The sequence below is a fragment of the Rappaport israeli genome (assembly GCF_001888055.1).
Taxonomy (GTDB): domain Bacteria; phylum Pseudomonadota; class Gammaproteobacteria; order Cardiobacteriales; family Cardiobacteriaceae; genus Rappaport; species Rappaport israeli.
On record NZ_LXHZ01000016.1, the window covers coordinates 1 to 54,097 of the forward strand.

A 54,097-nucleotide genomic window follows, 5' to 3' on the forward strand; every position below is an offset into this window, starting at 1 on the left:
TGTCGCTTTTGATTTGTTGACGCGCTTGGCGGCGTGCTTGCGCGCGTGCTTTGGCGGCTTCAATGGCTTGTTGTTTGTCGGTGTGTTCGGGGGTTGGTGTGTTGGGGGTGTGTGCTTTTGGGGTTGTTGTGCGGTTTTGGCTTGTAATTGGGCGCGTTTGGCGTCCATGCGGGCTTTGCGTTCGGCTGCTTGACGTTCGAGGCGGGCTTGGCGGGCTTCGTGGCGTGCGCGGGCGATTTCGGCGGCGGTGTCTTTGCGTTTGGCTTGGGCGATTGCGCCTTTGCTGTGGCGATAATATTGTACGAGGGGAATGGAGGAGGGGCAGACGCTGGCGCAAATGCCACATTCGATGCAATCAAAGAGGCGGTATTGTTGGAGGCGCTGGTGTTGTTGGTTGCGACTATACCAATAGAGTTGTTGGGGGAGGAGTTCCATTGGGCAGGCGTCGGCGCATTTGGCGCAACGGATGCAGGGTTGTTCGCTGTTTTGTTCGCTTTGCGCGATGGGGAGGAGGAGGAGGCAGTTGGTGGTTTTTTGTACGCCTGCTTGTAGGTGGTTGAGTTGGTATCCCATCATGGGCCCACCAATGATGAGACGGCTGGGGTGGATTTGTCCGCCAGCGTGGGTGAGTAGGTGGTCGATGGGGGTGCCTAGGCGCGCGCGAAAGACTTGTGGTTGGGCGATGGCTTCACCTGTTACGCTTATATAGCGCTCTATTAAGGGTTGTCCGCAGGCTATGGCGTCATAAATGGCTTTGATGGTGGCGCTGTTGTGGCAGATGATGCCGTAGTCGCTGGCGTGCGCATGGTTGGGGATGCGGAGGTTTAAAAGAAGTTCGATGAGTTGGCGTTGGTTGCCTGAGGGGTATTTGGTTGGCAGGCTGTGGATTTCAAGATGGGGGAGGTTGAGGGTTTGTGCGCTTTGTTGTAGGGCTTTGAGGGCTTGGGGTTTGTCGTCTTCAATGCCAATGAGAATGCGTTGTGCGCCGATGATATGGGCGCTGATTTGTGCTCCTTGTAAGATGGCGTGGCTGTGTTCGCGGATTTGTAGGTCGTCGCAGGTGATGTAGGGTTCGCATTCGGCGGCGTTGATGAGTAGGGTGGGGCTTGGATGGCTGAGTTTGCGTGCGGTGGGAAAGCCTGCGCCGCCTAGCCCAACAATGCCACATTGTTGAATGCGGGTGAGGAGGGTTTCGGGGGTGTGTTGGCGGTAGTCGAGGGCTTGGAGGGGGGGGAGGCTGTGGTCGTTGCCATCAGCTTGAATGTGGATATGTAGGGCAGGTTGGTTGGAGGGGTGGGGGTCGCTATGAGGGGAAATAGCGGTGATGATGCCTGAGGTGGGGGCGTGGTTTGGGGTGGCGTAGGGGTTGGTGGGTTGGCTTATGGGTTGGTTTTTAAGGACTTGGTTGCCAACTTTTACGGTGGGGATTTGGCTGTTGCCGTCGCTTTGGCGTAGGCTGATGGTGTAGGTGTTGGCAAGTGGGGGGGCGCTACTGGGTTGTTGGGGTGGACATGGTTTTGTGCGCAGGCAGGTGAAGTCCACCATGAAAGCTGGTGTGGGGGTTGAGGCGTTGGTTGAGCCAGTTGAGTAGGGACATGGGTTAACCTATGGCGTTTTGGGGTGGCGATGAAGAAGTGGTTGGTTGGGGTCGGGTTTGTCCCAAATCCATGGATTGAGGTGGTTGGGGGCAGGTTGCATGATAATGCAATCTACAGGGCAGGGGCGACGCAGAGTTCGCAACCAGTGCATTCTTTGCTGATAACGGTGTGCATTTTTTGTGTGCTGCCTAGGATGGCATCTACTGGGCAGGCTTTGATGCAACGCGTGCAACCAATGCACCATTCTTCGATGATAAAGGCTACTTGCTGGGGTTTTTCTTCGCCGTGGCTGGTGTTGAGGGGTTTGGGTTCTACGCCTAGCAGTTCGGCTAGTTTTTCTACGCCTTCTTGCCCACCAGGGGGGCAGCAGTTGATGTCGGCTTCTTGGTTGGCAATGGCTTGGGCGTAGGGTTTGCATCCTGCAAATCCGCATTGTCCGCATTGGGTTTGGGGGAGGATGGCGTCGATTTTTTCTACCAGTGGGTCGTCGTCGGTTTTAAAGCGTTGCGCAAAATAACCTAATAGTGCACCACATAGGGCAATGAGGGCAATAAGGAGAATAAGCGCGGTTATCATGAGAGCCATCCGCTAAAGCCTGTGAATGCCATGGCGAGGATGGCGGCGGTGATGAGTGCGATGGGGGTGCCTTGAAAGGGTTTGGGGATATCGGCAGCTTCGAGGCGTTCGCGCATGGCGGCAAATATAACGAGGACTAGGGTGAATCCTAGCGCTGCACCAAGTCCGTAAAGGGCGGATTGGATAAGATTATGTTGATGATTGCTATTTAAAAGGGCGACGCCTAAAACAGCGCAATTGGTTGTGATGAGGGGGAGATACATGCCAAGGAGGCGGTGTAGAAGTGGGCTGGTTTTGGCAATAAATAATTCTGTGAGTCCTACTAAAACGGCGATGGCGACAATAAAGCTAATGGTGCGAAGATAGGGGATGTTAAAAGGGATTAGGAGGTAGGTGTCGAGTAGATAGGCGCTGACGGAGGCGAGTGTGAGGACAAAGGCGGTGGCAAATCCCATGCCGAGGGCGGTGTCGATTTTGCGTGAAACGCCCATAAAGGGGCATAGCCCTAAGAATTGACTTAGGACAAAATTATTAACCAATACGGTGGCAAATAAGATGCTGATGTAGGTTTGCAAGGTTGCCTCAGATGATTTTATTTTTAGGACGCTAAGCGTTTTGAAGGCGTTATTTTATCGTAAATGAATGGGGATTTGGGGATTTGCTTTGTGTGTTGTTTGTAGGTTTTTGCAAGGGTGGGGTAGAATGTGGGTTTGTTGTTTATTGTTGGAGGCGGTGATGGTGAATTTTGATGAGTTGGCGGTGATGGCGGAGGTGGAGGAGATTTGGCGCGTTTGGTGGGCTTTGCGTCGGTCTCTGGAGTGGATAATGAGGATTTGGTGGGCTGGATTGAGCAGTTTTTGCAGGCGCTGGGGTGTGGTGTGTACGTTTGGATGATTGTGGGGGCGGATGAGTTTGTTGGCGCGTGTGGGGGAGGCGGGCGAGGGTGGGGTGGTGTTGTCGGGTCATTTGGATGTGGTGCCTGTGGCGGGGCAGCCGTGGTCGCGTGAGCCGTTTGTGATGTGGCAGGAGGGGGGGCGGTTTTTTGGGCGGGGGGTGTGTGATATGAAGGGCTTTGTGGCGTGTGTGTTGGCGTTGGTGCGGGTGTGGCAGATGGGGGGGTTGCGTTGTCCTGTATATTTGGCGTTTACGCGCGATGAGGAGGTGGGGTGTTTGGGAGCGCCTGCGATGGCGAAGGCGTTGGCAGAGTTGTGTGGGGTGGGGCGGCGTCCTGTGGTGGTGGTGGGAGAGCCAACGCGGATGAATGTGGTGGTGGCGCAAAAGGGGATTACAAATTTTCGCACGTCGGTTCGAGGGGTGGCTGGGCATTCGAGTTTGATTGGGCTTGGGGTGAGTTCGGCGGTGCATGTGGCGTCGCATTTGGTAGTGGGGCTTGAGGCGTTGATGTGGGGGTTGCGCGATGAGGGGAAGGTGGAAGTAGGGTTTGATGTGAATTTTTCGACGTTACACGTGGGGAAAATAGCTGGAGGGGAGGCGGTGAATATTCAGGCGCAGGGGTGTTGGTTTGATTGGGAGCTGCGCCATTTGCCATCGGTGGGGTTAGAAGCGGTGCTTTTGCAGGTGGAGGCGCTGGAGCTCAGTTGATGCGCCGTTTTGAGGGGGTGGTGATTGAGCGTGAGGCTTTGATTGAGACGGTGCCAGCGTTGGCTAATCAGGATAATGCGAGGGTGTTGGCGGTGGTTGGTCGGCAGTTGGATGTGAGAGAGGAGGTTGGGGTGGCTTATGCAACGGAGGCAGGGACGTTTCAGCGTTTTGGGTTTGAGACGGTGATTGTCGGCCCTGGGGATATTGCGCAGGCGCATCAGGCAGATGAGTGGATTGAACGTGAGCAGTTGGTGGCGTGTGTGCGGTTTTTGCAGGGTTTGGTGGCGGATTGTTGCGGGGGGATTTAAGAATATTTGGAGGATGTTTTTTGTGGTTTTGCTTGGTATGATGGCGGTTTTTATTGGTGTTTATTGGGAGGGATGAAGATGTTTTTTAATCGTAAGAAAATTAAGGAGGCGGATTTGGCGCAGCGGTTGAAAGAGGGGACTGCGCGGGTGCGTGATGTGGATATTGAGGGGTTGTTGCAACGAGAGCGAGAACTTGAGGATAAATTCTTGGCAAATACGGCGCTGGGGGAGTTGTTGTTTCAGGCTAGGCGGTTGTTGGCGTTGGTGAAAGCGTATTGGCGCGGGGAGTATCGCGCGGTGCCTCGTTATACGATTGCGGCGGTGGTGGCGGCGTTTTTGTATGTGTTGACGCCGTTGGATTTGTTGCCTGATTTTATTCCTTTTGTCGGACTTTTGGATGATGCGCTGATGTTGTCGTTGTGTTTGCGCTGGGTGGGCAATGATTTGCAGGCGTTTGAGGATTGGCGGTTATCGCGTGGGGATTGGATTGAGGGAGAGTCGCGTTAGGTTTTGCTGTTTTCTACTCTAGAAATTCTAAGAAAAAGACCGTCTTGCGACGGTCTTTTTTGTGGGGTTAGAGTTTGCTGAGGTCTCTTACCGCGCCTTTGTCGGCACTGGTGGCGAAGTGTCCGTAGATTTTCAATGCGGTGGATACTTTGCGCGGCCGCGGCGCGGCGGGTTGCCAGCCTTTGGCGTCTTGTGCGCTACGGCGCGCCGCCATTTCTTCTTCGCTGATGTCCAAACGGATGCTGCGCTCGGGAATGTTGATGTGAATGGTGTCGCCGTCGCGTACCAAGCCGATGGCGCCGCCTGCTGCGGCTTCGGGTGAGGCATGCCCGATGGAGAGTCCGCTGGTGCCGCCCGAGAAACGTCCGTCGGTCAGCAGGGCGCAGTCTTTGCCTAGGCCCATGGATTTCAGATAGCTAGTCGGGTAGAGCATTTCCTGCATGCCCGGCCCGCCGCGCGGTCCTTCGTAGCGGATAATGACGACATCGCCGGCTTTGACTTTGCGTTTTAAGATGCCTTGCACGGCATCGTCTTGGCTTTCAAAAACAATAGCTTTGCCGCTAAAGCGGTGGATGCTTTCGTCCACGCCGGCGGTTTTGACCACGCAGCCGTTTTCGGCGATATTGCCGTAGAGCACTGCCAGTCCGCCTTCTTGGGAATAGGCGTGTTCGATGCTGCGGATGCAGCCTTGCGCGCGGTCGTCATCGACGCTGTCGTAGCGGCAGTCCTGCGAGAAGGCGGTTTGTGAGCGCAGCCCCGCCGGTCCTGCTTTATAAAATTCGATTACTTCCGCATCAGGTTGGTTTTTCAAATCATAATGCGCAATGGCTTCGCCTAGGCTGCAGCTGTGTACGGTCGGCAAATCGGCATGAATCAGACCAGCGCGGTTAAGTTCGGCAAGAATGTTCATGATGCCGCCGGCGCGATGTACGTCTTCGATATGGTAGTCCGGCACATTGGGTGCGACTTTGCACAGTTGCGGAATTTTGCGCGACAGGGCGTCAATATCTTGCATAGTATAAGGCACTTGCGCTTCTTGCGCGGCGGCGAGTAAATGCAAAATGGTATTGGTGGAGCCGCCCATGGCGATGTCGAGAGTCATCGCGTTTTGGAAGGCTTCGTATGTGGCGATGCTGCGCGGCAGGATGCTCTCGTCGCCTTCATCATAATAGCGTTTGCAGAGGGCGACGATTTGGCGTGCCGCTTGTAAGAACAATTGCTTGCGATCGGCGTGGGTGGCGAGTACCGTACCGTTTCCGGGCAGGGATAAGCCCATGGCTTCGGTGAGGCAGTTCATGGAATTGGCGGTAAACATGCCCGAGCAGGAGCCGCAGGTCGGGCAGGCGTTTTTCTCGAATTCGTCCACGACCGCATCATCGGCATTGGGATCGGCGGCATAAACCATGGCATCGACCAGATCGAGTTTATGTTCGGATAATTTGGTTTTGCCGGCTTCCATCGGTCCGCCGGAGACGAAAATAGTGGGAATATTTAAGCGCATCGCCGCCATCAGCATACCGGGGGTGATTTTGTCGCAGTTGGAAATGCAGACCATGGCGTCGGCGCAATGCGCATTGACCATATATTCCACGCTGTCGGCGATAATGTCGCGGCTAGGTAGGGAATACAGCATGCCGTCATGCCCCATGGCGATGCCGTCATCTACGGCGATGGTATTGAATTCTTTTGCTACCGCGCCCGCCGCCTCAATTTCTTTGGCAACCAGTTGTCCCATGTCTTTCAAATGCACATGACCGGGGACGAATTGGGTAAAGCTATTGACCACGGCAATAATCGGCTTTTTAAAATCCGCATCCGTCATGCCGGTGGCGCGCCATAGAGCGCGCGCACCCGCCATATTGCGTCCGGCGGTGGAAGTTTTTGAGCGGTATTGGATTGGGTTTGCCATGAATGCCTCGTGTATTTATAGGGGAATGTCCTTGCCTAAAAGTATTTATGGAATTTGTTTTTTCGGACTTTTGGGTTTGGCTGATGGGCAATTGTAAGCAATTCATTTTCAAGCGTAAAGATAAATGCGTTATGATGGCTTGGAATTGAACAATGGAGAACTAAGATGTCTGAAAATTCTGTGATGACTTTATACACTTATGAGCATTGCCCTTATTGTTTGCGGGCGCGTGTGGCGCTTGGGCTTTTGGGGGTGGACTATGAGCATGTGGTGTTGTTAAACGATGATGAAAAAACGCCTAAGGATTTGATTGGGAAGAAGATAGTGCCAATTTTGCGTCGCGCAGATGGTGAGGTGATGGGGGAGAGTTTGGATATTGTGGATTATGTGGAGGATTATGCGACTAAGCATTTGCAGGCTGCTCCTTTGGTGCGTCCTGCGCGTGAGGCGGTGTTGCAATGGATTGAGCGGGTGAGTGAATATGCTAATTATTTGGTGATGCCTCGGGTGGTGCAGTTGGATTTGCCTGAGTTTTCTACTTCTTCTGCGCGACAATATTTTACGGATAAAAAAAGTGCGCTAATTGGTGATTTTTCTGAAAATTTGACCAATAGTGCAGGGTATGTGGCGCGTTTGAATGAGGATTTGCAGGCGCTTGAGCCGATGATTGGGGAGAGTGAGGGCTTGGAGGTGTGTTTGTTGTTCCCTGTGTTGCGTAATTTTACGGTGGTGAAGGGGGTGCAATGGCCGCAGGCTGTGCGTGAGTATGTTGAGTGTGTGGCTGAAAAAACGGATATTGCGTTGTTTTTTAATGAGGCAATGTAGGTTTTAATGCTTGTTTTAAAAGCGCACTTTTAGGGTGCGCTTTTTTATGCGCGCAGGATGGTTTAGGTGGGGGTTGGGTTGCTGGCGATGATGAGATGGGCATTGTTGGGGCTTTGTAGGGTTAGGGGGGTATTGGCGCTAATAAAGGCGGCTTGTCCTTTCTCAAGGGTGAGGGTGTGCTGTTGGTGGTGGATGTGTGCGCTGCCGCTTAGTGTTAGGAGGATGCTGGCTTCGTGAGCGTGATGTGGGCTTGGGGTGGGGGTGAGGCGCTGGCTGTGTAGGGTGTAGTCGTTAATGGGGCTGGGTAGTTGTGTGGGGTGGTTTGGTGGTTGTTGGGGGCAGGGAGAATGTTGGGGGGTGATGGGGGTGGGGGTCGAGGATGCGTAGGAGTTCGTCTATGTCGATGTGTTTTGGGGTGAGTCCTGCACGTAGGACGTTATTGGAGGCTGCCATGATTTCGACGTTTTGTCCGCTGAGGTAGGCGTGAGGGAGTTGGGCGCGTTGGTAGATGCCTTGCTCGGGATTGAGTTGGACGATGTTAAAGAGGTAGAAGCAAAGCAGTCCAGCATCGAGGTGGTCGGGGTCAATGTTCATGGTGTTTAGGGTGTGATGGAGCCAGTAGTCGGGATTGGTGCTGCGTTGTTGGAGTGGGGGTTGGTCGAGAAGAGGATACAGCCATTGGGCAAGGGTAGATTGGTCGGCGTAAAGAATGTTTTGGTAGGTGGTGGCTAGTCCGTATTGTGTGAGGCTTTGCGCGATGCTATGAAGGCTTGGGCGGGTGTGTAGGGTTTGTTGGATTTGTGAAAGTGGCGCGAAGCCGTGCAGTAGCCAGAAGTCGCTTAGCGCAATCATGGATTCGGGTTTGTGGTTGTTATCTGGGTAGTTGCGTTTGGTATCAGGGAGGTTTTGTTGTTGTTCTTTGATATATCCTTGCTGGGCTTGTGTCTTATTGGGATGGAGTTGGATGGAAAGGGGGCGGGCAACGTCGAGTATTTTTAGAAGGTAGGGGAGGCGGTTGCCAAAATGTTGTCGGGAGGCTTTGCTAAGCGCCTGTGGGTTGTTTTTAAGCCACTGGTTGAGCGGATAATCGCCTTGGGGTGTGTGTAGGGTGGCTGGGGCTTGTGGATGATCGCCATACCAAAGTTCGGCTTTGGGTTGGTTGGTTGTTGGTTGTTTGAGGAGTTGGGCGATGTAGTGTGTGCCGCCCCATGCATAGGTTTGGAGGCTAGGCGTGAGGGAATAAATCATGATTGCTCCTGAGTTGGGATGAGATGTTTTAGGGCTTCTTCGCCTGTAAAAAAGGCGGCGGCTTTTTCAAGGTCATCAATATGGGCTATGGGTAGAATCAGATTAAGCCCTGTGTCTAGCGTTAGGAGAAGTACGCCATCTTCTGAAAGGCGCATGGCTTGTATTTGTGGGTAGCGGTAGTAGCGTCCGCCTGCGGTGAAGCCGTGTTGTTTGAGTCGCCAGCGTGGGTAGCGTAATCCTTGATACAACACTAGCGCTAATAAAAGTATGAGTGCAATGAGGGTGGGTTTGTCTTGGCTGTGGGTGAATTCGTAGCTTAATGCAGAGAGAAGAATTAAGGAAAAAAATAAACTATCTACAAGGCGTCGTCTTAGGCGGACGCTTACGAGTGTTTTGCCGTGTCTGTTGGCTTGTATGGGTCCGTCGTAGAGTAGGAATAGGCTGTAGCCAAGTACGAGAATAAAAAGGATAAAAGGTGTGAGTGACATGGTAAAAGATAAAAAGAGGCGCACTTTATTCAGTGCGCCTAGATAGATTAGGCTAAGAAGCGGAAGTGATAGCCAAGGATGCCAATGCCAAAGATGGCGAATATGAGCCAAAGAGGATTGACGTTTTGCGCAAAAGATACATGCACAGGAAGGTTAATCCTAAGGCTGGCAGTCCTGGCATGAGGCTATCTAAAACGCTTTGCACGGTGCTTACTTGGGTTTCACCGAGTTGGTTGGTAACGCTGGAAAGTACAAAGGGGATGTTTATACTCGTCCATTTGTTGACCAAAGCGCCCATGATAAAGAGTCCAAGAATTGAGGCGGCTTCGGTAACTTTTTGTAAGATACCGCCTCCCATATCAGAGACGATTTCAAGGCCTTTGCTGTAGCCGTATTTAATGCCCCAATAGCGCACGATTAGGCGTAAGGCATTAAAGAGGACGAAAAATAAGATAGGGCCTAAAATGCTACCAGTTTGGGCAATTCCTGCCCCTAATGCGGCAAAGACTGGACGCGCGGTTCCCCAAAAAATCGGGTCACCTACGCCTGCAAGTGGCCCCATTAGTCCAACTTTTACACCATTAATGGCTGCATCATCAATAGGTGCACCATTGGCGCGCTCTTCTTCCATGGCAAGGTTTACACCAAGAATAGGAGCGGTCATAAAAGGCTGGGTGTTGTAAAACTCTAGATGGCGTTTGATGGCATCTTTGCGCTCTTGGCTGTTTTCTGGGTAGAGGCGGCGAATGGCTGGGACAATGCCAAAGGCGTAGCCTAGTCCTTGCATGCGCTCGAAGTTCCATGACCCTTGCAGGAAATTAGAGCGCCAAAAGCAGGCGTTAATATCAGATTTGCTAAGGCGAATTTTATTGCCTTGATTGGTGGTGTGGTCTAGATTTTGTGTTTGGTTATTCATGGCTTTTTCCTTAATCAAGTTGGTCGTCTAGGTCGTTATTGCTTGTAGTAGCTACGGGAGCGCCTAGGCTTTGTTTGTGATATTTGGGGTGCATTTGAATGTAGAAATAAGCAAGTGCTACGCCTAATACCCCTAGAGCAACGAGGTTGAAGTTGGTAAATGCGGCGACGACAAAACCTACAAAGAAGAACATCATTAAATGCCGAGCGCGCATCATGTTAATAACCATGGCGTAACCTACGACAACAATCATGCCTCCTGCAACATTTAATCCGCCTGTAACAACATCAGGAATGCTGTCTAAGAGTTGGCGCACAGTGTCTGTGCCAACAGTATAAGCAACGATTACTGCTGGGATGGCAATACGCATGGCTTGTAAAATTAGGGCGCTTAAATGTAAGAAGGTGATGCTGGAGAGGTTTCCACTGCTAACGGCTTTATCTGCGGCATGTTGAAAACCGATGGTTAGAGTACGAACAAGAATGGTTAACACTTGTCCAGCAGCGGCTAAAGGAATAGCAAGCGCGATGCCTGAACTAATATCTTGTCCACCAGCAATCACTAAGATTGTTGAGATGATTGAGGCAAGTGCGGCATCTGGTGCAAGGGCTGCGCCGATGTTCATCCAGCCTAGGGCAATCATTTCTAATAAGCCACCAACCATGATGCCTGTGGTCATATCGCCTAAAACCAATCCTGTGAGGGTACAGGCAATGAGTGGGCGGTGGGTTTGACCTTCATCCAGAATCGAGCCTGCGCCAACAATTGAGCCGACAATGAAGATTAAAAATAGTTGTATGATTGATAATTCCATTTTTATACTCCTTTTTTATTTATAATATTTATCAGCGATAAGCTGAAGAACTGGGACTTTGCGGTCAGAGGCGACTTTGCGAACTTCAAGTTCTATTCCGTGTTTGTCAAGTTCTTTAAAGGCTTCTATGTCTTTGTCGTTGACAGATACGGAAGTATCTAGCATTGTGCGCCCTTCTCTATAGGCCATACCGCCGATATTGATAGACTGAATCGGTACGCCACGGCGTACGAGTTCGAGTGCATCACTTGGATTGGTAAAAAGTAGCATGACTCTATCGTTGGCATACTGTGGGTTATTATAAACGCGCATCATTTTATCAATGCCGACAACGTGGGCGCTTACACCAGAGGGAACAGCTTGTTTGAGCATGGTAGTGCGGGCGGTGTCTTTAACGACGTCATCATTGACGATGATAATGCGGTTAACGCCTGTTTCTTTTGTCCAGCGGGTAGCAACTTGTCCGTGGATGAGGCGGTCGTCAATACGCCAAAGTCCAAAGCTCATATGTGGACCTTCTTTGACTTTTTCTGAGGCTTCTTGACGTAATTTGGCAATGTCTGCACTGACGGCGGGGGCGCTATCTTGCTCAGAGGATTGTGCAGGAGTTGAATGCGCTGGTTGTGCAGGCGCTACTTGTGCATTGCTTTGCTTTTCTGGTGTGCTTTGTAGCGCTGTTTTAAGTGCTTTGATGCCGTCTTTTCCTTCGTTGATGGCTAGTTGAACTAGGGCGCTGAGGTCGTCTTGGTCATCGCGTTCAAGTAGTAATGAAACAAGCATGGGAACGTTGACGCCAGTGATGACTTCGGTTTTGTCTTGTGCGTTTGCAACGGTATTGGCGGCGTTAAAGGGTGTGCCACCCCATAAATCTACGACGATGAGCAAGCCACGTTCAAGATTTAACTTCTGGGTGGCTTGGCGCATTTTTTCTGCTAGGGTTTCGCCATTTTCTCCCGGCATAAAGTCGAGGCAATGGACGTTGTCTTGTTTGCCAATAATCATTTCGGCGGTGGTTAGTAGTGCTTGGGCTGCGTTGCCGTGTGTTACGATTAAAACTGCAATACTCATGGTTCTCCTTGTGTTTTTGTTGGTATTCATGGCGTGTTGCGCTTCTAAAAAGCGCGCTCATCATACGCTGTTTGGCGTTAAAAACCTAACAGATATTTTATTATTTTATGAAGGCGTTAGCGATAATCGGCGTTGTTGTTTGGCGCTTTCAATGGCAAGGGTTAAAACGCGCATGACGTTTAGGGCTTCTTCTGGGGGAATGAGTAGGGGTTGTTGTGCGTTGATAGCGGCGGCGAGGTTTTGGTAGTAGCTTAAAAATTGTCCGCGTTCGCTTGGGATAATGTGGGCTTGTCCGTCTTCGGTGTAGAGGTGTCCGTAGTGTTCGGGGGGTTCGTGTCCAAACTGGGGATGATGGGGGGAGAGTCCGTCTTTGAGTTGGGTTTCTTGTGGGTCGAGATGGTGTTTTTGATAGTGGGCATGTGCGCCTTCTATATGAAAGCGTAGGGTGGGGGCGATGTGGTAGGGGGGAGGTGTGCAGGAGAATGTGGCGGTTTGGATAGTGGAGTTGCACGTGGGCGTAGTCGGTGATTGGGCTGTTAGGACGTAGGGCATAAAAGCTGGCGTCTACAGCTTCAGGGAGTCCAAATAGGCAGAGCGCTTGGTCTATAAGATGTGGTCCTAGGTCGTACCAAATACCGCCGCCTGTTTGATTTTGTTCGCGCCAACGTGGGCGGACGTGGGGGCGGTGGCGATTCCAATGGGATTGAAAGCTGTAGATTTCCTCAAAAACATTGTCGTGGATGAGTTTTTTTAGAGTAAGAAAATCACTGTCTAACCGTCGGTTGTGAAAAACGCTTAGTAGGCGGTTGTGATGTTGGCTAAGTTCGATGAGGTGTTGGGCTTCTTCGAGGGTGAGGGTCATGGGTTTTTCAATAACGATGTGTTTGTCTGCTTTGAGGCAGAGTTTGCTTAGGGGGTAATGATGGTGATTGGGGGTGGTGTTGATGACGAGGTGGGCGTTGCTATGGGTGAGCATTTGTTCAACGCTGGGGTAGCGTTTGGCGTGGGGATGGGCGCTGAGGTTGAGGTTGGTTTGGCTGCTGACGATGGCTGTTAGGCGGTATTGCTCAGGTAGTGCGGTGATAAGGGGGAGGTGGAAGGTTTGAGCGGACATGCCGTATCCGATAATGGCGACGTTTATCATGTGAATTCTCTAAGTGTTTTGAGTGAGGGTGTGGAGTATAGGGATAAGGATTTCGGGCGTTCTGGCAATTATGACTTGTGTGGGGGTGTCTAGGATAGGGCGCTGGAGAAGTTTGGGGTGTTGATGGAGGAGGGTGAGTAGTTCATGTTCGCTTGGATTTTTGGGGCAATAGGTATTGTAGTCGGGGTCGTTGGTGCGGATAAAATCTTTAAGTGAATGCTCACTGCGCGAGATGAGATTTTGTAGGGTTTCGATGCTTGGGGGATGGCTTTGGTAGTCGATGAGTTTTGGAGTGAGTTTGGCTTGTTGTAGGAGCGCTAGGGCTTGGCGCGATTTAGAACAATGGGGGTTGTAGTAAAGTTTGAGCATGGCTTTAAATGGTTTTCGGGAGAAAGAGGTGCTGGCGGTAGTATTGGAGTTCGGCGATGGAGTCGCGGATGTCGTCTAGGGCGAGGTGGTGGCTGTTTTTTTGATAGTTGAGATGTGGATACCAGCGTTTGGCGAGTTCTTTTAAGGTGGAGACGTCGAGGTTTCGATAGTGGAAGTAGGCTTCAAGTTCTGGCATAAGGCGCGCCATAAAACGGCGGTCTTGGCAGATGCTGTTACCGCACATGGGGGAGGCTTGTGCGGGGACGTGTTGTTTGAGAAATTCTAGGGTTTTTTGCTCAGCGCTTTGGGTGCTTTCTTGGCTTTGGCGTACGCGCTGGAGTAGTCCAGATTGTCCATGTTGGCGTTGATTCCATTCATCTAGGTTTTCTAGGATATCTGGGCTTTGATAGATGGCGAGTACGGGTCCTTCAGCGATGAGGTTGAGCTGGGCGTCGGTTACAAGGGTGGCAATTTCGATTATATGGTCGTTTGTGCTGTCTAGTCCTGTCATTTCAAGGTCTATCCAGATGAGGTTGTGGGTATTTGACATGGTGAATATGCTGGTTAGAGGGTGGCGGTGGGGAGTCCTGTGCTGAGGTGTTTTCCTAGTCCGTTTTCAATGGTTTCGCGGATTTTTTCAACTTCTTTGCCGCGTAGTTGAATGCCTACACCTGGGGTGCGTTTGCCGATGGGTTTTTGTGGGTTAAGCCAAACAATACGTCCAGATATGGCAAATTTTCCAAGTTCTTCAGGAAGTTGTAGAAATACGAAGACTTCTTGTTCAAGCGTATATTCTTCACTAGTGGCATAAAATAAACCACAACCTTCAATAAAGGGCATGTAGCTTTGATAGAGCGCGCGGGTGTCGTCAAAGTTTAGGCGGATGACGCCTTTTTTGAGTTTGGATTGAGCGCTGGGTTTGGCGGTATCGCTCATGGGGTTAGTCTCCGTGTTTTATGGGTGTTTAATAAGATGCTTTTGACGCTAAGTTGGAGGTTGAGCGCTTGATGCTCGGGGCGTCTTAGGGTGCTTAGGGTAGCATAAAGGGTGTGTAAGGTGTTGAGATTTAGTTGTTGCAATAAGGCTGTGAGGTTGGGGCTATCATGAGGGGCGGGAAGGGGGTGTTGGTAGTGAAGGCTTTGGATGATGTGTTGAATTTGTGCGCTGATGTAATCTAAAAGTAAGGTGGGGGTAGATTGTCTAGGTATTGGAGGTAGTGGGGGTGTTGTTTGGGGTTGATGAGAAATTGTAGGCAGGCGTGTAGGCTTTCTTCTAGGAGAGGTGGGGCGTCGTTGGTTAGCGCTAGGTAGGGGTTGTTGTTGTGGGTGTGTAGGCGGTTTTTTGCTTGTTCGGGGGTGAGGTAATGTTGTTGTGTGAGGTAATCCAGTGCTTGTTGATAGCTGGGATTGTCTAGGGTGAAGAGTTGGCTACGGCTTAATAGTGTGGGCAGGACGGCGCGTCGGCTGGCGGCGCTTAGGAGGAAGTGGCTGTGGGTGGGGGGTCTTCGAGGGTTTTTAAGAGGGCGTTTAGGGCGCTTGGGTGATATTGGTCAATATTGCCTAGATAAATGGCGTGGCGAGGGGCGATGAGGGGGGTGGTGTACAGTTTTTGAAGGAGATGGCGGATTTGGTCGATGCTGTTGGGTTGGTCGTAGTAGTGGCTATCGGGATGGGTGTGTTGGCTGTTGAGATGGCAGGATTGGCAGTGTCCGCAAGGGGGATTTGAATTAAGGCAGAGTTGGTAGGTTGTCCAAAGATGAGCGAGGGCATGGGCATTGTGGCGCTGGGAGTCGATGAGGATTTTACAGCCTTCTGGGGTGTGGATGAGCGATTGGTAGGTGGGATTGTTGGGGCTAATCCATGGCGGGGTGTGCATTATAGGAGGCTCTCGAGGTGGGGTTCGATTTGGGCGAAAACTTGTTCGATGCTGGTGTTGGCGTCGATGTAGATGGCGTCTGTGGTGCGCTGGCGGTGTTGGTAACCATGATGAACGCGTTGAAAAAATTGGGGGGGTTCTTGTTCGATACGGTCGCTAGGGCGGTTACGTTGGTTTAAGCGCTGGTAGGCAAGGGTGGGGTCTAGATGAAATAAAAAGCGTTTATCTGCTTGAAAGCTTCCCATGATGGCGGTTTCAAATTGGGCAATAAGCTGGGGGGTCGAGTTGGCGTCCGTAGCCTTGATAGGCATAGGTGGCATCATTAAAGCGGTCGCAGATAACCCATTTTCCTTGTATAAGCGCTGGCCAGATGATTTGTGTGAGGTGTTGGCGTCTGGCGGTGAGTAGTAAAAGGAGTTCGGCTAGAGGGTCGATGGGGGTGGTTTGGGTGAGTAGGAGGGTGCGTAGTTGTTCGCCTAAGGGGCTGCCGCCTGGCTCTCGAGTGAGGAGGTAGGGGAGGTGGTGCTGTTTTAGCCACTGCTCAATCTGATGAATTTGGGTGGATTTTCCTGTGCCTTCGCTACCGTCTAGGGTGATGAAGCGTCCGCTGTAGTGTTTGGGTGGGGTGTTCATGGTTGGGTGCGCTGTTGTTGGCGATAGTGGGCGACGGCTTTTTGGTGTTCTTTGTAGGTGCGGGAGAAGGTGTGTCCGCCTTCGCCATTGGCAACAAAATATAAGCTGTCGCTGTCATCAGGATGTAGCGCGGCGTGTAGGGATGCTTTGCTTGGTAAGGCGATGGGAGTAGGCGGAAGTCCATGACGGGTATAGGTGTTATAAGGGGTATCGGTGGTGAGCTGGGTTTTGGTTAGGCTGCCTGTATAGTCTTGGGCACCATAGATAACGCTGGGGTCGGTTTGTAGGCGCATGTTTTTTTGTAGGCGACGGATAAATACGCCTGCAATTTGTGTTCGTTCGCTGGCAAGGGCGGTTTCTTTTTCGATAAGAGAGGCGAGGATTAGGGCGTCATAAGAAGTATTGAGCGGGAGGTTGTCGGCTTTGTGTTGCCAAGCATCCTTTAGCGCGGTTTGCATGGCTGTGTGCATGCGTTTTAAGAGGTCAATATCACGGTCGTTAATGGAAAAATGATAGGTATCGGGTAAAAACCAACCTTCTAATGCGCCATCAATATTAAGGCTGTTGGCGATGGTTTGGTTTGGGTTTTGCTCTTGAATAAGGGTGTGCTGAATGTAGGGGTGGGCATTGATGGTCTCAAGCATTTGGGCGAAGGTGTGCCCTTCAATGATGGTGAGAGTGTTTACAATAACATCACCCTGAGTCATTTTATCTAGCAAATCAAGTGGGGTAATTTGGGGGTCGAGGCTATAATCGCCTGCTTGAATTTTTGGGGCAAGATGATTGAGTTTGGCGTAAAGCAATATAGGCCATTGGTTAGAAATCTGTCCATGTTGTTGGAGGCGTTGGGTAATGTGGCGTAGGGTATCCCCACGTTTAACGCTTAAGATATTTTCTAAAGGTGAGCTGTTTTTTTGGTGTGTGATGGGGGTGTTTAGAGTTTGTTGATATTGCCAATAGGCAAGCGCGCCTACAAGAGTAGCGCTTATGAGAATAAATAAAAACAAACGTAAAACTATGCGACCAAGCATAACACTTCCTTTTGGACAATTAATCGGCGCATACGATGGGGTAAATGCTATGGCGTGCTATATTTTTTTGAAAATAAGGCTACCATTGGTGCCACCAAAACCGAAAGAGTTTGATAGGGCAATATTAATAGATTTTTCTTGCGCGATATTAGGAACAAAATTTAAATTAAATTCGTTATCGGGATTGTCGTGATTAATGGTTGGTGGGGCAATGCCATCACGTAAAGCGAGTAAGGTGAAGATGGCTTCTAAACCACCAGCTGCTCCTAAAGCGTGTCCTGTCATGGATTTGGTACTACTGACGGCAAGATTTTTATGATTTGTAAAGGTTTGTTGTAAGGCTCTGGCCTCTGCGCTATCCCCTGCTGGAGTGGAGGTGCCGTGGGCATTGATGTAATCAACTTCTTCGGGATTAATACCAGCGTCTTTAAGCGCATTTTTCATGCAACGTGCTGCGCCTGTGCCATTTTCTAGTGGTGCGGTCATGTGATAGGCATCAGCACTCATGCCAATACCAATAATTTCGCCATAGATTTTGGCATTGCGTGCTTTGGCATGTGCTAGGGTTTCTAATACAACAACCCCTGCGCCATCAGCAAGCACAAAGCCATCACGGTCTTTATCCCAAGGGCGAGAAGCCGCTTCGGGGTTATCATTACGCGTTGAGAGTGCTTTGGCTGCGGCAAATCCTGCAATTCCCATAGGATTACCTGCCATTTCCGCGCCACCTGCAATCATGACATCACAATCGCCCATTTGAATCATGCGCGTGGCTTGTGCGATAGAATGCGTAGCGCTAGCGCAGGCAGTGGTGGTGGCAAGGTTAGGGCCTTGCAGACCGTAGCGAATGGATAAGTTACCAGAAATCATATTGATGATATTTTTTGGCACATAAAAAGGAGAAACGCGCTTTGCGCCTTTTTCCAGAAAATCTTTATAGCCTTCTAGCATGCCGGGTAAGCCGCCAATGCCTGAGCCGATAATAACCCCTGTGCGCTCGGCTAGTGGACTATCTTGGCTAAAATCCAACCCACTGTCAGTAATCGCATCGATTGCAGCAGCGATGCCGTAATGGATAAATAAATCCATTTTGCGTGCTTCTTTTGGATTGAAATAGTTGTTTAATTCAAATCCTTGAACGCTACCACGAAATTTTACCGGCAAATCACTTACATCGTAATCTTGAATGGGGGTGATGCCACTACGTCCATTGATAACATTGTCCCATGCTTGGCTAATACTTGAACCAACAGGACTGACAATACCCATTCCCGTAACGACAATACGGGGAAATTCTTTAAGCTGAGTTGTTTGCATGATACTAGGCTTTAGGTAATAAAAAGCCACAGCAATTTTTACTGTGGCTTTTGGGGATTAGTGTTAAGCGTTAGCGTTGACGTAATCAATAGCTGATTGCACCGTAGTGATTTTTTCAGCGTCTTCGTCAGGAATTTCGCAGTCAAATTCTTTTTCTAAAGACATAACAAGCTCAACTAAATCAAGTGAATCAGCACCGAGGTCATCTATAAAATGCGCTTCGGGGATAACTTGTGCTTCGTCAACGCTTAATTGTTCAGCGATTACTTTAACAACACGTTGTTCAATTGAATTACTCATGGTTTTAAATTTCCTTAGTTAGGTTTAAAAAAGTGATTGTAAAAGGTTTATGCGTTAAATACCAGTGCAAAGTATTAACGCATGGTTTAAAACATGCTCATGCCACCATTAACATGTAGGGTTTCGCCAGTGATGTAGCGCGCTTGGGCAAGAAAGACAACTGCTTGGGCAATATCTTCTGGTTTACCTAAGCTTTGCATGGGAATTTGTTCTAAAAAAGATTTTTTTTGCGCTTCAGGAAGATTGTCAGTCATATCAGTATCAATAAAACCAGGGGCAACGACGTTTACACTAATTCCGCGTGAGCCTACTTCGCGCGCCAAAGATTTAGAAAAGCCAATCAGACCTGCTTTGGCAGCAGAATAGTTGGTTTGACCAGCGTTTCCTGTTAATCCAACAATAGAGGCGATATTGATAATGCGCCCATAACGTGCTTTCATCATATCGCGAATCGCTGTTTTGCAAAGATGAAAAATACTTGTTAAGTTGGTTTGGATGACGTTATCCCATTGCTCAGACTTCATACGCATGAGCAAATTGTCTTCGGTAATGCCCGCGTTATTGACTAAAATGCTCACCGCCCCATAGGTTTGTTTAATGGTATCTAAAACTTGTTCAATGGCTTGAGTGTCAGTAACATTTAGCACCATGCCACTGCCTTTGTAGTTCTGTTCACTTAAGTAATGACTAATATTTTTAGCCCCCTGTTCGCTAGTTGCCGTGCCAATTACGGTAGCGCCTTGCTCGGCAAAGGCAGTTAAAATGGCTTTACCAATGCCACGGCTTGCGCCAGTAACTAAAACGATTTGTGTGGCTAGAGTATCCTCTTGGTTCATGTTCTCTCCAAATGCTGGTCTAAGAAAGATTCAATGGCTTTTAAGTCATTGGGTTGATTAAAAGGAAGATTGGTTAATTCAGGATGAATGCGTTTGTTAAGACCGCTCAATACTTTATTAGGCCCTAGTTCGATACAAAGTTTTACACCTTCTAATACAATATGTTCAACACAGCTAACCCATTGCACAGGTTGGTAGAGTTGTGTTCCAAGTGCACTGATGATGCCTTCTTTGGTTGTACGGGTTTTGGCATCAACGTTGTGAATAACGGGTGTTTTGAGCGGTAATTGCCAATCAACTTTTTCAAGATAAAGCCCAAATTTTGCAGCTGCTGGGCGCATCAGTGCACAATGGGAGGGAACGCTTACGGGTAATTCAATTGCACGTTTAGCGCCAAGCTCTTTGGCAAGCGTTATGGCTTCTTGCACGGCTTGTTTTTCGCCTGCGATAACGACTTGTCCTGGGGCATTAAAGTTTGCTGCTGAGACTGTGTCTGAGATATCACTGCAAAGATGAATTACTTGTTCATCTTCTAACCCCAAGATAGCAGCCATTGCGCCTTTGCCATATTCTACTGCTTCCTGCATCAATTCACCGCGATGGCGGGTGAGCGTAATGGCCTCATTAAAGCTCATCGCTTCTGCTATGCGCAGGGCGCTATACTCTCCTAGAGAGTGTCCGAGTAAAAAGGCGGGTTGGATTTCAGGGAATTCTTGCGTTAAAACGTCATGGCAGGCTTGGCTGGCAGCGAGCAAAATAGGTTGAGTATTGGCGGTTTGGTCGAGTTGTCCTGTGCTGTTATCTGTAACATATGACCAAAGATTAACGCCTAAAATATCAGAGGCTTGCTCAAAGCGCTGTTTTACAATGGGGTAGGCTTGAGCAAGTTCGCTAAGCATAGACTCGCTTTGGGAGCCTTGTCCTGGAAACATAAATGCAATCGACATAATCATTCCTTATGGTTGATTGAAAAACTTGAATTGTTTTAATAAGTGATGATGCTACCACCCCAAGTAAAACCACCGCCAAAAGCTTCTAAAATAAGGTTATCACCACGCTTAATTATTTTATTTTTAATGGCGTAGTCTAATGCCAATGGGACAGAGGCTGCGGAGGTGTTGGCGTGTTTATTTACTGTAACAATGACTTTTTCCATTGGTAATTTTAGATGCTCAGCCGTTGATTTGATAATGCGTAAATTTGCCTGATGCGGCACAAGGAAATCAATGTCTTCGATGCTAATTTGACAGCTTTCAAGCAGTTCATTAACAAGATTAGCAAGCGTGCGCACAGCAACTTTAAAGACTTCGCGCCCTTGCATATGAATATGGGGTGAGCGAGTTTGGCGTTGGCAGGCAGGGGAGCCAATGCCATTTGGAATCCAGAGAAGTTCTTTTTGTTCGCCATCAGCGTGTAAGACTGAGCCGTGAATGCCAGGGGTAGAGGAAGCCTCTAAAATACAAGCGCCTGCACCATCGCCAAATAAAATGGCCGTGCCACGGTCTGACCAATCTAACACATTAGAAAATAATTCTGCACCAACGACTAAAACACGTTTAGCCTGTTTGGCGCGAATAAAATTATCTGCAATGTTTAGAGCATAAACAAAGCCAGAACAAACTGCCTGAATATCAAAAGCAGCAATATTGCGACACCCTAGGCGGTGTTGTAGTTGGGAGGCATTGGAGGGGAAATGGTGTTCGGCAGTAGAGGTGGCAACAATTATTAAATCTAGTTCTCGCGCATTTAAGTTAGCACTTTCAAGCGCATCTAAAGCAGCAAGATAGGCAAGATCGGTACTGCTTTGGTCTTTCGCGGCAATATGACGTTGCTCAATACCTGTGCGAGTTCGAATCCATTCATCAGAGGTGTCAAAATACTGGGTAAGGTCTTGATTGGTGAGTATTTTTTCTGGAAGGTAAGCACCAGTTGCGAGGATTTTGCTAAAGGTCATGGTGGGGGTTTTCCTTCTGTGCTTCTTCATGCTGAATAGATTCAAGAGCATGGCGAATATGAGTCAGTACGCCATTTTTACTTTCTAAATGCGCAATTTTAATGGCATTGGCAAAAGCCACAGGATCAGCATTGCCATGGCTTTTAATGACGATGCCTTGTAACCCTAAAAGACTTGCACCGTTGTAACGTCTAGGGTCAATGCGGTTTTTAAGTCTTTTTAAAATTGGATAGGCTAGTAGTGCGATGAGCTTTGTTACGAGATTGCGTTTAAATTCATATTCGGTGTGAAACTGAATAAACTTGGCAATGCCTTCAATGGATTTTAAGGCGATATTGCCTACAAATCCATCACAGACAACAACATCTAAATTTTGGCGTAAGAAAATATCATTGCCTTCAACAAAGCCAATATAATTTAGGGCACTTTGCTCAAGCAGTTTGCTGGTTTCTTTAATAAGTTCACTACCTTTAATCTCTTCCTCGCCAACATTGAGCAATCCAACTTGTGGATTTGGATTGCCATCAACTGCCTTGCTCACTTCCGAGCCCATGATGGCAAATTGCAATAATTGAGTAGGTTTGGAATCGATATTAGCGCCAAGGTCTAGCCAATGCACATGCCTGTTTTACTGGGTACGGTCGCGCAGATAGCAGGGCGCGCGATGCCCGGGAGCATTTTTAAGATATAGCGAGAGGTGGCCATTAAAGCGCCAGTATTGCCAGCACTTACCACAGCATCCGCTTTACCTTCTTTAACCAATTCAATCGCTCGCCACATAGAAGAATCGTTTTTATGGCGTAAGACGCTGGAGGGAGGTTCGTCCATGCCAACGATTTGCGAGGCATGATGTAGGTTAACGCGGCTTTGGTCTAGGTCGGCAAACAATCTATGGGCAGAGATTTCCTCATGTTTGCCAACTAAGATAAACGTTAAATTAGGGTTTTGCTTAAGGGCTAAAGCCGCGGCACCAAGAGTTGTGTCTAAACCAATATCACCGCCCATTGCATCAATTGCAATGGTTGGTGTTGTTCTAGCGCACATCGCAATTTTATTCTTCGTCTTCGAAATTTTCGACTTCTACAGCGCGAACAATTGCTTGTTTGCCACGATAAAAGCCTTCTTTAGTAACGTGATGGCGTAAATGGCGCTCACCTGTTTGGCTGTCTGTGGATAAGGTGACGAGACTTAGTGAATCGTGTGCGCGACGCATTCCACGTTTTGAGGGGGTTTTACGGCTTTTTTGAACGGCCATGGCTTACTCCTTAGAATTTAATAGTTTTTTCAAGTCTGCAAAAGGTTGTTGGGTGTTTTCAATGCGCTCATCGCGTATTGGGGTTTGCACCACAACGTCCTCAAGCGGTAAGTTACAGTTTTCATGCTTGGCAATCATTGGCATGCTCAGCAAGAGTTCTTCTTCAATAAACCAAGAAAGTTCAATTTCTTCTTGGTCACAAATTAATGTCTCACTGCCATCTAACACTTTCTCCTCTAGGCGCTCATGAGCGATGAGGACATAATCAAAATTAGTCTTTAGAGGGTAGCGCATCGGTTCTAAACAACGCTGACATTGTAGATGTAGCGTTGCGTCAATTTGTCCGCTTAGGCGGGGTTGTTGACGAGAATCGATGTTGCCTTCTAGGCAAAATTCGATTGTATCTTCTTTGGCTAACCACTGTTGCAATTGTTTGGTTTGCATGGCGTTTAGCTCACCTTGGAGGGTTTCGCGGTGTTTGCAAAAAGCCCAAGGGTCAATGTGTTTTGGTAGTGATTTCACAGGATGGCGCATAATACTCTCATGTTTGGGGGCTGTCAAAAATAACGTGCCTAGCTTAAAGCGTAAGCGCGGGCAAAATGCAGATAGACTAAATCTGATATCTCGCGAATGATATTACTGCGTTGGGTAATCCATTGGCTGTAGCTTTTAGTTTTGTGTTGTTTTTCGATGATGGCGGTTAGGGTGTAGGCGACAATGCCACGTGGCTTTGAATTTCAATAATGCCGATATTACCGCACAACATGCTGGTTGAGCCAGTTTTATCATAAATGATGGCAGTTTTGGGGACGAATTGGGTATTAGCGCGGATGCGGTCGTGGTTGGGAATGCTCATTAGGGTTTTGAGGAAGTTGGCGCCAGCGAGTTGGTTATGCCAAAGGGCGTGGAGGAATCGTTCGTAATCGCTGGCACTGGCGCGGTTTTTGTAGGTGCGTCCTTGCGCGGGAATGTATTCTACAATTTGGATGTCGTGAAAGATTTGGGGGGCGTGTTTTTTGAGTATCCATTGCACGCCTTGTGGACCGCCTAGGCGTTTGATGAGGCGGTTAGTGAAGTCGTTGTTGCTGTGGACAATCATTTCGCGCATTTCACTAGTGATTTTGTTATCTAGTGGATAGAGGGTGGGGTCTTTGTAGTGGTGGGCGAATAGGTAGGCTTGGATAATAAGCGGTTTGACCATGCTGGCGGCTTGCAGTGGTTGGTGTTCGTTAATGGAGACGAGTTTTTGATTGCTGTTGAGGTCGGTTACTGCCCATGCGGTGCGTTCGTCGGCGCTTATGCGTTGTTGTTGGCGCATGGTTTGGATGGTGGTGTTTAGGTGATGTTCGAGGGTGGTTTGCGCGCGCGCATGGGCACTAAGTGGGAGGAGTGCGCTAAGCGCGAGGGTGGCGCTTTGTTTTAATAGATGTCGACGGCTGTGGTTCATAGGGTGTGTTTATTGTGTTTATAGGGTTAAATGGGCGGTATTTTAACAAGTTATCTTTTTTTGTTGGTTTTTTTATGTGGAGGTTGTGGGGATTGAAGTTGGGCGCGCCATTGATAGAGGAGATCTTGCGCGGCTTTAGGGCTGAGGTTGTCTAGGTCTAGGGTGTTGAGTTGGTGGAGGATTTTTTGTATTTCGGGGTTGGGCTCTGGCTGCGGTGGTTCGCTGGGAAGAAGGGAGATTTGCTGGGGGTTTGCTGTGTTGGGTTTCAAGTTGGCGGAGTTTTTGTTGTGCTTGGTGTAAAACAGGTTTGGGGACGCCAGCTAGGCGTGCAACTTGTAGACCATAACTTTTGCTGGCAGCGCCTTGTTTGACTTGGTGGAGGAAGGCGATGTTGTCATGGTGTTCGATGGCGCTTAGATGGTAGTTGCTGATATTGGGGTATTGTTGGGCGAGTTGGGTGAGTTCGAAGTAGTGGGTGGCAAAGAGGGTGAGGGCGCGGTTGTGTTGGCTTAGGTGTTGTGCGCTTGCCCAAGCAAGAGAGAGTCCATCAAAGGTGCTGGTGCCACGTCCGATTTCGTCCATGAGAACAAGTGAATGTTGGTCGGCGTTGTGCAGGATGTTGGCGGTTTCGCTCATCTCCACCATGAAGGTTGAGCGTCCGCTGGCGATATCATCGCTTGCGCCGATGCGGGTGAAGATGCGGGTTAATGGTCCAAATTGGGCGCTTTTTGCAGGGACGTAACTGCCTGCATGGGCGAGTATGCTGATGAGGGCATTTTGGCGCATGTAGGTGGATTTTCCGCCCATATTAGCGCCTGTCAGGATGAGGAGTTGCTGTTTGGGGGTGATGGTGAGGTTGTTGGCAATAAAGGGGGTGTCGCTGTGTTGTTCAACGACGGGATGACGTCCTTGCTGGATGTGGATGCCAATTTCTGTGCAGAAGGTGGGGCGGTGGTAGTTGTGGCGCTTAGCGAGTATGGCAAAGGCGCTTAAGACGTCGAGGCTGGCGAGGCTGTGGGCGATTTGGTAGTACCAGTGGCGGTGTTGGTCTAGTTGGGTAAGCAGTTGGTTGTAGAGTTGTTTTTCAAGGTTTAGCGCTTTTTCACGAGCGCTTAGGATTTGTTCTTCTAGGGTTTTGAGTTCGTCGCTGATATAGCGTTCGCTGCTTTTGAGGGTTTGGCGTCGCAACCAATGTTTGGGGGCGTGTTCGCTTTGGCTTCTAGGGATTTCAAGATAGTAGCCGTGAACGCGGTTATAGCCAATTTTTAGGCTGTCAATGCCACTTTGCTGGCGCTCTTGTTGCTGGATTTGTTGTAGGATTTGGTCGCTGTGTTGGCTGAGTTGGGTGAGGTGTTTGAGTTCGTCGTGGTAATCAGGATTAAAAATGCCACCCTCTTTTAAATTAGGGGGTAGGGTGTCGGTCAGTGCGGTTTGTAATAGGGTGTGGATTTGTGGGTTTTGATTGAGGGGGGCGATGAGTTTCGCGATGAGGGGGGCTTGTTGGGCGCTTGATTGTAGAAGTTGGTGGAGGTGGGGGAGTTGGGTTAGGGTGTCGCGCAGTTGTGATAAATCACGTGGTTTGGCGCTGGTCATGGCGATGCGTGTGGCGATGCGCTCAAGGTCGGCGCTGTGTTTGAGGAGGGTTTGTAGGTCGTTGTGGGCTGGGTCGGTTATGAGGGTGGCGACGCTGTCTAATCGCGCGTTGATGGTGGTGTGTTGAGTTAGGGGTTGGTTGATCCAGCGTTTGAGTAGGCGGCTACCAGATGCGCTTTGGCAGTGGTTGATGGTGGCGATGAGGCTGCGTTTGTGTTCGCCGTTTAGGGTGTATTCAAGTTCTAGGTTGCGACGAGTGCTGGCGTCTAAAATGAGGTGGTCGTGGGTTTGTTGGCGTTTTGGGGGGTTGAGCGGGGGGCAATGCTGTTTGTGGGTGTCGTGTAGGTATTGCAACAGGCAGCCAGCAGGGCGTAGGAGTGGGTCATCATCGCTAAAGCCGTAACTTTCAAGGCTTTGCACGGCAAAATGTTGTTGTAGGAGGTGGGTGGCGCTTTTTTGCTCAAAATACCAGTCGGGTTGGCGGTGGGGATGGGGTAGATGGGCGGGGAGGGTAAGGCGCGTGCTTTCAGGGAGGAGGATTTCGCTTGGGCGAAGGCGCTCAAGTTCGGCGTGTAGGTCGATGTCGTTGTGGAGGGTGGTGAGGTGAAAGCGGGCGCTGCTTATATCGGCATAGGCTAAATGATAATGCGGTGGCTCGGGATAAAGGCAGGCTAGGATGTTGTCGCGTTGTTGGTCTAATAGGGCGTCATCGGTGAGTGTGCCCGGGGTGATGATACGGGTAACGGCGCGTTCAACAGGTCCTTTGCTGGTCGCTGGGTCGCCAATTTGTTCGCAAATCACCGCACAGACGCCTTGGGCAACGAGTTTTGCAAGGTAGTTATCTAGTGCGTGGACGGGAACGCCTGCCATGGGAATGGGGGCGCCAGCCGATTGTCCGCGCGTGGTAACGCTAATGCCTAAAAGTTCGCCAGCACGATGGGCATCGTCAAAAAAGAGTTCGTAAAAATCCCCCATGCGATAGAGCAATAAAGTTTCTGGAAAGTCTTTTTTGATGCTTAAGTATTGTTGCATCATGGGGGTGTGTTCGCGGTATGGCATAGGGGGCGGTGGGTTATTTGAATGCTTGGATGCCTGCTAGGAAAATATCTTGGTCGCGGAAATTGGGGTAGTTGCGATGCAGTCCTTTAAGGTGGCGTTCGCTGTGTCCCATTTTGCCGAAGATATGTCCGTTGGGGCTGGTAATGCCTTCAATGGCTAGTTGTGAGCCGTTTGGATTGTAACGGGCGTCCATGCTGGGTTCGTTGGTGTTGGGGTTGGCGTATTGGGTGGCAATTTGTCCTTGGTTGATGAGGGTTTCTAGGATTTTTTCTCCACAAAGGAAGCGCCCTTCGCCATGAGAGAGGCAGACTTCATGCGCTTGTCCAATCTTAAAATCACGCAACCACGGGCTGTGATTATTAGCGACAACGGTGGTGGCAACGCGCGCTAAATGGCGTCCTAGGGTGTTGTGGGTGAGGGTGGCGTCATTTTCTTTTAGGGAGGTGAATGTGCCGTAGGGGAGAAGTCCGCATTTGATAAGGGCTTGGAAGCCGTTGCAAATGCCTAAGATGAGTCCGTCTCTGGCAAGGAAATCTTCGATGCTTTCGCGCACGCGTGCTTCTCTTAAAAAAGTGGCGATAAATTTTCCTGAGCCATCGGGTTCATCTCCTGCGCTAAATCCGCCTGAAAGCGCAAGGATTTGGCTTTGCTTTAGGGTGGTAATGAAATGTTCGATAGAGTGCTGGATATCGCTTTGCTGGCGATTGCATAAAATGCTTTCGCTGACTAAGGCGCCATGGCGACTAAAGGCGCGCGCGGTGTCGAGTTCGCTGTTTGTTCCGGGGAAAACAGGCAAGCAGACGCGCGGTTGGGCTAAGCTTGTGGTGCGACGGTTGTTGGTTGGGATGTTTTGCCCTGTGGCAAGAGCGATTGTTACGCCTTGTTGGGTTTTGCTTGGATAAAGCGGGTAGAGGTCTTTAAGTGTGGCGCTGGCGATTTGATAGAAGGTTTCGATGCTTTCGCTGTGGTTGTTTAAGGTGATTTTGCCGTTGTCGGTGGTATAGCCAAGATGTTTGAGATGAGCGGTAACGCCTAATCCGCCTTTACTGCTGATGAGATACCCTCCATATTCGGCGATAAAGAGGTCTTCTTTATCAATGGATTCGATGTTGACGCCGATGTTATTGCCAAGGTACATTCATAGATGGCTTGTAAGATACCGCCATGGCGAATGCTGCGCACGCTTTGGATGAGCTTCTTCGATGCCTTGAGTAATAAATTGGTTGTTTTTCATAAAAGCGTCAAGATCGGGGCGATTGTGTTCATCTTGCGGACAGCGTAGCCAGTAGAGTTGATGTTCGCTTTGTTTGAATTCGGGGCTCATAACGCGGTTTTTATTGACACTGGCAACGGCAAATGCAATGAGCGTAGGGGGGACGTGTCGGTCGTTAAAAGAGCCACTCATCGAATCTTTTCCGCCAATAGCGGCGCGATTTAGGCGATAAAGCGCATGATGTGCGCCTAATAATGCGCTATAGGGTTGCCCCCAGTGTTCGGGTTTATCTTCTAGGCGGCGGAAATATTCTTGCAGGGAATAGTGAGCTTGACGAGCCTCTCCTCCACAGGCGACAAGGCGTGCGGTAGCTTCTACAACAGCGCACAATCCGCCATGATAGGGGCTCCAACTACTAAGGTCTGGGTCAAATCCATAAGCAAGAATGGAGCGGTGTCGGTTGGAGTGGGGGTTGGGAGGGTGTAGACGCTGGCTTCTGCAGGAGTGCGTTGTAGGCGTCCGCCATAGGGAAGTAAAACAGCGCCTGCGCCAACGCTATGGTCGAAGCGGTCGCCCAATCCGCGTTGGTTGGCGAATTTGAGTTGGCTGAGTTGTTCGCTGAGGGCGTCCACCCATGTTTGTTCTTCTGTAAGGGGTTTTGGGGTGGGGTCAAGTTCGGGGTTGAGGTCGGCTAATAAGACGCGGTCTTGATAGCTGGTTGCGCCGTTGCTTTCTAGTAGGTCGCGCGCTAGGGAAACAACGGTTTCTCCGCGATAGCGCATGGTGAGGGTGTTGCTGTTATTGACAGTGGCAATGACGCTGGCGTTTAGATTTTCTTGCGCGGCGAGTTGTTTAGCAAGGGCAACATCTTCTTCTTGCACAACGATTGCCATGCGCTCTTGTGATTCTGAAATGGCGAGTTCCGTAGCGCTAAGTCCTTGGTATTTAACAGGGATGGCGTCTAAATCAATCTCTACACCATCAGCTAATTCACCAATAGCGACACTTACGCCACCAGCGCCAAAATCGTTGCATCGTTTAATTAGTTGAGCAAACTCTTTTTTACGGAATAGACGTTGGAGTTTGCGCTCTTCAGGAGGATTGCCTTTTTGCACTTCAGCAGCACTTACGAGGAGGGATTGGTCGTGTTGTTGGCGCGATGAGCCTGTAGCCCCCCCGCAGCCATCTCGTCCAGTTGCGCCCCCAATAAGAATGATTTTATCGCCTGCCTGTGGTTGGCTACGTTGGACGTGAGCTTTTGGCGTTGCACCGACCACTGCGCCAACTTCCATATGTTTGGCAAGATAGCCTAAATGGTAGAACTCAACAATTTGTCCGTTTGCCAGCCCAATTTGATTGCCGTAGGAGGCGGCGCCTTCGGCAGATTGTTGGGCGATAAGGCGCTGAGGGAGTTTGCCTACTAGGGTTTGCTCAATGGGTTGGCGTGGGTCAGCACTGCCAGATAGGCGCATGGCTTGGTAGACGTAAGCGCGTCCTGATAAGGGGTCGCGAATCGCCCCGCCAATGCAGGTGGCAGCACCACCATAAGGCTCGATTTCGGTGGGGTGGTTGTGGGTTTCGTTTTTAAATTGCAAAAGCCATGGCTCGCTTTTGCCGTTTTGTTCAATCTCTACAAAAACAGAGCAGGCGTTGATTTCAGCTGAAAACTCAACGTCTTCAAGGTTGCCTTGTTTTTTTTGATATTTGGCGTCGATGGTGGCAAGTTCCATGAGGGTGTAGGGGCGCTGGTCGGCTTGTTCGCCATAGACATGTTGGCGTAGCGCTTGATAGTCAACAAATTCTTGACGCAATAATGCGCCAAAGGCATTTTGCGGGAAAGCAAAGGCGTTGAGTTGAGTGTTAAAGGTGCTATGGCGGCAGTGGTCTGACCAGTAGGTGTCTAGGACGCGCAGTTCGGTTTCACTTGGCGCGCGCTCTAGGCGCTGAAAATGCTGTTGGATAAGGTGTAAATCTTCAATGGTCATGGCGAGGTTGTGTTGGCTATACCATTGTTTTAGCGCGTCTTTATCCAGTGTAATGAAGTTATCATAATACACAGGCGCGCTTGGTTGTTGAGCGCTGGGGCGTTCGGTTAGGGTGAGGATTTTTTCTTGGCTTTCGATGGGGTTGATGAGGTAGTCTTTGATGGCTTGTTGGTCTTGTTCGCTCAATTCGCCATAAAAGAGATAGGCTTGTGCGCTGGTAACGTCGACGCTTTTTAAGCGTTCATCAAGCATGGCAAGGCATTGCATGGCGGAGTCGGCACGTTGGTCAAATTGTCCTGCAAGCGGTTCAATGATGAGGGTAAAATCCGCTTCGGGGAGTTCGCTGTGGATGTGGTCGCTTACGGGGTCGGCAAAGACTTGTTCGCAGGCAAGTTCTATGAGTTCTTCGGGGCAGTTATAGCAGTCGTAGAGATGAATTAGGCGTAGTTTGGTTAAGGTGTTGATGCCAAGAACCGTTTTGAGGGTCTCGCTTAGGGTATGGTGATGGGTAAACTCTGGGCGTTTTTCAAAAAATAGGCGAGTAAAAGTGTGTGATGGCATAGTGTCCTCAAGATTTTTTTGGCAAATTGGCGGATTTTAGCATAATTTTTTGTGTTCGCTTGTGGGGAGATTTGTCGTGGTCTGTGGAGGTTGTGGTGTTACACTAGTTGCTCTTTTTTGTTAATTTGTCTTTCAGGAGGCTTGGATGCTAAATAAAATTAATCTAAATCCGTCTGTGCGTTTTGAACTGCAACAGTATTTGCAAACCCATCAGGTAACGTTGGCGCAGGCGATGGAAGAGGAGCAGATGAATGCGCAGTTGGCGGCGATTTTCCATGCAGGATTGCCTGCGATGCTAAAAATGACGTATTCGCTGGAGAAGATGCAGACGTTTTTTTGGACTAAACGTGAGCTGTTGGTGCGGTATTTGGGGGAGAAGTTAACGCAAAAGGTGGGGGCTAAACCTAAGAAGAAGCGGAAGTAGATTGAGCAATGCAAAGACTTGGGGCGCTGTCGTCTTGTAGTTGTAGGTGGTGGCTGAGTTGAAGGCTGTTTAGGCGTCGGCTGAGTTTAAGTCCGATAAAACTGCCAATAAGGGCGCTGATGAGTTGTAGTCCTTCATTGAAGTTTAGGAAAAATGCGCTACTTAGTCCTATGAAAAATCCTGTAAGAGCTAGCGCGTAGAGGATGGTGGCGGTGCGGTTAAGTAGCGATGCAGGAATTTTTAAATAGGCGGTGGTGTTGGGATGTACAGTGGGATTGGCTTGGGAGTGTGGGAAGCGGTAGGTGATGTTGGCGTTTGGGCGGATGCCTTTAAACCATGGGTTGGCGCCACATCCTTGTCCTTGAGCGCATTTGGGGCAGCTGGCGCGGGGGTCTGCAATTTTAAAGTGGATGTGGTGTGTGTCGATGTGGGTGATGTGGATGGGGAGGGTGTAGTGGGTCATGGCTGGAGTGGTTTTTGAATTTTGGCGATTGTAACGGATAATGCGCGGTTTTGTCGCTTGTGCGTGGTTAATTTTTGTTTGAGGCTGTTATGAAAAAGATGATGTGGGTTTTTTGGGTGGTGTGGTTGTTTTCTCTTGAGGTTTGGGCGCAGTCGGCGTTAACGGTGGAGGTGGTGCTGCCTAAGCAAGAGGTGGTGGAGAAGGTGCATGAAGCGAGTGGATTTGTGCGCGCTAAGGCTTTGGCAAGTGTGGATGCGCGTTTAAATGGGGCGGTGCTTACAGACATTGCGGTTGAGGTGGGGGATGTGGTGGAAAGGGGGCGGTGTTGATGCGCTTTGATGCGGCTATGATAGAGCAGGAGTTGGCACAGGCAAAGGCGCAGTTGGCGCAGGCGGAGGTGGCGTTGCGCTTGGGGGGGCGCAATGCAAAAAGAGCGCAGGAATTGCTAGCAGAGCGGGCGATGAGTGCAATGGAGGCAGAGCAGTTGGTGGCGTCGCGTGATGAGGCGAAGGCGCGTGTGGCGCAGGCTAAGGCGTTGGTTGAGTTGCAAAAATTGCGTTTGGAGTATGCAGAGGTGGTGGCGCCTGTTGCTGGGGTGGTGAGTGCGAAATTGGCAGTTTTGGGGCAGACGGCGACGGTGGGGATGCCACTTTTGCAGATGATGGTCGATGGGGCGTTGCAGTGGCAGGCGGAGGTGCCGAGTGAGTGGCTTTCTGAGGTGGAGGTGGGGACGGCGGTGCGCTTGAAGTTTGATGAAATGGAGGTTTCTGGGGTGGTGGAAAATATTGCGCCAGTGGTCGATGAGCGTTCACGGCGTGGGTTGGTGTATGTGGATTTGCAAGAGACGGCGGGGTTGCGCGCTGGGCTGTTGTTGCGGGGGGAGTTTTTAGTGGATTCTTATGAGGCATTGACTGTGCCTAGTTCGGCGGTAACGATTGAGGATGGCTATCACTATGTTTGGGTGGTCGATGATTCAAGTCGTGTGCATCGTCAGAATGTTGAGGTGGGACGGCGCGATAATCAGCGTGTAGAGGTGCGTGGGGTGGAAGCGCAGGCGCGTTTGGTGATGCGTGGGGGGAGTTTTTGGTGGATGGGGATTTGGTGCACGTGGTGAATCAGTCGCCTACTTTGGCGCGCTAGAGGGGCGGGATTTGAGTTTTTATAAGGTGGGTGTGTGATGAATGTTTCGGCGTATGCGATTCGTAATCCTTTGTTTGCGGTGATGTTGTTTGTGTTGTTGACTGTTGGGGGATTTTTAGTTTTCAGCAGATGAAGGTGCAACAGTTTCCTGATATTGATTTTCCTATGATTGTGGTGACGATAACGCAAGCTGGGGTTTCGCCTGAACAGTTGGAAAATGATGTGGCAAAAACGGTTGAGGATAAGGTGGCGTCCATTGCTGGGGTGAAGCATATCCGTTCGATTGTGCAAACGGGTGTGGCGACGGTGATGATTGAGTTTGAGTTGGAAAAATCATTACAGGAGGCGCTTGATGAGGTGCGTTCGGCGGTTGATGAGATTCGTGGGTCGTTGCCTGTGGAGGCGAATGAGCCAATTGTGAGCAAGGCTTCGACGTCTGGTTTGCCCATTGTAACTTATACGATTGCCGATGAGAATATGGATGCATTGGCGTTGTCTTGGTATGTGGATAATACGCTGTTTAAGCAATTATCCAGTATTGAGGGGGTGGGGGCGTTGAGTCGTGTGGGTGGGGTGTCGCGTGAGATTCGTGTAGAGCCTGACCCTGTGGCGCTAGAAGGTTATGGGGTGAGTATTGTAGAGATTTCTCAACAAATTGATGCTTTGCAACAGGATTTATCGAGTGGGGTAGCGCGTGTGGGCGCGGGTAGGCAGCCTATTCGAACGATGGCAGCTTTAGATAATGCGGCGGCGCTGGCGGATTTGCGTTTGCAGGTGGGTAATGGGCAGACGGTGCGCTTGGGCGATATCGCGCGTATTAAGGATACGCAGGCAGAGCCTTCAACCGTGCGCTACTGGATGGGCGTGAGGTGGTGGGATTTGAGATTACGCGTAGTCGCGGGGCGAGTGAGGTGGCGGTTATGGAACGGGTGGATGCGCTACTGGATAGGTTGGCGGCACAAAATCCACAATTACAGTTTGAGAAGGTGTTTGATTTGGCAACGCCTGTAAAACAAGATTATCACGCTTCTATTCAAATGCTCATTGAAGGGGGGATTTTGGCGGTGGTAGTGGTGTTTGCGTTTTTGCGCAATGTGCGTGCGACTTTTGTGGCGGCAACGGCATTGCCTTTGTCGATTATTCCTGCATTTATTGGCATTTATTGGTTGGGTTTTAGTATTAATGCGATTTCATTATTGGCGTTGTCGCTGGTGATTGGGGTGTTGGTTGATGATGCAATTGTTGAGATTGAAAATATTATGCGTCATTTACGCTTGGGCAAAACGCCTTATCAGGCGGCGATGGAGGCGGCAGATGAAATTGGTTTGGCGGTTGTTGCAACGACGTTTACGCTGATTGCAGTTTTTTTGCCAACGGCGTTTATGAGTGGGGTGATTGGGCAGTTTTTTAAACAATTTGGTTGGACGGCTTCTATTGCAATTTTTGCCTCGCTGTTGGTGGCAAGGTTGCTAACGCCGATGATGTCGGCTTATTTATTAAAACCTGATAGGTCGGTGGAGCCTGAAAAAGGGCGTTTGATGCGTGGATATTTAAAATTGGTGCGCTGGACGATTCGTTGGCGGTGGCTGACGTTAGGGGTAACTTTGGCGCTGTTTATAGGGTCGTTGAGTTTGGGGCGGTATTTATCAACGGCGTTTATTCCCGCAGATGATTTTTCACAATCTAGAGTGCAAATTGAATTGCCCCCTGAATCAACGCTTGAAGATACGCAACAGGTGAGCGAATGGGCGCGCGCGGCGATTGCTGAGATTGATGGGATTGAGCATGTTTATACTTCTATTGGTGGGGCGCATGCGGATTTGGAAAAAGATTCAGGCGGTAGTGGTGAGGTGCGAAAGGCAACGCTAAATTTGGTGTTGGCAGAGCGTGGCACGCGAGCTTTGAAAACTATTATTGAGCGCCAAATTACAAAGGCGCTGGAGAATGTGCCCGGGGCGCGCTTTAGCGTGGGATTGAGTAACGGGGGAGAGCAGAATTATAAAATTGCGCTAACCAGTAATTATCCACAGGCGTTAAAACAAACAACACGGCAACTGATTGATGAATTGCGCACTTTACCCAATGCGTCGAATGTGCGCAGTGATGAAGGTTTGGTGCGTGAGGAGCTTAAAATCTACCTGATTATTTGAAGATGGCGGATAGAGGGATTACAACAGCGGAGATTGCGCGCACGCTTAGGGTGGCGACGTCGGGGGATTATCCATCGATGTTGTCAAAGTTAAATTTAAATCAGCGTCAAATTCCAATAGTGGTAACGTTGCCTGAAAAAGCGCGTGGTGATTTGTCAACATTGCTAGATTTGCAGGTGGTGGGTGCAAAAGGGGCGGTGCGCTTGGGGGATGTGGTGGCGTTGAGTTTTGATTCAGGGCCTTCAGGGTTAAATCGCTATGACCGCAAACGCACGGTAACCATTACCGCAGAGCCAAGAGAGGGGAGTTTGGGGGAATTAATCGCTCATGCGCGCGAATTGCCGACTTTAAAAGCGCTACAAAATACCGCCAATGGTGGGGCATCTAATAAGCGCGTGCAACTCTCTGAGCAGGGACAGGCTGAAAATCTGCGTGAGCTGTTTTCTGGTTTTATTATGGCAATGTTTGTTGGGGTGTTGTGCATTTATGGGGTGTTGGTGTTGTTGTTTAAAAAAGTTTTGCAACCGCTAACGATTCTGATGGCATTGCCATTGTCTATTGGTGGGGCGTTTGTGGGGTTGTTGTTAAGTCAAAGCGCGTTGTCAATGCCTTCGATGATTGGTTTTATTATGTTGATGGGGATTGCGACTAAAAATTCGATTTTGCTGGTTGATTACGCCATTTTGGCGCAAGAGAAAGACGGATTGTCGCGCTTGGAGGCAATTCTTGATGCCTGCTCTAAACGCGCCCGCCCCATTATTATGACAACAATTGCAATGGGGGCAGGGATGTTGCCGTTAATTCTAGGCTGGGGTGAGGCAGATCCGTCTTTTAGGCGCCCTATGGGGGTTGCTGTGTTTGGCGGATTGATGACCTCTACGCTGTTGAGTTTGGTCGTTATTCCGACGGTCTATACTTTGATGGATGATTTGGGACGTTTGTTTAAAAAGGGATTAGGCGGAATCAGTCAACCCCATGGTGACGCTAAACCAAAGACAGTGGAATAATCCTGATGAGGCGACAAAAAATTGGATTGGGATTGGTTTGGCTGGCTTTATTGGTGTTGTTGGTCAGTTATGCACTTGGGCTGTGGTGGACTCATCAACATGATGGTAGGCGGTTGTTTGCAGGTGGGGTGTTGTTGGTGTTGCCTTTGTTGTATTTTGTCGCGCAGATGCTTGTTGTGCGTGCAAAAACTTTTGTGGCGCTGGCGTTATTAGCGCCGCTGTATTTATTTTATGGGGGTGTGGTATGGATTTGGGGGGATTGGCGCTTTGGTGCGTGGTTGTGTGGCTGGGCGGTGGTGTTGCAGGTGGGGGCGATTTTGCATAATTTTCAGCGTAGGATAAAGCGTAAAGTATCGCGATAAAAGGTGGCGTGGTTCTGATGCTTTTATTGTTCACCATACGCCATTTTAATATCGAGCCTCTCAAGAGAATAAAGTTCGCTGAAACAATCTGCTAACCTTTTGTGGGGATTTTGACTGTAAAAATAGTTTATTTTCTGTTGTTTGAACCCTTTGCGTAGAGAAAAAATTGGGGTGAATTCATGATTTGATGGATTGCGCCTTGGTTTTCTTATCAATGAAATCACCCCCAACTTGTTGTCAAGGCTTGGGGGTGAATGTGCGGTGATTGTCAGCGCAAAGTTTTGGCAGTAGAGAGGATGGTTAGACCTGCCAGTCTTTGGCTTCGTTAAAGCCGAGTTCAGACGGGGTTTGTGGGCGGTTTTGGAGGCTTTGATTATGGGTAAGGCTTAAAATGGCACGTTGTTGTATGGCATGCAAGGCTTGCTGGTTGCTGGCGCTTAGATGCGCTGTGAGCGTAGGTTGTCTAAGGCTTAAATAGTCAAAAGCGCAGGCTAATATGATTTGTGCGTAGTCGTTGCTGTTGGCTTGGAGCTCTGGGGCGCTGTGAAGGGCGCGGATGATGCTTTGCTGAGCACGCTCAATAAAAGGATGTTCAGGTTGGGTTTTAGGGGCAAAATGCTTAAGAGAAAAGGCTTTGACAATTTGCTCAATCAAGCTGTAGGCGTAGGCAAAAAGATTGAGATTGGCTTGATTGTTGGCGTTATTGACAAAAGCATCTGGGTGGAGAAATTGGCAGATAAGGGAGGTTTGGTACAAGGTATGATTGTCATCACTGATAAGAGTGGGGATTTGGGAAAAAGGATTATGAGTGGTGAGGGATTCAGGGTTATCCCATGGGTTGACGAAATTGAGTTTGAGTTGGGTGTGGTTGGCTATTATGGCGGTGATAAGAGTAAGGCGAGAAAAAGGAGAGGTGGGGCTTAGATAAAGTTGCATGATGTTGTTCTTTTTTTGAGAGTTTGAACGATTTTTAGCTTAAAGCGCGCAGTGGATGCTACGCGCTTTTAAAAGATTAAGCGTTGAGTAGGTGGGTAATCGCATCGCGCTCTTCGCGCAATTCTTGCTCAGTGGCGCGCATTTTTTCTTGGCTGAATTCACTAAGCTCAAGCCCTTGCACGATTTCATAATCGCCATTTTTACAACGACAAGGGAAAGAATAAATTAATCCTTTTTCAATGCCATAGGAGCCATCAGAAGGAACCGCCATACTAACCCAGTCGTTTTCAGGAGTGCCTAAAGCCCAAGTGCGCATGTGGTCAATGGCAGCAGAGGCAGCAGAGGCAGCAGAAGATGCACCGCGTGCTTTAATGATGGCCGCACCGCGTTGTTGAACCTCTGGAATAAAGGTTTTCTCATACCATTGCTGGTTGATTTTCTCTTGTACGGGCTGTCCGTTAATCATGGCGTGCGCTAGATCAGGATATTGAGTTGCAGAATGATTGCCCCAAATGGTGAGATTGCTTAGGTCGGTAGTGTGTACGTTGAGTTTATCCGCCAATAAACTTAGTGCGCGATTGTGGTCAAGTCGGGTCATGGCGGTGAAGTTTTTAGGGTTGAGGTCGGGTGCAAAGGTTTTAGTAATAAGCGCATTAGTGTTTGCGGGATTGCCGACAACAAGCACTTTAACGTTGCGATTGGCATGCTCGTTTAGTGCTTGACCTTGTGGTTTGAAAATTGCGCCATTGGCTTCGAGAAGGTCTTTGCGTTCCATGCCTGCGCTACGAGGGCGCGCACCTACCAGTAGCGCATAATCACAATCTTTAAAAGCGATACTGGCTTTGTCGGTGGCGATAATGTCGGCAAGCAGTGGAAAGGCACAATCTTTTAATTCCATAACCACGCCTTTTAAAGCCTCTAGCGCATTAGGAATTTCAAGGAGTTGGAGAATGATAGGTTGGTCTTTGCCAAGCATTTCACCAGAGGCAATGCGAAAAGCCATAGCATAGCCAATATTGCCTGCAGCACCTGTAATACTAACGCGAACGGGTTGTTTCATCGGGGGGTCTCCTCTAGGATTTAAAAAATTTGAGTATAGCAGTTCTTAATTCTCTAACGTAAGGCAATTTTAATGTAAAATGAGCGCTCAATTTATGAAAGGACGCTGTTATGGTTAATGTTAAATTTAATAAATTAGTAGGGCTTATGGCAGGATTTTGCTTGTCAGCGGTATGGGCGCAACAGGCGAATGAGCCTTTGGAATTACAACATGATGTGTTTTACAAATGGCAGGAAAAAGGAATTGCACACTACAGCAAAACCATGCCTAGAGGGGTGGGTAATTATATTATTTTAAATAAATATGGCATGGTGGTGTTTGATTCAAAACAATCAGTAGAGCCTGATTTGTCGCTTACCACTGCCAAAGCAGTGCGCCCAATGCCTCATGATTCTAATGAAATGAATTCTTTTGCACATGAAGAGAATGTTAAAAGCAATAGAACTTTTGAAATGCCCAGTGCTGCTAGGGCTAAAGAGCAAGAGCAAATTATTACACGCGAACAACGCTGTGAAGAGGCGCAAGAGCAGTTGACCACGATTCGTCAAAATGAGGTGATTTATGAGGAAGATAAGGAAGGGAATTTGATTCCTTTGGACCAACAAACAGTCAATGCGCGTAGAGAACAAGCAGAGAATGATATTCGCGAATTGTGTCATTAAGGTTTTGTTCGTAGGTCTGTTTATTGTTAGAGATTAAATTGTTTGGCGGTGCTTTTGGCACTGCCTCTCTTATTTATTGGGTTGTTTTAAATCTTTTTTCATTGTTTTAATTTTTAGGGGATAGCGATGCGTTTGTCGTCATTTTGGTTGAGTACTCAAAAAGAAACGCCAGCGGAAGCGGAGGTGGTTAGTCATCAATTAATGTTGCGCGCGGGGATGATTCGTCAGACGGCAGTGGGGGTGTATTCGTGGTTGCCTTTAGGGCTTAGAGTGTTGAAAAAGTTGAGGCGATTGTGCGTGAGGAGATGAACCGTGCGGGGGCGCTGGAGGTGTTTATGCCGATGGTGCAACCTAACGAGTTGTGGCGAGAATCCAAGCGGTGGCAGGATTATGGCCTGAGTTGTTGCGGTTTTTAGACCGCCATGAGCGGGAATATTGTTTGGGGCCAACGCATGAAGAGGTGGTTACGGATTTAATGCGTCGTGATTTAACAAGTTATAAGCAATTGCCTTTGAATGTCTATCAGATTCAAACAAAATTTAGAGATGAAATTCGTCCGCGGTTTGGGGTGATGCGTGGGCGAGAGTTTTTGATGAAAGATGGCTATTCGTTTCACTTAGATGAGGCGTGTTTGCAACAAACTTATGAGGCGATGTATCAGGCATATTGTCGTATTTTTGAGCGTATTGGTTTGGATTATCGCGCGGTATTGGCAGATAACGGCTCAATTGGGGGGACGGGTTCGCATGAGTTTCATGTGTTAGCTCAAACTGGAGAGGATGATATTGTTTTTTCTCAAGATGGCAGTTATGCAGCCAATATGGAGAAGGCGCAGGCGTATATCGCGCCTGTTGAGTGCGCTGATGCGGGGGTGGAGAAGGTGAAATTTGCAACGCCAGAGTGTGGTTCAATTGAGCAGTTGTGCGCGCAATATGATGTAGATGCGATGCAAAGTGTGAAAACTTTGCTGGTTAAAGGAGCTCAGGAGGGGCAGTTGGTGGCGCTGGTTTTGCGTGGTGGGGATTCTCTTAATGAGGTGAAGGCTGAGCATTTGGATGTAGTGGCAAGTCCGCTGGTGTTTGCTGATGAGGCGGAGGTGCGCGCGGTGGTGGGGGCTGGTTTTGGCTCGTTGGGTCCGTTTGAGTTGGGGTTGCCTTTGGTTGTGGATTATGAGGCGGCGCGGTTGGCGGATTTTGTTGCAGGTGCTAATGAGGATGGGTTTCACTATAAGCATTTGAATATGGCGCGTGATGTGCCTGAGGCGATGGTGGCGGATATTCGTAATGTGATAGAAGGGGATTTGTCGCCACAGACGCGCAGTCCGTTATTGATTAAGCGCGGGATTGAGGTGGGGCATATTTTCCAGTTGGGGGTGAAATATTCTCAATCGATGGGGCTGAAGGTGCCACTGGAAGATGGCGGGAGTACAACGCCTTTGATGGGATGTTATGGCATTGGGGTATCGCGAATTGTGGCGGCGGCAATTGAGCAAAATCATGATGCGCGTGGCATTATTTTTCCACAGGCGATAGCGCCTTTTTCTGTGGCGATTTTACCGCTTAATGCGCATAAATCGGCGGAGGTGGCTGAGGCTGCTGAGAAATTATATGCGCAATTGCTAGATTGTGGGGTTGAGGTGGCGTTAGATGATAGAGGTAAGCGTGCTGGGGTGATGTTTGCGGATATGGATTTGATTGGCGTGCCGATGCGGGTGGTGATTTCTGATAAAACGTTGGCACAGGGCGCGGTGGAGTTTAAATTACGCCGTGAGGAGGAGGCGCAACTAGTGGCGCTTTCTGAGGTAGTTGCGCAGATAAAGGCGCTGATTTAGCGGTTTTTGATGAGAGAGGGGGTGGGGTCGGATTTGTCGTCGTTTCGGTTTTTGCGTCCAGCGGTATTTGGTGCGAGTTATTTGGGCGGGCAGGTGGCGGCGTTGTTTGCCAGTGCTGGGATTCGGGTGCGGTTGTATGACCGCCCGTCGGCAGGCGATGCGAATGCCTTAGCGCGTGGGGTAATTGAGGAGCTGATGTGGCAGAAGCCGTTGCCGTTTGCTGGGCAGGAGGCAGTGTCTTTAATTGATGCGCGCAACTATGGTGATGATTGGGCGTTGTTGAAAGACCATGATTTAATCATTGAATGCCATGAGGGGGATTTTGCGATGCGTCGGGGGATGTTGACGCGTTTGGCGCCTGCTTTGTCTAAAGAAGTGGTGTTGATGACTCTTGCCGATGGCTTGCCTTTGGAGGAGTTTGCGCGGGCGCTTCCTGCTGGGTTGCGTCCGCGTTTTTGTGGTGCGCATTTTTATCGTCCGTCGCGTTTTATGCGTTTGATGGAGTTGTATGCGGGGGTGCGAACGGAGGCGCGTGTTTTAGATGTGGTGCGTGGATTTTTTACGCAGGTGTTGGGGCGTGAGGTGTTGCAGGTGGCGGATAGCCCAAATTATGTGGGCAATCGTTTGTTGGTGTTTTTGATTATGGCAAGTTTTTATCATGCGCAGCGGCTGGGGTTGTCGTTGGAGCAGTTGGAATATTTGACGATGTTTCCAGAGTTTGCTGAAAATAAGGGCATTGTGTCGCGGGTGCGGTTTTTAGGGGCGATGCGGGTGCGGGAGATTTTTGCGCGGGTGGCGATGGCGGATAGGGAGCGTTTTGGGGTGTTGCTTGAGCAATGTGAGATGTTGCAGGCATTTTTGGCGTGTTTGTCTGAGGGTAGGGTGGCGAAGGTGGGGGCTTCTGGGATGGCGTTTGATGTGCAGTTACAAGGCGCGATTGATCGGTGTGATTGGTTGGCGCTTGGGCGTTTGAATTCACATGCGGCAAGGTTTTTATATGCTTTCTGGCGAGATGTGTGGCAATACATGGCTTGGGTGGCTCAAGAGACTGGTTTGGCTGGAGCGGATTTAGATAGGGCTTTGCGCTATGGGATTAATTGGCCGTATAACTTTTATGCTTGGTTTTTGGCTTTCTCTCCTAAGGTGGTGATCGAAACGACAAAGGAGGATGCAAAAAAGGGGGTTGTTGAGTATGCGGTGGGGGATTTTTGGCGTAAAGCGCGACGACAAACGGAGCAAGAGCGTAAGGCAGAGGCGTCATTGTGGTTTGCAGATTCGCAGCTGCTTTTTAAGGAGGCGGTGGGTAGTCGGTGTTGGTTGTATCAGCAATCGATTGTGATTTGGCAACCGCTTGCGTCGGTGGCGGTGTTTGATGTGCAATTATTGGCGGAGTTGTTGCAGGCGTGTGAGTATGCCAAGCGTAAGCGCGCGGCACTTTTGATTTATCATCATGGGCAATCGTTTGGGGTGGCTAGAAATTGGCGGGAGTTTTGCCAGCAAAAAGATGGGCTATGGCAGGCGGAGCAGGATGCGCTGGAGGCGGTGTTATTGGCGCTTCGGATGTTGCCCTCGCCTGTGTTGGTGTCTTTATCAGGGAAGGTATATGACGCGGGGTTTGCCGTGATGATGCAAGCAGATTGTGTGTTGTGTGATACGGAGGTGAGTTGGCAGTTATCAACCATTGGGCAGGGATTGATTTCTTTTGGTGGGGTGTGGTTTGAGTGGCTTAGGCGCTTGCCTGCGGTGGATGAGGCAACGCGTTTGGCACAAATTCATGGGGTGTTGGCAAGAATGGCGATGATGGGAAGTGTGAGCGATGTGCATACGGCTCGGCAGTTGGGGTTGTTGCGTAGTGGGGACGGTTTTATGCTAACACGCGCGATGTTGGAGCAAAAAACGGCGGCTATTGCGCAATCTTGGGTGCATTATCAGGGCGCGAAGGCGGTGCGCTATGGGCAAAAGGGGTTGTCAAAGGTGCAGAGGGCGAAATTAGCAGAGAAAGCTCAGGAATTATCGCATGGACGAGAGCGCTATTTGATAATGTTGGATTTGTTAGGTGAGCAGGTGGCGGGTAGAGCGTTGTCTTTGCGGTTGTTTTTGCAAGATGAATGGCGGGCGTTTAATCAGTTATGCATGCAGGAGGATGAGAATGGGGGTTAAGGCTCAGGCGGATTTAAAAACTAAGGCGCAGGATTTTATAGTAGAAGAGGTTTTAGGCTTTGAGTTATCAGGGGCGGGGGAGCATCTTTGGTGTTGGGTGGAAAAAATCAATGCCAATACGTTGTATGTGGCGCGACAGTGGGCGCAGTTGGTGGGTTGTCAGCGACGCGATATTAGTCATAGTGGGTTGAAAGACCGCCATGCAATAACGCGACAATGGCTGTGTTTGCCAGCAATTTATGGCGATAAGTTGCCTGATGTAGGCGAAGGCTGGCGGATTATTCAGCGCGTGCGTCATCAGAAAAAATTGCGCGTGGGGACGCATCGTTTTAATGATTTTGTGATTAGATTGCGTGAGGTGGCGGGGGATAAAACAGAGATTGAAACGGCTTTGCAGTCGCAAGTACTTGAGGGGTTTGTAAATAAATTTGGAGCACAGCGGTTTGGGCGGGAAAATTTAGCACGCGCGCAACAATGGGTGAAATCAGGAAAACTGCCTAAAAAGCGTGAGGAGCGGTCGCTGGTGTTATCTACATTGCGGGCGTGGTTATTTAATCAACAGTTGGAGATGCGCGAGAGTTTGGGGGTGGTGCGCTCATTGTTGGTGGGTGATAGAGCGATGTTGCGTGGGAGTCAGAGCTATTTTTATATTGAGAAAATAGATGAAGATTTGCAACGGCGCTTAAATGAGGGCGATATTGTGCCCGCTGGATGGTTGGTGGGGAAAGAGGAAAATACGGATGAGGCGACGCCGAGCGCGGATATTCGCGCAAAAGCATTAGAGGATTATGCAGCGGAGGTGGCGTATCTACAGCGCTATGCACAAAGCGATTGGCGGGCGATGGTCGTGCAAGCGCAACAGTTGTCATGGCAGTGGGAAGAGGATAAAACGTTGGTATTGTCGTTTCGCTTACCAAAAGGATGTTTTGCAACGACTTTACTTGAGCAAGTTTTTACTATTCGGGATAGGTCAGTAGAATAATTTTTTTATAAAGATTATGCCTTGTTTGGATGAATAAGTTGCCCAATACAATTTGGATTTTTATTGAAAAAATTTGAGATTGAATTTAATTCAAAACTTAGAATAAGTATAGAAAGAATAAGTATTAAATGATTTTTAAAACTTTCAAAGACTTGCAAGATAAAAATGGCTATTCCAGCAGAGCTACAAAAAGACAGAGCACGTGCGCTGCTATTGCTCAGTAAATCCAGTAACAATATCAATCAGATCGCTAAAGCGCTCAATACACTAAGAGTTGAAAACCAACTCAATGAGGCGCAAGCCTTGCGCTATTTGCAAACGCTTGACTCAATAAAACTGCAACTTAATCTGTTTTGGCAGAAATTTGAGACGGTCTGAATATGATTATTCGGGTGAAAGGCGGTAAAGGCGGAATTGTTGACTATCTGGAAAAGGGCAGAAAGTCAGACCGTGAGCTTTCACGCGATGAATTAGACCAACGTGTGCCATTGAGTGGGGAAATCCAGCAATTATCAGGGGTTCTTGGTTGTTTTAATCCACAAGATAGCGCACAAAAATATTTGCATATCACTTTGTCTTTCAAAGAAGCGTTTGTAGAGGAAGAAGATTTGCAAGCTATTGACCGTGAGTTTCGTGAGTTTATTTTTAGCGCCTGTGCCGAAGATGAGTTTTACTATTACAGCGAGGCGCATCTGCCTAAAATCAAATATGAATTAGATAAAAAAGGCATTGAGCATCAACGTTTCCCCCATATTCATGTGGTTATCCCTGAATATAATATTGCAACTGGAAAACGTGAAAACCCATTGGGTAAGATTACGCTGATTCATCCGTATCTCACGGCGTTTCAAGAACACATCAATGAGCGCTTTGATTTGCAGTCGCCTAAAGATAATCGCCGTCAATTAACTTCAGGGGCTGAAGAGGTAATTAATCGCTATAAAATTCAATCTGATATGCCCATCAACAAAATCAAGCGTCGCTTGTTTGAATTTGTTCAATCTCACCCAGAGATTAGCAATGTAGAAGAATTAGCGGCAAGTATCCGAGCTTTTGGTGTGGGGGTGAAGGTTAGAGATAGCAAAAAATTTGGCGCTAAATATATTAATTTTTCTTTTGACGTAGAGGGTAAGCGCAAAGCAATTAATCTTAAAGACGGGGTTTTTCTAGATGCTTATTTAGCAAGGCGCAATCTTGAACTTGCGCAAGCGCCTGCTTTTTATTGCTTTTCGGCTATCAAACCCATTTGATGATTTACACCCCCAGCAATTACCGCGTTAAAGATTTTCTCCGCTTCGGTTGGGCAATTCTCTTTACCTATGCAGCAGCGGCTTTATTGCTTATTCCGCTGATTTTTCCTTTCCGCCCCGCATCGTTTTAAACTCAAAACGAGAGCGCAAAAAAGCCGGCTTGCAGCCGGCTTTTTTAAAATGGTGATAATTAATCGTCACGCTCTACGCTATGACGTCTAATCTTGCCTGTTTTGGCATCAATTACAATGTCATGCTCCATACCGTTATAATGCACTTCCACTTCAAAACGCGCGCCGCGATATTGGCTGTATTCAAAATCCACATCAGTCACTATACCGCCGCCCGCTGCTTGAATGGCGATTTCCGCCGCTTTGTCATGAGAGATATATTCTCCTTGATGTTGCTGGTAATAGCGTGCGTCGTCATCATAACGATCAGCATATTGAGCAAAGACCGGAGCAGTCAAAACGGCTAAAGCGGCAATCGAAATAAATTTTTTCATCATTTATCCTTTATCACAGTTTAAGTTTAAGATTCTGAATCAAGATTCATTATCAAGATTCATTGCACAAAATTATAAAGCTAATATAAATAAGCAATATTATGCTTTGTTTATAATTACACAATGTTTATTTATCCTTACTTGCTCTGTTCTCGGCAGCGCTTTTATCGCTCTTTTTCCACAAAAATCCGTCATGCGGCGGGCTTCTTATCAGCTGATGGGCAACAAACTTAACCCGTGTTACGCAATCCTGCCGCGATGGCATTGATGGTACGCAGGAGCGGATTGTTGATGACAATCGCCGTTTTAGTGCCTCTGATTATTTAAGACAGCGCATGCATTTAGATTGGTCAGAGTCAAAGGTAATATTAAATCATGTGCTTAAAACACAAATGCACGGCAAAGGACAAAAACAAGCTGTGGCTTCATCGGTGATGTGGCGCCATTTTTGCAAACAAGAACAACAACTCAAACCCTTCAAGCAGGCTTTTTTGCAATACAAATCCGAGCGCAAAGCGATTTTTGCACGCTATCGCTATCAGCGCGATACAAAATACACGTGCGCACAAAATTCAGTTTTATGGCGATTAAATAAAGAAAAACGCGAACAAGCGCTCAAACAACTAGAAAACAACTGGCAACAACAACGAAAAATGCTCAACCTTAAACCGCATGAACGTTATTTGCACTATCTCTATCAACAAGCGCAAAAAAATAATGAGCAGGCGCTCACTGAACTTAATCGCGTTTATCCGAAATGGCAAACGCATCATAGACAAGAAGAGGAAACCATCGTTTTTGAAATCCGTAGTCAAACGAAATATCCTCAACTCTTCAGTACTTTTGACTTTGGTTTAAACACCACCATCAAAAGAAATGGCACAATTGAATATCGCGACCAAAGCAAACACAATAAAGTTGTGATTGTTGATAGCTATCAATCAATCAAAGTGAAAGAGAAAAGCGAAGATGTTTTTAGCAAAGCATTGGTTTTAGCGCAGAGAAGATATGGCACAGATAAATTCGAAATTATTGGGGCAAGTAAAGAAGATTTAGCAGCCATTCAAAAAGCAGTTAATCAGCAACAAGTTAATGTTAAAGTGCTTCAGGTGAAAAACTTACCGCCTAAGACTTCTAGTAAAGATAAAGACCATCAGCGTTAATAGAGAATAATTCTAATGATGGATTAGCCAAAAATTTCGCTATGGCTATCTAAGTAATGCAACTCTACAACATCATCCACTATTTTATAGATTAAAACCAAATCAGGCTTGATATGGCAATCACGAAACCCAATAAAATGACCCGTCAAGGCATGGTCTTTATGAGGGCGTTCAGAAATCTGTGTCAGTTCAATCAAAGGCTCATCACCTTATCTAAGCGCCCGGGGAAATGGATAGACAACTGCATCTATAGTCGGAGAAGTGGAAAAGTAGTACAAGGCGGCGAGCCGCAGACAGTACAGATAGTACGGCAAGGCGAGCCAACGCCGTAATACTTTTTCAATTCTTCGACTATAGACAAAACCTTTGATGCAGATTGGCTGTTAGAGGAACTGAACGAAAGAGCTTGCCAAGCGGTGATTCCACCGACGAGCAAGCGAAAACTGCAACGTGCTTATGACCGGCATATGTGCAAATGGCGTCATTTGGTAGAAAATGTTTTCTGTGATTTAAAGGGGTTTAAGAAGATAGCCATGCGTTCGGAGAAAACAGACAGCTCCTTTGCGGCAAACATTTATCTCGCTGCAACACTTATGGCTTCAAGGTGATTGTCAACAGACCCTAGCCTTGCCCCCACGCCAAGCGGTACGACAAACCGCTCTGCCTTGTCCGCCAAATGGCGAATGGTTGTAGCCTCCAAATGGTCATAATGGTCGTGAGTAATCAGCACAACGTCAATGGCAGGCAGGTTTTGGCGTGTGATTGGGGCTTCTTGAAAACGTGGGGCGATGAGCGGTAGATTCAAGGGGTTGGCGTTGTCAAACACAGGATCGGTCAAAAAGCGTACGTCGTCCAGCTCCAAAATGGCGGATGCATGACCGAGCCAATAGTAGGCGAAGTTTTCAGACTGGCTGAAAGCGATTTGATTTAAATCCACCATAGGCAAACGTCCGTTTGGCGTGTAGCCGTCAAACCGCACAAAACCGCCTTGCCCTGTGGCTTTGTCGGGATAATAGGGCAAATCGGTGGTATAAAGGTTCACAAATTGCCCGTTTTTGTAATAAGACAAATGAGCGAAACGGCTCTCATCGGGCAATCCGCCCAAATTGCGATAGAGCATCACGCCCAAAATGGCGACAATCAAGGCAAGCACGCCCAGCGTGGCAAGGGTGAATTTGAGCAGGCGTTTTAAAATGGGGTGTTTAACAGTCGGTTTCATCGGTTTGGCAAATAAAATAAACCATTAGGGAGTCGACTGTCCTAATGGTTTGGTTGAAAAATGAGATATTATACAAGGTCTTAGATATTAAGGGAAATTGAGAATGGTTATGGGTGGGTATAATTTAGTAGGCTCTAGACTAGCAGGGTGATTGGTATAATTTATTGCAGAAGCAACCATTCGCATTCCTTTAAATGCCATTCGAAATTTTTGCTTACACCGTTAAATTTTGCAAGCCTTCTTTTGGTAAAACTCCAAAAACTTTCTATACCGTTGATGTGTATGCTGCCATGTGCAAATTCGTTTTGTCCGTGATTAACCCGCAAATGCTTACTATAACCCACATCAACCAATCCGCTATACCCACGCCAACTATCAGAATAAATGACGCTGTCCAAGCTGACTTTACCCAGTATAATGTCTTGCAAGGTCTGCTTCTTACAATCAGGAACGATTTCAGTATAAACCTTGCCCTCACGTTCGAATATACCGAATACAGGCTGTTTCAACGTTCCTCTGCCGCGTTTGAGTTTGCTATGAAAGCTTCGTTGCCGCTTGGCGCCAAAATAACTTTCATCGACTTCTATGCTTCCATAGAGTTGTTCCTTAAGTTCACTCTGATGGCGATAGATTTCCTGACGAAAGATGTTGTACCAATGATTGATGGTATTGCGATTAAAACCAGTCAGCAAAGCGGTTTTTGAGGCTTCAATATCGGCACAAAAGTGCCGAATAATTTTTTTGAGCTGATATGTGCTTAATTTACTGTTGTATCTCATTTTTCTAGTCTAACAGAGTGATTCTGCTAGTCTAGAGCCTTTAATGTATCTTACAGATAAATTAAATTTGACTAGCACCATATTTAATTTATCCATAACCAATTACGCAAAAGCATTGGTATGTGGCATTTCACCCAATCATTATCGTTTTGTGAGGCATCAGATTGATAAAATTTTAAACAAAGAGAATGATACTTTGGATTTATACAATCCTATCGGCTGTTGGAATCCAACTTTTAAAGCTTCTTATAATGATATTGCCATTATGGTTCAGTTATCATTAAAAATAATTAATTTAATGATTCAAGAAAGTAATTATCAACATTTTGTCACTCAATGTGATGATAATCTTAATTTAAAGGTTGAGAGGTTTTAATGATTGTGAAAAAATACAAAAACCTACAACTTTATGTTGAATGTACATTAATTGAATTAATGGCGAATTTAGCGATTTATCATTATCCAAATGATAATGGTGGATTTCTTTTAGGTTACTACTCTGACAACCTTACTAAGTTGTATATCAAAGATTTTTTATTGATTGATAAATACGACAGCTCACCTGTTGGGTTTAAGCGTGAATTAAATTTAAAAGTTCATAATTTTGAAAAGATATTCCGAGAAACTGGATTGTATTATATAGGCGAATGGCACAGTCACCCCAATGCAACAGCGTGGTACAGTTTAACAGATTTACAAGCAATGGATAGCATTGCTTCTTGCAATACGGTTCAGCTCCATAATCCCATTCTGCTTATTTTAAGCATGTCCAGTAATAAATTATTAGATTTTAATTTTTTTCTTTTTGATGAAGGTAGGTTAGCTGTTTATGAATAATGTTGATTTATTAGCCTTGTTTCGTGGTATGCAAGGGCAAATGCAAAGCCAATTAAGTACCAATCGTGAATTTATTCATCATCCAGGCTCAAAAGGCGATGCCTTAGAAAATGCTTGGATTGAATGGTTGCAAAGTTATTTACCAAATCGTTATAGTGTAGATAAAGCGATTGTAATTGATTACCACGGAAATACCAGTGACCAAATTGATATTGTCATTTATGATAATTGGTTTACACCATTTATTTTTAATCAAAATGGCTTTAAGTATATTCCTGCTGAAGGAGTGTATGCTGTTTTTGAAGTAAAACCTGATATTCAGGGTAATGTTGGTGATATTAATTACATTAAATATGCAGGACAAAAAATTGCCAGTGTCAGAAGATTGGATCGCACATCAACATCAATGATTAATTCGGGACAAAAGCTACCTGCTCGTCCACTGACAAAAATCATTGGTGGAATTTTAACCACCACCAATTCTTTTACACATAATAACAATGATACTATTGAAAAGCACATCAAGTCTTTAACCGATTTAGAGGGAATTGATTTGGGTTGCATTGTGGATTATGGTAATTTCTTTGTACAATATATAGGAGAAGAAGATATCAATGAGAAAGTAGATTTTAGAAAACGCATCTGTGATTATTATCATAATCGGACTTTTCAATCATTGGAATTTAGCCAGCCTGAAAATTCATTAATCACTTTCTTTATGCAATTGACACGTTATTTGCAACAAGCAATCGGAACAGTGCCTGCTATTGATTTACAGGCATATATGAATACGATTGGAGAAAAAATTGACAATAAAATTTAAGCTAAACTTATTGATTATCATCAGTATTTTTGATTATATAATATTGTTCTAAATAAAAACACCGTTTCCAACTCTGAAAACGGTGTTTCCCTACTCCCCACAAAACAGTATTACCCCTTCAAACTCGCCATATCAATCACAAAACGATATTTCACATCGCTTTTTTGCATACGCTCATAGGCGGTGTTAATGTCTTGCATATCAATCATTTCCACATCTGGCACGATATTATGCTCGGCACAAAAATCCAACATTTCTTGGGTCTCGGCAATACCGCCAATCACAGATGCGGCAATGCTACGGCGACCCATAATCATCGGCACGGTGTTAATGGTTTGTTCCAGCTCGCCCACCAAACCGACCAGCACCAGCGTACCGTCCAAGGCAAGTGTCGGTACATAGGGCTTTAAATCGTGGGTGTATGGCACGGTGTCAATGATGACATCAAAGGTGTTTGCCACCTCAAACGTCTGACCCTCATCGGTGGACAGCACCACACGACTCGCCCCCAAGCGGTAAGCGTCATCGGATTTGCCAAGCGAACGGGTAAAGAGCGTAACTTCCGCCCCCATAGCATGAGCAAGTTTGACCGCCATATGCCCCAGTCCGCCCAGTCCGACCACGCCCACTTTGGTGCCTTTGCCGACTTTCCAATGACGCAGGGGCGAGTATGTGGTAATGCCTGCACACAGTAGCGGGGCGACCGCTTGGGTGTCTAGGTTTTCGGATACTTTTAACACAAAATCTTCGCTCACCACGAGAGAATGTATTTACTCTACAAACTTCACAACTTGCTCAAAAGTTTTGCGTGCTTTGGGTTTAATCTCTTTATCACGATAGCCAAATGTTACCATGACCGACACCGCCCACTCATTTGGGTCAAACAAACCCTCATCTGCCAAAAGCTGGTTCACTTCCTTATAAGCAAAACCCTCAATCGGACAAGAGTCCACACCAATCATGGCAGCCCCTGTCATCATATTGGCAAGTGCGATGTAGGTTTGTTTGCTTGCCCAGTCATACAGACTGCGTTCGCTGTCCAAAATGGCGATGTCTTGTTCTTGGAATTTTTGGTACACCTCCAATGCTTTGGCACGGTCATTACCCATAAGCCTCGTCTGTCCATGATTTCACCAAAATAAGGCGTGTCATAACGGGCATTTTTCTTGGCAAGTATGGCAACAATGTGGCTTGATGTTTCCATGGTCGGAATGCCCCAACAGTAAGGCTTTAACTTTTGGCGTAAATCGGCATTTTGTAACACCAAAAATTGCCAAGGTTCAGACCCTACCGAGCTTGGGGATAAGCGACCCAATTCCAAAATATAGTTAAAATCATCGGCAGGAATTTTCTTATTGCCGTCATACGAGCGAGTAGACACACGATAATGAAAGGCGTTTAAAACATCATCTTTGTTAAAAAATTGCATGGTAAGCTCCAAAATAATGAATGATTATGACAATGTATCTAAACACGATTTTAAGCATGATTAAACAGCCCAAACCGCCCAAAAATACTGTTCATTGCTAAAAAATTTACACAAACCCACGCTCATATTGTCTGGGCACAAACTGCACCTCTTTGCCATCTGAGCGGTTTTGCTGATACTGGGCGTTTAGCACCCAATATGGGTCTCGAAGCAGCCCACGACCTATCGCCACAAGGTCGGCATCGCCCACGCCAAGCACATGGTCAGCCACGGCAGGGTCATCTAGCATGCCCACAGCAATCACAGGTTTGCCTGTGGCGTGTTTGACTTTGCGAGCCAGTGCCACCTGATAGCCTGCATAAAACTCAGGGTGCTTGCCCTCACACAATACGCCATCGCCGCCGCCGCTGACATGAAACACATCTGCCCCAGCTGTTGAGAAGCGTTTGGCAATCTCCACACCATAATCACTGTCAAAGCCGTTTTCGCCATACTCTTGGGCAGAGATACGCACGATTAGGGGCATCTCATCAGGCATGACGGCACGAACAGCGTGAATGACTTGCTCGCCAAACAATAGGTGGTCTTGTCCGTATTCATCGCTTCGTTGGTTGGATTTGGGTGCACAAAACTGGTGAATCAAATAGCCGTGGGCGGCGTGAAGCTCAATCGCATCAAAGCCTGCATTCACCGCTCTTTTGACAGAGTCGGCAAATGCTTGTACCAATGCTTTTATCTCGTCAATGCTCAGCTGCCTTGGGGTGATGAGATTTTGCCCAGCATAGTCAAGCTCACCATAGTGAATGGCAGACGGGGCAACGGCATTTGGCTCATCTTGGGCTTTACGGCCTGCATGGGCGATTTGAATGCCAATTTTCGCCCCTTGTGCATGCACGCTGTCCACCAATTTTTTAAACGCTTGTTCTTGCTCATCATTCCAAAGCCCCAAACAGTTCGCCGTAATGCGACCATTGGCAGCGACATTGGTCATCTCAACGATAATGAGGCCCACACCGCCCACCGCTCGGCTGGTGTAATGGAGCAAATGCCAGTCATTTGGCACACCGTCCGTGGCAGAATATTGGCACATTGGGGGCATGACAATGCGGTTTTTTAATTTAAGATTTTTTAGGCTGATGGGGTTTAGGATTTTGCGAAATGTTGCCATGAGTTTTCTCGGTGTTTAAGATGATGATATTCTGGGGAATTTGTTTTATTATTTCAAATTGATTATTGTGATAAGTAGATATAACCATGACCGATATCCGAACCCTAGACCTAAACCTATTAAAAGCCTTTGTTGTGCTCTTAGATGAGTGCAACGTCAGCCGTTCAGCACAGCGACTGTCCATCACCCAACCTGCGATGAGTGGGATTTTAAATCGCCTGCGAGAGAGTTTTAATGACCCGTTATTTGTGCGGGTTCAGCACGGCATGCAGCCCACAGATAGGGCGATTGAGCTTGGGCATGTCGCTCGGCGTGTCTTAGAAGAGATAAGCGGCATGCTTGCCCCGCCCAAACTAGAACCTGCCAATTTGTCCATGACCTTACGTATTGGGGCGATGGATTATGTGCAACAAATCATCGCTTTGCCCTTGATTTTAAGGCTAAGACGGCTTGCTCCGAATGTCAAAGTTGCCTTATTGCCTGTGCAAGGGCAAAACATCAAGACTTTGTTTGATAAAAACGCCATTGATTTGGCACTGGTTGGGCAGCATCACATCAGTGATGACATGCCTCAAATGCGATTATATGAAGAGCATTATGTTTGTGTGATGAGCAAAATGCACCCCATGGCAAACACCACTTTAACGCTTGATGAGTTTTGCAAATTGCCCTTTGCCATGCTCTCTTATAATGGTGGCGAGTTTCGTGGAGCAACTGACATTGCCTTACAAAAGTTGGGGCGAAAACGCAAAGTGATGGTGTCGGTAGACCACATCTCGCTACTGCCACAGCTGTTGAATGATTCAGATTTGGTGGCAGTATTGCCCAAGCACCTTGCCCAAAGATTGCCAAATGTACGCCTACAAAATCCACCCATCGCCATTGATGGTTTTACCATCATGATGACATGGCACGAACGCACCGAACACGACATGGCTCATCGCTGGCTGAGAAATATTGTGTTGGAAGTGCTGAAATAAATTCAAGTTTGGGAATAAATATGAGAAATCTGCATGACGATGAAATATAGTCGGAGAAGTGAAAAAGTAGTACAAGGCGGCGAGCCGCAGACAGTACAGATAGTACGGCAAGGCGAGCCAACGCCGTAATACTTTTTCAATTCTTCGACTATACAAGAAATACATACTTTTTAATGCTTTATCGCAGCGCTGATTTGGCTGCCTTGCGGTGTAATCAGATAATCGCAGCAATGCATGAAGCAAGGTCGATTAAGCTGTCGCCCATGCCGATGCACATCAAATCAGGGTCTTGCGTGCGGAAGCGGCGCAGGAGTTCTTCAACGGCTTGGGATTTGT

The 54,097-nt window shown here is 47.9% G+C and carries 59 protein-coding genes and 10 pseudogenes (1 of these 69 cut by a window edge); 25 read left to right on the top strand and 44 right to left on the bottom strand.

The genetic code is table 11. The features are described 5' to 3' along the window. The 3 genes and pseudogenes from rsxC to rsxA form a co-directional block, all read right to left on the bottom strand. The coding region (gene rsxC, locus A5N84_RS03595) for an electron transport complex subunit RsxC (RefSeq protein WP_143324815.1) at positions 1–1,545 on the bottom strand (1,545 nt) is incomplete at its 3' end. Positions 1,546–1,605: 60 nt separating this feature from the next. Next, a pseudogene (rsxB, locus tag A5N84_RS03600) lies at positions 1,606–2,174 on the bottom strand (electron transport complex subunit RsxB). Further along, the gene (gene rsxA / locus A5N84_RS03605; RefSeq protein ID WP_072281307.1) at positions 2,171–2,749 is read right to left on the bottom strand and encodes an electron transport complex subunit RsxA; all 579 of its coding nucleotides are present in this window, start codon (positions 2,747–2,749) and stop codon (positions 2,171–2,173) included. The pseudogene rsxB and the gene rsxA overlap by 4 nt, the downstream one beginning before the upstream one ends. A gap of 127 nt (positions 2,750–2,876) precedes the next feature. Between rsxA and A5N84_RS10550 the strand changes: the two genes are divergently transcribed. The 4 genes from A5N84_RS10550 (at position 2,877) to A5N84_RS03615 (ending at position 4,591) form a co-directional block, all read left to right on the top strand. Further along, a complete protein-coding gene (locus A5N84_RS10550; RefSeq protein WP_198923762.1) occupies positions 2,877–3,068 on the top strand; it encodes a hypothetical protein in 192 nt (63 codons plus the stop codon). A gap of 12 nt (positions 3,069–3,080) precedes the next feature. Beyond that, the gene (locus A5N84_RS10555) at positions 3,081–3,776 is read left to right on the top strand and encodes a M20/M25/M40 family metallo-hydrolase (protein ID WP_198923763.1); all 696 of its coding nucleotides are present in this window, start codon (positions 3,081–3,083) and stop codon (positions 3,774–3,776) included. Beyond that, a complete protein-coding gene (locus A5N84_RS10560; RefSeq protein ID WP_198923764.1) occupies positions 3,776–4,084 on the top strand; it encodes a M20/M25/M40 family metallo-hydrolase in 309 nt (102 codons plus the stop codon). Before A5N84_RS10555 ends, A5N84_RS10560 begins: the two co-directional genes overlap by 1 nt. Before the next feature lie 78 nt (positions 4,085–4,162). After that, positions 4,163–4,591 (top strand): YkvA family protein, encoded by a 429-nt coding sequence (locus A5N84_RS03615; protein WP_072281382.1) that lies wholly within the window; start codon positions 4,163–4,165, stop codon positions 4,589–4,591. Positions 4,592–4,658: 67 nt separating this feature from the next. Here A5N84_RS03615 and ilvD read toward each other — a convergent pair whose 3' ends face one another. Further along, positions 4,659–6,500 carry a dihydroxy-acid dehydratase gene (ilvD, locus tag A5N84_RS03620; RefSeq protein WP_072281308.1) on the bottom strand — a complete coding sequence of 614 codons (1,842 nt, stop codon included), beginning with the start codon at positions 6,498–6,500 and terminating at the stop codon, positions 4,659–4,661. A 165-nt stretch (positions 6,501–6,665) separates the two neighbouring features. Between ilvD and grxB the strand changes: the two genes are divergently transcribed. Then, complete coding sequence (grxB, locus tag A5N84_RS03625) at positions 6,666–7,325, top strand: glutaredoxin 2 (protein WP_233119907.1); 660 nt, start codon at positions 6,666–6,668, stop codon at positions 7,323–7,325. Between the two features lie 62 nt (positions 7,326–7,387). Here the strand turns inward: grxB and A5N84_RS13025 are convergent, their stop codons facing one another. From A5N84_RS13025 to A5N84_RS11565, 29 genes and pseudogenes are all read right to left on the bottom strand, one after another. Further along, positions 7,388–7,687 (bottom strand): hypothetical protein, encoded by a 300-nt coding sequence (locus tag A5N84_RS13025; RefSeq protein ID WP_332882136.1) that lies wholly within the window; start codon positions 7,685–7,687, stop codon positions 7,388–7,390. Continuing rightward, positions 7,617–8,573 carry a mannose-6-phosphate isomerase, class I gene (gene manA, locus A5N84_RS03630; RefSeq protein WP_233119908.1) on the bottom strand — a complete coding sequence of 319 codons (957 nt, stop codon included), beginning with the start codon at positions 8,571–8,573 and terminating at the stop codon, positions 7,617–7,619. The genes A5N84_RS13025 and manA overlap by 71 nt, the downstream gene beginning before the upstream one ends. Next, complete coding sequence (locus tag A5N84_RS03635) at positions 8,570–9,061, bottom strand: DUF986 family protein (RefSeq protein WP_072281384.1); 492 nt, start codon at positions 9,059–9,061, stop codon at positions 8,570–8,572. Before A5N84_RS03635 ends, manA begins: the two co-directional genes overlap by 4 nt. Positions 9,062–9,108: 47 nt before the next feature. Then, positions 9,109–9,977 (bottom strand): annotated as a pseudogene (locus A5N84_RS03640) (PTS mannose transporter subunit IID). Between the two features lie 10 nt (positions 9,978–9,987). Further along, positions 9,988–10,791, bottom strand: a complete 804-nt coding sequence (locus A5N84_RS03645; RefSeq protein WP_072281309.1) for a PTS mannose/fructose/sorbose transporter subunit IIC — start codon at positions 10,789–10,791, stop codon at positions 9,988–9,990. A 15-nt stretch (positions 10,792–10,806) separates the two neighbouring features. Then, complete coding sequence (gene manX, locus A5N84_RS03650; protein WP_072281310.1) at positions 10,807–11,859, bottom strand: PTS mannose transporter subunit IIAB; 1,053 nt, start codon at positions 11,857–11,859, stop codon at positions 10,807–10,809. 105 nt (positions 11,860–11,964) lie between these two features. Further along, positions 11,965–12,411 carry a Gfo/Idh/MocA family oxidoreductase gene (locus A5N84_RS11540; RefSeq protein ID WP_233119909.1) on the bottom strand — a complete coding sequence of 149 codons (447 nt, stop codon included), beginning with the start codon at positions 12,409–12,411 and terminating at the stop codon, positions 11,965–11,967. After that, positions 12,398–13,003, bottom strand: a pseudogene (locus tag A5N84_RS13320) (Gfo/Idh/MocA family oxidoreductase); the annotation flags it as partial. The gene A5N84_RS11540 and the pseudogene A5N84_RS13320, both read right to left, overlap by 14 nt. 9 nt (positions 13,004–13,012) lie before the next feature. After that, on the bottom strand, positions 13,013–13,372 hold the full coding sequence (locus A5N84_RS03660; RefSeq protein WP_072281311.1) for an arsenate reductase family protein: 360 nt from the start codon (positions 13,370–13,372) through the stop codon (positions 13,013–13,015). A gap of 4 nt (positions 13,373–13,376) precedes the next feature. After that, positions 13,377–13,922 (bottom strand): oligoribonuclease, encoded by a 546-nt coding sequence (orn, locus tag A5N84_RS03665; protein WP_072281312.1) that lies wholly within the window; start codon positions 13,920–13,922, stop codon positions 13,377–13,379. A 14-nt stretch (positions 13,923–13,936) separates the two neighbouring features. After that, the gene (locus tag A5N84_RS03670) at positions 13,937–14,308 is read right to left on the bottom strand and encodes a PilZ domain-containing protein (protein WP_072281313.1); all 372 of its coding nucleotides are present in this window, start codon (positions 14,306–14,308) and stop codon (positions 13,937–13,939) included. Then, positions 14,305–14,451, bottom strand: coding sequence for a hypothetical protein (locus A5N84_RS10225; protein ID WP_158008637.1), 147 nt, complete (start codon positions 14,449–14,451; stop codon positions 14,305–14,307). The genes A5N84_RS03670 and A5N84_RS10225 overlap by 4 nt, the downstream gene beginning before the upstream one ends. 394 nt (positions 14,452–14,845) lie before the next feature. After that, a complete protein-coding gene (locus tag A5N84_RS03675) occupies positions 14,846–15,247 on the bottom strand; it encodes a hypothetical protein (protein ID WP_072281314.1) in 402 nt (133 codons plus the stop codon). Continuing rightward, entirely contained in the window at positions 15,247–15,492 is a 246-nt protein-coding gene (locus A5N84_RS12510) for a dTMP kinase (RefSeq protein WP_198923765.1), read from the bottom strand. Before A5N84_RS12510 ends, A5N84_RS03675 begins: the two co-directional genes overlap by 1 nt. 10 nt (positions 15,493–15,502) lie before the next feature. Next, on the bottom strand, positions 15,503–15,880 hold the full coding sequence (gene tmk, locus A5N84_RS12515; RefSeq protein WP_198923766.1) for a dTMP kinase: 378 nt from the start codon (positions 15,878–15,880) through the stop codon (positions 15,503–15,505). Further along, positions 15,877–16,911, bottom strand: a complete 1,035-nt coding sequence (gene mltG / locus A5N84_RS03685) for an endolytic transglycosylase MltG (RefSeq protein ID WP_072281315.1) — start codon at positions 16,909–16,911, stop codon at positions 15,877–15,879. Before mltG ends, tmk begins: the two co-directional genes overlap by 4 nt. A gap of 57 nt (positions 16,912–16,968) precedes the next feature. Then, the gene (gene fabF, locus A5N84_RS03690) at positions 16,969–18,228 is read right to left on the bottom strand and encodes a beta-ketoacyl-ACP synthase II (protein ID WP_072281316.1); all 1,260 of its coding nucleotides are present in this window, start codon (positions 18,226–18,228) and stop codon (positions 16,969–16,971) included. 63 nt (positions 18,229–18,291) lie between these two features. Next, positions 18,292–18,528: an acyl carrier protein gene (acpP, locus tag A5N84_RS03695; protein ID WP_072281317.1), complete on the bottom strand. Its 237-nt coding sequence runs from the start codon at positions 18,526–18,528 to the stop codon at positions 18,292–18,294. Between the two features lie 86 nt (positions 18,529–18,614). Continuing rightward, on the bottom strand, positions 18,615–19,364 hold the full coding sequence (gene fabG, locus A5N84_RS03700; protein ID WP_072281318.1) for a 3-oxoacyl-ACP reductase FabG: 750 nt from the start codon (positions 19,362–19,364) through the stop codon (positions 18,615–18,617). Beyond that, positions 19,361–20,317: an ACP S-malonyltransferase gene (gene fabD, locus A5N84_RS03705; RefSeq protein WP_408633830.1), complete on the bottom strand. Its 957-nt coding sequence runs from the start codon at positions 20,315–20,317 to the stop codon at positions 19,361–19,363. The genes fabG and fabD overlap by 4 nt, the downstream gene beginning before the upstream one ends. A gap of 32 nt (positions 20,318–20,349) precedes the next feature. After that, positions 20,350–21,318: a beta-ketoacyl-ACP synthase III gene (locus A5N84_RS03710; RefSeq protein WP_072281319.1), complete on the bottom strand. Its 969-nt coding sequence runs from the start codon at positions 21,316–21,318 to the stop codon at positions 20,350–20,352. Continuing rightward, positions 21,308–22,362 (bottom strand): annotated as a pseudogene (gene plsX, locus A5N84_RS13325) (phosphate acyltransferase PlsX). The gene A5N84_RS03710 and the pseudogene plsX overlap by 11 nt, the downstream one beginning before the upstream one ends. 7 nt (positions 22,363–22,369) lie before the next feature. Further along, positions 22,370–22,573, bottom strand: coding sequence for a 50S ribosomal protein L32 (gene rpmF, locus A5N84_RS03720; RefSeq protein WP_072281320.1), 204 nt, complete (start codon positions 22,571–22,573; stop codon positions 22,370–22,372). 3 nt (positions 22,574–22,576) lie between these two features. Then, entirely contained in the window at positions 22,577–23,107 is a 531-nt protein-coding gene (locus tag A5N84_RS03725) for a YceD family protein (protein ID WP_233119911.1), read from the bottom strand. Positions 23,108–23,273: 166 nt separating this feature from the next. Then, entirely contained in the window at positions 23,274–24,020 is a 747-nt protein-coding gene (locus tag A5N84_RS03730) for a serine hydrolase (protein WP_233119912.1), read from the bottom strand. 135 nt (positions 24,021–24,155) lie between these two features. Then, complete coding sequence (gene mutS / locus A5N84_RS03735; protein ID WP_233119913.1) at positions 24,156–26,648, bottom strand: DNA mismatch repair protein MutS; 2,493 nt, start codon at positions 26,646–26,648, stop codon at positions 24,156–24,158. A gap of 37 nt (positions 26,649–26,685) precedes the next feature. Further along, positions 26,686–27,810, bottom strand: a complete 1,125-nt coding sequence (locus A5N84_RS11555) for a phosphoribosylformylglycinamidine synthase subunit PurQ (protein WP_233119914.1) — start codon at positions 27,808–27,810, stop codon at positions 26,686–26,688. After that, a complete protein-coding gene (locus tag A5N84_RS11560) occupies positions 27,811–28,275 on the bottom strand; it encodes a hypothetical protein (RefSeq protein WP_233119915.1) in 465 nt (154 codons plus the stop codon). Beyond that, a complete protein-coding gene (locus A5N84_RS11565) occupies positions 28,260–30,431 on the bottom strand; it encodes an AIR synthase-related protein (RefSeq protein WP_233119916.1) in 2,172 nt (723 codons plus the stop codon). The genes A5N84_RS11560 and A5N84_RS11565 overlap by 16 nt, the downstream gene beginning before the upstream one ends. Before the next feature lie 145 nt (positions 30,432–30,576). On the opposite strand from A5N84_RS11565, the gene A5N84_RS03745 reads away from it, so the two are divergent. Next, a complete protein-coding gene (locus A5N84_RS03745; protein WP_072281321.1) occupies positions 30,577–30,855 on the top strand; it encodes a hypothetical protein in 279 nt (92 codons plus the stop codon). Here A5N84_RS03745 and A5N84_RS03750 read toward each other — a convergent pair. Next, positions 30,836–31,318, bottom strand: coding sequence for a SoxR reducing system RseC family protein (locus A5N84_RS03750; protein ID WP_072281322.1), 483 nt, complete (start codon positions 31,316–31,318; stop codon positions 30,836–30,838). The two genes, A5N84_RS03745 and A5N84_RS03750, sit on opposite strands and share 20 nt — an antisense overlap. Before the next feature lie 89 nt (positions 31,319–31,407). Between A5N84_RS03750 and A5N84_RS03755 the strand changes: the two genes are divergently transcribed. From A5N84_RS03755 to A5N84_RS03770, 6 genes and pseudogenes are all read left to right on the top strand, one after another. Next, positions 31,408–31,647 (top strand): hypothetical protein, encoded by a 240-nt coding sequence (locus A5N84_RS03755; protein ID WP_072281323.1) that lies wholly within the window; start codon positions 31,408–31,410, stop codon positions 31,645–31,647. After that, positions 31,647–32,432: an efflux RND transporter periplasmic adaptor subunit gene (locus tag A5N84_RS03760; protein ID WP_078055555.1), complete on the top strand. Its 786-nt coding sequence runs from the start codon at positions 31,647–31,649 to the stop codon at positions 32,430–32,432. The genes A5N84_RS03755 and A5N84_RS03760 overlap by 1 nt, the downstream gene beginning before the upstream one ends. Before the next feature lie 155 nt (positions 32,433–32,587). After that, a pseudogene (locus tag A5N84_RS12530) lies at positions 32,588–33,238 on the top strand (efflux RND transporter permease subunit); the annotation flags it as partial. Positions 33,239–33,330: 92 nt separating this feature from the next. Next, positions 33,331–34,608, top strand: a complete 1,278-nt coding sequence (locus A5N84_RS12535) for an efflux RND transporter permease subunit (RefSeq protein ID WP_198923767.1) — start codon at positions 33,331–33,333, stop codon at positions 34,606–34,608. Positions 34,609–34,610: 2 nt separating this feature from the next. Further along, complete coding sequence (locus A5N84_RS12540) at positions 34,611–35,615, top strand: efflux RND transporter permease subunit (RefSeq protein WP_198923768.1); 1,005 nt, start codon at positions 34,611–34,613, stop codon at positions 35,613–35,615. Between the two features lie 5 nt (positions 35,616–35,620). Continuing rightward, positions 35,621–35,977, top strand: a complete 357-nt coding sequence (locus A5N84_RS03770; protein WP_072281325.1) for a hypothetical protein — start codon at positions 35,621–35,623, stop codon at positions 35,975–35,977. Positions 35,978–36,277: 300 nt separating this feature from the next. Here the strand turns inward: A5N84_RS03770 and A5N84_RS03775 are convergent, their stop codons facing one another. Both A5N84_RS03775 and A5N84_RS03780 read right to left on the bottom strand, forming a co-directional pair. Next, positions 36,278–36,913, bottom strand: a complete 636-nt coding sequence (locus A5N84_RS03775) for a glutathione S-transferase N-terminal domain-containing protein (RefSeq protein ID WP_072281326.1) — start codon at positions 36,911–36,913, stop codon at positions 36,278–36,280. Positions 36,914–36,989: 76 nt separating this feature from the next. Then, entirely contained in the window at positions 36,990–37,973 is a 984-nt protein-coding gene (locus A5N84_RS03780) for a malate dehydrogenase (protein ID WP_072281327.1), read from the bottom strand. A gap of 110 nt (positions 37,974–38,083) precedes the next feature. Here A5N84_RS03780 and A5N84_RS03785 point away from each other — a divergent pair, with 110 nt between their 5' ends. The 6 genes and pseudogenes from A5N84_RS03785 to A5N84_RS03810 all read left to right on the top strand — a co-directional run bounded on the left by A5N84_RS03785 (position 38,084) and on the right by A5N84_RS03810 (position 44,858). Then, positions 38,084–38,635, top strand: coding sequence for a hypothetical protein (locus tag A5N84_RS03785; RefSeq protein ID WP_072281328.1), 552 nt, complete (start codon positions 38,084–38,086; stop codon positions 38,633–38,635). 126 nt (positions 38,636–38,761) lie between these two features. Continuing rightward, positions 38,762–40,466 (top strand): annotated as a pseudogene (locus A5N84_RS03790) (proline--tRNA ligase). Positions 40,467–40,475: 9 nt separating this feature from the next. After that, positions 40,476–42,626, top strand: coding sequence for a 3-hydroxyacyl-CoA dehydrogenase NAD-binding domain-containing protein (locus A5N84_RS03795; RefSeq protein WP_072281329.1), 2,151 nt, complete (start codon positions 40,476–40,478; stop codon positions 42,624–42,626). After that, the gene (gene truD / locus A5N84_RS03800) at positions 42,616–43,608 is read left to right on the top strand and encodes a tRNA pseudouridine(13) synthase TruD (protein WP_072281330.1); all 993 of its coding nucleotides are present in this window, start codon (positions 42,616–42,618) and stop codon (positions 43,606–43,608) included. Before A5N84_RS03795 ends, truD begins: the two co-directional genes overlap by 11 nt. A 165-nt stretch (positions 43,609–43,773) precedes the next feature. Continuing rightward, the gene (gene mobC / locus A5N84_RS03805; RefSeq protein ID WP_072281331.1) at positions 43,774–43,986 is read left to right on the top strand and encodes a plasmid mobilization relaxosome protein MobC; all 213 of its coding nucleotides are present in this window, start codon (positions 43,774–43,776) and stop codon (positions 43,984–43,986) included. A 2-nt stretch (positions 43,987–43,988) separates the two neighbouring features. After that, on the top strand, positions 43,989–44,858 hold the full coding sequence (locus tag A5N84_RS03810) for a hypothetical protein (protein ID WP_072281332.1): 870 nt from the start codon (positions 43,989–43,991) through the stop codon (positions 44,856–44,858). A 190-nt stretch (positions 44,859–45,048) separates the two neighbouring features. On the opposite strand, the gene A5N84_RS03815 is transcribed toward A5N84_RS03810, so the two are convergent. Further along, positions 45,049–45,363 (bottom strand): PepSY domain-containing protein, encoded by a 315-nt coding sequence (locus A5N84_RS03815; protein WP_072281333.1) that lies wholly within the window; start codon positions 45,361–45,363, stop codon positions 45,049–45,051. Positions 45,364–45,698: 335 nt separating this feature from the next. Between A5N84_RS03815 and A5N84_RS03820 the strand changes: the two genes are divergently transcribed. Beyond that, positions 45,699–46,526 carry a hypothetical protein gene (locus A5N84_RS03820; protein ID WP_072281334.1) on the top strand — a complete coding sequence of 276 codons (828 nt, stop codon included), beginning with the start codon at positions 45,699–45,701 and terminating at the stop codon, positions 46,524–46,526. A 23-nt stretch (positions 46,527–46,549) separates the two neighbouring features. Here the strand turns inward: A5N84_RS03820 and A5N84_RS03825 are convergent. Then, a pseudogene (locus tag A5N84_RS03825) lies at positions 46,550–46,732 on the bottom strand (type II toxin-antitoxin system YafQ family toxin); the annotation flags it as partial. Between the two features lie 210 nt (positions 46,733–46,942). Between A5N84_RS03825 and A5N84_RS13330 the strand changes: the two are divergent. Next, entirely contained in the window at positions 46,943–47,134 is a 192-nt protein-coding gene (locus A5N84_RS13330) for a hypothetical protein (RefSeq protein WP_408633832.1), read from the top strand. Here A5N84_RS13330 and A5N84_RS03835 read toward each other — a convergent pair. Beyond that, the gene (locus A5N84_RS03835) at positions 47,101–47,745 is read right to left on the bottom strand and encodes an MBL fold metallo-hydrolase (RefSeq protein ID WP_072281335.1); all 645 of its coding nucleotides are present in this window, start codon (positions 47,743–47,745) and stop codon (positions 47,101–47,103) included. The two genes, A5N84_RS13330 and A5N84_RS03835, sit on opposite strands and share 34 nt — an antisense overlap. A gap of 161 nt (positions 47,746–47,906) precedes the next feature. Then, on the bottom strand, positions 47,907–48,524 hold the full coding sequence (locus tag A5N84_RS03840) for an IS1595 family transposase (protein WP_072281336.1): 618 nt from the start codon (positions 48,522–48,524) through the stop codon (positions 47,907–47,909). A 43-nt stretch (positions 48,525–48,567) separates the two neighbouring features. Between A5N84_RS03840 and A5N84_RS03845 the strand changes: the two genes are divergently transcribed. Genes A5N84_RS03845 through A5N84_RS03855 form a run of 3 tightly spaced genes read left to right on the top strand, consistent with a single transcriptional unit; the run spans position 48,568 to position 50,184 of the window. Then, on the top strand, positions 48,568–48,900 hold the full coding sequence (locus tag A5N84_RS03845) for a hypothetical protein (RefSeq protein WP_198923769.1): 333 nt from the start codon (positions 48,568–48,570) through the stop codon (positions 48,898–48,900). Next, a complete protein-coding gene (locus tag A5N84_RS03850) occupies positions 48,900–49,361 on the top strand; it encodes a Mov34/MPN/PAD-1 family protein (protein WP_072281337.1) in 462 nt (153 codons plus the stop codon). The genes A5N84_RS03845 and A5N84_RS03850 overlap by 1 nt, the downstream gene beginning before the upstream one ends. Continuing rightward, positions 49,354–50,184 (top strand): DUF6602 domain-containing protein, encoded by an 831-nt coding sequence (locus tag A5N84_RS03855; protein ID WP_072281338.1) that lies wholly within the window; start codon positions 49,354–49,356, stop codon positions 50,182–50,184. The genes A5N84_RS03850 and A5N84_RS03855 overlap by 8 nt, the downstream gene beginning before the upstream one ends. Before the next feature lie 110 nt (positions 50,185–50,294). On the opposite strand, the pseudogene A5N84_RS03860 reads toward A5N84_RS03855, so the two are convergent. From A5N84_RS03860 to A5N84_RS03870, 3 genes and pseudogenes are all read right to left on the bottom strand, one after another. Then, positions 50,295–50,948, bottom strand: a pseudogene (locus tag A5N84_RS03860) (zinc-binding dehydrogenase); the annotation flags it as partial. 6 nt (positions 50,949–50,954) lie between these two features. Then, positions 50,955–51,613: pseudogene (locus A5N84_RS03865) on the bottom strand (NAD(P)H-dependent oxidoreductase). 106 nt (positions 51,614–51,719) lie between these two features. Continuing rightward, the gene (locus A5N84_RS03870) at positions 51,720–52,781 is read right to left on the bottom strand and encodes an NADH:flavin oxidoreductase/NADH oxidase (protein WP_072281340.1); all 1,062 of its coding nucleotides are present in this window, start codon (positions 52,779–52,781) and stop codon (positions 51,720–51,722) included. A gap of 86 nt (positions 52,782–52,867) precedes the next feature. Between A5N84_RS03870 and A5N84_RS03875 the strand changes: the two genes are divergently transcribed. Both A5N84_RS03875 and A5N84_RS13620 read left to right on the top strand, forming a co-directional pair. After that, positions 52,868–53,761, top strand: a complete 894-nt coding sequence (locus tag A5N84_RS03875; RefSeq protein WP_072281341.1) for a LysR family transcriptional regulator — start codon at positions 52,868–52,870, stop codon at positions 53,759–53,761. A 39-nt stretch (positions 53,762–53,800) separates the two neighbouring features. After that, positions 53,801–53,916, top strand: a pseudogene (locus tag A5N84_RS13620) (IS30 family transposase); the annotation flags it as partial. A 59-nt stretch (positions 53,917–53,975) separates the two neighbouring features. Here A5N84_RS13620 and A5N84_RS03880 read toward each other — a convergent pair. Next, a protein-coding gene (locus A5N84_RS03880; RefSeq protein ID WP_072281342.1) for an HAD family hydrolase crosses the window boundary here: on the bottom strand, positions 53,976–54,097 show its end. It continues 571 nt past the right edge of the window; the window shows 122 of its 693 coding nt (coding positions 572–693); its start codon lies off the right edge, out of view; it ends in the stop codon at positions 53,976–53,978.

Bases quoted from the DNA above. Each gene is read 5' to 3' on its own strand.
- A5N84_RS03635 (WP_072281384.1), bottom strand. From the start codon at position 9,061: ATGTCACTCACACCTTTTATCCTTTTTATTCTCGTACTTGGCTACAGC.
- A5N84_RS10560 (WP_198923764.1), top strand. From the start codon at position 3,776: ATGCGCCGTTTTGAGGGGGTGGTGATTGAGCGTGAGGCTTTGATTGAG.
- manA (WP_233119908.1), bottom strand. From the start codon at position 8,573: ATGATTTATTCCCTCACGCCTAGCCTCCAAACCTATGCATGGGGCGGC.
- A5N84_RS11565 (WP_233119916.1), bottom strand. From the start codon at position 30,431: ATGCCATCACACACTTTTACTCGCCTATTTTTTGAAAAACGCCCAGAG.
- A5N84_RS03660 (WP_072281311.1), bottom strand. From the start codon at position 13,372: ATGCTCAAACTTTACTACAACCCCCATTGTTCTAAATCGCGCCAAGCC.
- A5N84_RS11540 (WP_233119909.1), bottom strand. From the start codon at position 12,411: ATGCCCTACGTCCTAACAGCCCAATCACCGACTACGCCCACGTGCAAC.
- A5N84_RS03775 (WP_072281326.1), bottom strand. From the start codon at position 36,913: ATGCAACTTTATCTAAGCCCCACCTCTCCTTTTTCTCGCCTTACTCTT.
- A5N84_RS03725 (WP_233119911.1), bottom strand. From the start codon at position 23,107: ATGCGCCATCCTGTGAAATCACTACCAAAACACATTGACCCTTGGGCT.
- A5N84_RS03615 (WP_072281382.1), top strand. From the start codon at position 4,163: ATGTTTTTTAATCGTAAGAAAATTAAGGAGGCGGATTTGGCGCAGCGG.
- A5N84_RS03810 (WP_072281332.1), top strand. From the start codon at position 43,989: ATGATTATTCGGGTGAAAGGCGGTAAAGGCGGAATTGTTGACTATCTG.
- A5N84_RS03770 (WP_072281325.1), top strand. From the start codon at position 35,621: ATGAGGCGACAAAAAATTGGATTGGGATTGGTTTGGCTGGCTTTATTG.
- A5N84_RS03750 (WP_072281322.1), bottom strand. From the start codon at position 31,318: ATGACCCACTACACCCTCCCCATCCACATCACCCACATCGACACACAC.
- A5N84_RS03780 (WP_072281327.1), bottom strand. From the start codon at position 37,973: ATGAAACAACCCGTTCGCGTTAGTATTACAGGTGCTGCAGGCAATATT.
- A5N84_RS10555 (WP_198923763.1), top strand. From the start codon at position 3,081: ATGAGTTTGTTGGCGCGTGTGGGGGAGGCGGGCGAGGGTGGGGTGGTG.
- A5N84_RS03755 (WP_072281323.1), top strand. From the start codon at position 31,408: ATGAAAAAGATGATGTGGGTTTTTTGGGTGGTGTGGTTGTTTTCTCTT.
- A5N84_RS11555 (WP_233119914.1), bottom strand. From the start codon at position 27,810: ATGTACCTTGGCAATAACATCGGCGTCAACATCGAATCCATTGATAAA.
- mobC (WP_072281331.1), top strand. From the start codon at position 43,774: ATGGCTATTCCAGCAGAGCTACAAAAAGACAGAGCACGTGCGCTGCTA.
- A5N84_RS10550 (WP_198923762.1), top strand. From the start codon at position 2,877: ATGTGGGTTTGTTGTTTATTGTTGGAGGCGGTGATGGTGAATTTTGAT.
- A5N84_RS03670 (WP_072281313.1), bottom strand. From the start codon at position 14,308: ATGAGCGATACCGCCAAACCCAGCGCTCAATCCAAACTCAAAAAAGGC.
- A5N84_RS03645 (WP_072281309.1), bottom strand. From the start codon at position 10,791: ATGGAATTATCAATCATACAACTATTTTTAATCTTCATTGTCGGCTCA.
- A5N84_RS03785 (WP_072281328.1), top strand. From the start codon at position 38,084: ATGGTTAATGTTAAATTTAATAAATTAGTAGGGCTTATGGCAGGATTT.
- A5N84_RS03845 (WP_198923769.1), top strand. From the start codon at position 48,568: ATGTATCTTACAGATAAATTAAATTTGACTAGCACCATATTTAATTTA.
- manX (WP_072281310.1), bottom strand. From the start codon at position 11,859: ATGAGTATTGCAGTTTTAATCGTAACACACGGCAACGCAGCCCAAGCA.
- orn (WP_072281312.1), bottom strand. From the start codon at position 13,922: ATGTCAAATACCCACAACCTCATCTGGATAGACCTTGAAATGACAGGA.
- A5N84_RS03745 (WP_072281321.1), top strand. From the start codon at position 30,577: ATGCTAAATAAAATTAATCTAAATCCGTCTGTGCGTTTTGAACTGCAA.
- ilvD (WP_072281308.1), bottom strand. From the start codon at position 6,500: ATGGCAAACCCAATCCAATACCGCTCAAAAACTTCCACCGCCGGACGC.
- A5N84_RS03850 (WP_072281337.1), top strand. From the start codon at position 48,900: ATGATTGTGAAAAAATACAAAAACCTACAACTTTATGTTGAATGTACA.
- A5N84_RS03760 (WP_078055555.1), top strand. From the start codon at position 31,647: ATGCGCTTTGATGCGGCTATGATAGAGCAGGAGTTGGCACAGGCAAAG.
- A5N84_RS03710 (WP_072281319.1), bottom strand. From the start codon at position 21,318: ATGACCTTTAGCAAAATCCTCGCAACTGGTGCTTACCTTCCAGAAAAA.
- truD (WP_072281330.1), top strand. From the start codon at position 42,616: ATGGGGGTTAAGGCTCAGGCGGATTTAAAAACTAAGGCGCAGGATTTT.
- A5N84_RS03730 (WP_233119912.1), bottom strand. From the start codon at position 24,020: ATGAACCACAGCCGTCGACATCTATTAAAACAAAGCGCCACCCTCGCG.
- A5N84_RS03840 (WP_072281336.1), bottom strand. From the start codon at position 48,524: ATGAGATACAACAGTAAATTAAGCACATATCAGCTCAAAAAAATTATT.
- rpmF (WP_072281320.1), bottom strand. From the start codon at position 22,573: ATGGCCGTTCAAAAAAGCCGTAAAACCCCCTCAAAACGTGGAATGCGT.
- A5N84_RS12510 (WP_198923765.1), bottom strand. From the start codon at position 15,492: ATGGGAAGCTTTCAAGCAGATAAACGCTTTTTATTTCATCTAGACCCC.
- A5N84_RS03795 (WP_072281329.1), top strand. From the start codon at position 40,476: ATGAGAGAGGGGGTGGGGTCGGATTTGTCGTCGTTTCGGTTTTTGCGT.
- grxB (WP_233119907.1), top strand. From the start codon at position 6,666: ATGTCTGAAAATTCTGTGATGACTTTATACACTTATGAGCATTGCCCT.
- fabD (WP_408633830.1), bottom strand. From the start codon at position 20,317: ATGATTATGTCGATTGCATTTATGTTTCCAGGACAAGGCTCCCAAAGC.
- A5N84_RS03675 (WP_072281314.1), bottom strand. From the start codon at position 15,247: ATGCACACCCCGCCATGGATTAGCCCCAACAATCCCACCTACCAATCG.
- A5N84_RS03875 (WP_072281341.1), top strand. From the start codon at position 52,868: ATGACCGATATCCGAACCCTAGACCTAAACCTATTAAAAGCCTTTGTT.
- mltG (WP_072281315.1), bottom strand. From the start codon at position 16,911: ATGCTTGGTCGCATAGTTTTACGTTTGTTTTTATTTATTCTCATAAGC.
- A5N84_RS03870 (WP_072281340.1), bottom strand. From the start codon at position 52,781: ATGGCAACATTTCGCAAAATCCTAAACCCCATCAGCCTAAAAAATCTT.
- A5N84_RS03835 (WP_072281335.1), bottom strand. From the start codon at position 47,745: ATGAAACCGACTGTTAAACACCCCATTTTAAAACGCCTGCTCAAATTC.
- A5N84_RS03815 (WP_072281333.1), bottom strand. From the start codon at position 45,363: ATGAAAAAATTTATTTCGATTGCCGCTTTAGCCGTTTTGACTGCTCCG.
- A5N84_RS03855 (WP_072281338.1), top strand. From the start codon at position 49,354: ATGAATAATGTTGATTTATTAGCCTTGTTTCGTGGTATGCAAGGGCAA.
- A5N84_RS03820 (WP_072281334.1), top strand. From the start codon at position 45,699: ATGCATTTAGATTGGTCAGAGTCAAAGGTAATATTAAATCATGTGCTT.
- mutS (WP_233119913.1), bottom strand. From the start codon at position 26,648: ATGATGCAACAATACTTAAGCATCAAAAAAGACTTTCCAGAAACTTTA.
- tmk (WP_198923766.1), bottom strand. From the start codon at position 15,880: ATGAACACCCCACCCAAACACTACAGCGGACGCTTCATCACCCTAGAC.
- fabG (WP_072281318.1), bottom strand. From the start codon at position 19,364: ATGAACCAAGAGGATACTCTAGCCACACAAATCGTTTTAGTTACTGGC.
- A5N84_RS12540 (WP_198923768.1), top strand. From the start codon at position 34,611: ATGGCGGATAGAGGGATTACAACAGCGGAGATTGCGCGCACGCTTAGG.
- fabF (WP_072281316.1), bottom strand. From the start codon at position 18,228: ATGCAAACAACTCAGCTTAAAGAATTTCCCCGTATTGTCGTTACGGGA.
- acpP (WP_072281317.1), bottom strand. From the start codon at position 18,528: ATGAGTAATTCAATTGAACAACGTGTTGTTAAAGTAATCGCTGAACAA.